Genomic DNA, 51,396 nt, shown 5'->3' with positions numbered 1-51,396 from the left:
AAGGTCGATAAATGCGCGCCGCGTTTGCCGACAATTAACTTGGTCACGCCGCCATTCACCAGCACCCAGTTCAAGCGGAAACCATGACTATCGGGGATCTGCAGTAAATCCTGAGTGATTGCGGCAATCGGCCCGCCCGAGGTGAACACCAGTGCATCTGTGGCCGGCGGCAGGCGCGCCAACAGGCTGTGCAGCGCCTGTCGGCAACGTGCGCGAAAGGCCAGCCAGGTCTCGCTGTAGTCGGCGTCGTGCTGGCCGCTGACCCAGCGCAGCACCGCCGCCTCGAAAATCGTTTGAAACATGCGCTGTGGGTCGGGCGAGGCCAGCAGGTCGGCGCGCAGGCGTGCATGGTCGGCGTATTCGGGGCGATAGGCGCGGACGATGCGGTCGTGATCGAATTCGTTCCATTGCGCATCGACCTCCCATTCGGTCGCTAGGCCGATCGCTTCAAGACATGCTTGCGCCGTTTGTCGATGTCGCTGCATGTCACCGCAAACAATGAGCTGCGCGTGCGTGAGGGCAGGGGCCAGTGCGGCACCCAGCAGCTGCGCCTGTTGCGTGCCGCGTTCGCTGAGACGGTCGTAGTCGGCTTCGCCAAAGGCCGCCTGACCGTGCCGGATCAAATACACCGTACTCATCGGTGGCTAGCCGGCGTGGCGATGCAAAAGAACTTGTCGCTGGCGTGCATTCATGCCTCCGGTAGCACCACGATCTTGCCGCGTACCTGGCGTGAGGCCATCCGTTGCAGCGCGTCGACCGCATCATGCAGCGGTACTTGTTCGGTCACAGGTGGCATGATCTGCCGGCTACGAAACCAGCTCAGCAGTTGCAGCAGCTGCGCTTGTTGCAGCGCCGGGTTGCGCTTGGCCCAGTCACCCCAGTAGACACCGAGAATCGCGCGCTCTTTGAGCAAGGCGAGATTCAACGGGATGCGCGGTATATCGCCCGTCGCAAAACCCACCACCAGCAAGCGCCCGCCCCATGCGGTGGCGCGCAAGGCCGGTTCGCTATAGGCGCCGCCGACAGCATCGTAAACCACATCCACGCCACGCTTGCCGGTCAAGGCATCCAGCCGTTCGCGCAGATCTTCGCTGGCATAGTTGATGGTTTCGTCGGCGCCGTGCTCGCGGCATAACGCCAGCTTGGCTTCGCTGGACGCCGCGGCGATGACGCGGGCACCCATCAGCTTGCCGATTTCGATGGCGGCGATACCCACGCCGCCGGCGGCGCCGAGCACCAGCAGGGTTTCACCCTGCGCCAGTTTGGCGACATCTTGGAGCGCATGCAGCGAGGTGCAATAGGTCAACAGCAAGGCGGCACCGGTGGCGTAGTCCATATCGGCGGGCAAGGGGATGATGGCGCGCGCATCGACGACGCAGTGCTCGGCCAAGCCGCCGTGCGGAACCAGTGCGATTACCCGGTCACCGAGCATGAGGTGATGGACACCTTCACCTACCGCCTTGATCACCCCGGCAAATTCGGCGCCCGGCGAAAACGGCAGCGCCGGTTTGACCTGATACAGCCCCTGCACGATTAACGCGTCGGGAAAATTCAACGCCGCCGCCTTGATGTCGACCACGACCTGGCCGGGGCCGGCGACTGGCGCGGCGACCTCTTCGATGCTCAGGTTTTCGATGGGGCCGAATGCGTTGCAGAGCAGGGCTTTCATGCGCGATTCCAAGGAGTGGGGTAGCACGGTGTGATCAGGGGCATGGGTCGATCAGCGGCTGATGGTCAAGGCCGGTTGCCTTGCCGCATCGCCCGGCGGCAGCGCCAATGCAGGTAATGCACCAGCTGCCAGAAGTTCTTGAACGCTGGGTTGCGGGTCTGCCGGTGGTAGTAGCGGTAGTAAATCTGCTGCGCGATGGCGGACAGGCGAAATAATCCATACACCTCATAAAAAGCCCAGTGCTCGGGTTCGAATCCGCTCTTGGCGCAGTAATAGGCCACCACTTCGTTGCGGCTAAGCATGCCGGGCAGGTGGGTGGGCTGGCGCCGGGTGGCGCGCGCCATGAAGTCATCATCCGCCTGAACCCAATAGGCCATGCTGTTGCCCAGATCCATCAGCGGATCGCCCAGGGTGGCCAGCTCCCAATCCAGCACCCCGATGACCCGAGTCGGGTCATTGGGATCAAGCACCACATTGTCGAAACGAAAGTCGTTATGGGTGACGCAGATGCGCTCTTGCTGGGGCAGATGCGCTTGTAGCCACGCCATGATTTTTTCGCCGCGCGGCACGTTCCAGGTACGTGCGTCGAGGTAACGTTTGCTCCAGCCGTCGATCTGGCGCCGCGCATAACCGGCGCCGACGCCGAGCTTGTCGAGCCCGGCCGCATGGATATCCACTTGATGCAGGGCGATCAGCGTATCGATGACGTTTAGACACAATTGCCGCACGGTGTCCGGCGGCAGATTCAAATCGCGCGGCAGATTCTTGCGCGGGATGATGCCGGCCAGGCGTTGCATCACGTAAAACTCGGCGCCGATCACCGTGGTATCGGTGCAATGCGCACGCATCGCCGGCACGTAGGGAAACACCGGTTGCAATGCCTGTTGAATGCGAAACTCACGGCCCATGTCGTGCGCCGACTTGGCCTTGGTGCCGCTGGGCGGGCGGCGCAGGATCAAATCGTCGTTGGCGTATTCGAGCCGGTAGGTCCAGTTCGACGCGCCGCCGGCGTACTGGGTGACCTTGGGCGTGCCTTGCAGCGAGGGCAGTTGTTGTTTCAGCCAGGCATCGACGGCGACGATATCCAGCTCTTCGCCTGCGCGCACGCTACCCGCTTGATCGGTGCTGGCGCTCACCGCGGCTTGACCTTGCGTTGCATGCGCGCCGCCAACTCGGCCAGTTGCTTGCGCATCATCGCCAGATACCAGCGGTACGGCAGGTAGCGTTTCAGTCGCCAGGCACGGCGAGCTTCCGGGTGGGTGAAAATATGCGTGTCGCCCCGAGCGACGCCGTCGAACACTTGCTGGGCGATCTCATCCGGGCCGATGCGGGCGCGCTCGACCAGCCGCTTGGTCATCGATGCAAGTTGCGGATTACTGGCGCGCATGTTTTCTGCCAGGGCGGTGCGAAAAAATGCCGGGCACACCACGGTGACACCGATGCGGTCGGCTTCCAGCTCCAGTTGCAGGGTTTCCGTCAAGGCGACTACCGCGGCCTTGGTCGCGTTATACGCCGCCGCCTGAGGCATATGGATCAGCCCAGCCATCGAGGCGACATTGACCAGCTTGCCGCCGCCTTGCGCACGCAATAACGGCGTGAACACCTTGCAGCCACGCACCACGCCGAGCAGGTTGATGTCGACAATCCATTGCCAGTCGGCGAGCGAAGCTTCTTCGATGCCACCCATCTGCGCGACGCCGGCATTGTTGACGACTACATCGACGCCACCCCATTCGCGTTGCAGCCAATCGGCGGCCGCCTGCACCGCATCCTCGCGAGTGACGTCGCAGGCGAGTGCGTGGTTAAGAGGCGACTGTGCGTGCAGCGCGGCCAGGGTTTGCGCGCAGCGCGCAAGGTCCAGGTCGCCGATGCATACACGCCAGCCGGCGCGCGCATAACGTTCGGCGAGTGCGCGGCCCAGGCCGGAGGCGCCTCCAGTGATGAAGATGCGCGAGCTCATGCGCACCGCCCATTGTGGCCAGCGTCGATGCGGTCAGCAGCGAGCGTATGCAAACCATGGTTGCCTGCGCCGAGCCGAGCATGGCTGGGGTGCTGGCAGCGTGATTCGATCAGGCCGTGGTTAGCGAAGCGTGGAGTCATCGTGTCCTGCCGAATCAAGAAAGGTGCGGAAGGGTGTAAGCGTGGTCTGCGTCTAATGTTTGTACTTGGCCAGTTCCATGCGTGACAGCAATCCGCGATGTACTTCATCCGGGCCGTCGGCGATGCGCAGCGAGCGGGCAATCAGGAACAGCCCGGTCAGCGGCACGTCGTGCGACACACCGGCGCCGCCATGTATCTGGATGGCTTGATCGACAATGGTTTGCAGCACATTCGGCGCGACGACTTTGATCGCGGCGATTTCGGTCATGGCGTGCTTGACGCCGGCGGTGTCGATTTTCCAGGCGGCATACAGGGTGAGCAGGCGCGCCTGGTCGATGGCAATACGCGCATCGGCGACACGCTCGCGGTTGCCGCCAAGATCGATCAGCGGTTTGCCGAAAGCGACCCGGCTCAGGCCTCGGGTTATCATTAATTGCAGGGCGCGCTCGGCAGCGCCAATCGCACGCATGCAATGGTGAATACGGCCTGGGCCAAGACGGCCCTGGGCGATGGCGAAACCTTTGCCAAAGCCGAGCAGCAGATTTGTTTTGGGTACGCGTACATTCTCGAACACCACTTCGCCATGACCATGCGGCGGGTCGTATTCGCCATAGGTCGGCAGCATCCGGGTGATCCGCACGCCGGGGGCATCCATCGGCACCAAGACCATGCTGTGACGGCTATGCGGTTCGGCATCCGGATCGGACAAGCCCATGAAGATCGCCAGCTTGCAGTTGGGATGACCGATGCCGGTGGACCACCACTTCTTGCCGTTCAGTATCAGCATGTCGCCATCGACCTGGATGGTCGCCTGCATGTTGGTCGCATCGGACGACGCTACGTCTGGTTCGGTCATGCAGAACACCGAGCGGATCGTGCCGGCCAGCAACGGCTTCAGCCATTGCTCTTTCTGCGCATCGCTGCCGTAGTGATAAAGCACCTCCATGTTGCCGGTGTCCGGCGCGCTGCAATTGAAGATCTCGGCGGCGAATTCGCTATGCCCCATGGCTTCTGCCAGCGTCGCGTATTCCAGGGTGCTTAAACCGGCGCCGAGGGTGGCGTCGGGCAAGAACAGGTTCCATAGGCCGGCGGCGCGAGCCTTGCTCTTGAGCTCTTCTATGATCGGCAGCACCCGCCACTGGCTCCAGTCGGCACCGGTATTACGGCTGGCGTTATCGTGCCGGTAGGCTTCTTCGATCGGTTGCACGTGTTCGGCGATAAAGGCTTGCAAGCGCTGCAGGTAATCCAGCGTTTTCGGGCTTAAGGAGAAGTCCATGGCTCTCTCGTGATAACGGGTTGTCGGTTTAGCTGTCGCGCAGCGCGCGGCGCAGCACTTTGCCTACCGGCGATTTCGGCAGCTCGTCGATAAACAGGATCTGCCGCGGGCGCTTGTAATTCGTGAGGTTTTTCTCGCAATAGCTGCGCATGCTTTCGACGCTCAGCTGCGGGTCTTTCTTGACCACGAACAATTTCACCGCTTCGCCGCTGTGTTCGTCGGGCATGCTGATGGCCGCGGCCTCCAGTACGCCCGGGTGTGCGATGGCGACTTCTTCGATTTCGCTGGGATACACGTTGAAGCCGGAGACCAGAATCATGTCTTTTTTGCGATCGACGATGCGCACATAGCCTTGTTCATCCATCATCCCGATATCGCCGGTTTTCAGGAATCCGTCGGCGCCCAGCGCTTGCTCGGTTTCTTCCGCCCGTTGCCAATAGCCGGCCATCAATTGCGGCCCGGCGATACAGATCTCGCCGACTTCACTGATGGGCAGGTCGTGGCCCTCTTCATCGCGAATGAGCATATCGGTGGAGGGCAGCGGCAAGCCGATGCTGCCGTTGAATTCATGGCGATGCGGTGGATTGCAGGTGCCGGCGCCGGTGGTCTCGCTCATGCCCCAGCCCTCCTGAATCCAGCGGCCGGTCAAGCTATGCCAGCGTTCGGCGATGGCTTGTTGGGTGGCGGCGCCACCACCGATAAAACTGCGGCAGGCGGAAAAATCCACCGCGCCGATCTGCGGGTGATTGAGCAGGGCGTTATATAGCGTGTTCAACCCGGTCATCAGATGAAAGCGGTGTTGCTGCATTGCCTTGACCAGGCTGTTGATATCGCGCGGGTTGGGTATCAGCAGGCAGCATGCGCCGATGCTCAGGCTCATCATCGACAGGTACAGGGTATAGACGTGGTAAAGCGGCAACGGCACCAACAGCAGCGGATTGGCCACGGCAGGTGTTTCGGTCAGCGCCGGTCGCATCCATGACTCCGCCTGGCTGACGGCGGCAAGCAGGCTGCGATGCAGCAGCATGGCGCCCTTGGCGACACCGGTGGTGCCGCCGGTGTATTGCAGCATCGCCAGGTCGCCCTGGCCCGGTTGCGCTTCGTGCAGTGGCAAGCTGGCGCCGCGCTGGAGCACGTCGTTGAATCGATCATGCCCGGGCAGCGACCAGGCCGGCACCGCCTTCTTTACCTTGCGCACCACAAAATTTGTCAGTACGCCTTTGAGGCCGCCCAGCATGTCGCCGACGGTAGCGACCACGACATGTTTGACCTCGGTCTGTTCGCGTACTTGCTGGAACACATGCGCGAAATTTTCCAGGATCACGATGGCTTCGGCGCCGCTATCCTTGAGTTGGTGCGCCAGCTCCCGCGGGGTGTACATCGGGTTGACGTTCACCACCACGAAACCGGCGCGCAGGATGGCCGGTACGCAGACCAGATATTGCGGCAGGCTGGGCAGCATCACCGCCACCCGCGCACCTGCTGCCAAACCCAGGCTTTGCAGCCAGGCGGCGAGTCGATGCGAAGCTTCATCCAGTTGCCGATAGCTCACCGTGACGCCCATGCATATCAGCGCCGGCTTGTCGGCGTGCTCTTTAAAACTGCGGCTGAAGACGTCGCATAGCGAGCTGTATCGATCGAGCTCGATCGATGTCGGAACGCCGGGTGGATAGCTGCCGTACCAGCGCCGCTCTAGCGCGGGGTGGGTAGGGATACCGGGCACTGACGAGTGAGCTGACGGCATAAGGCGGCCTGGTGAGTGGGTCGGTCGGATCCCTCATGGATCGCCTTCCCAGCGGTGAATACAGCCATGCTAGGACTCAGGCTATAGTGAATGAAGTGATATTTACTAATTGCATCCAATGAATAGCATTCATACAAAAACCGACCAGCTCGACCTCAATCTGCTCAAAGTGTTCGAGACCGTTTACCGCGAGCAACACCTTAGCCGGGCCGCGCAAAGCCTTTCGCTGACGCCCTCGGCGGTCAGTCATGCGATTCGCCGCCTGCGCGAGCAATTGGCTGATCCGCTGTTTGTTCGCGATGGCCGGCGGATGAGCCCTACACCCTCTTGTCAGCGCATGGCGCCGGCCTTGCTCGATCACCTGACCAAGCTGCGCCAGCTGTTGCAGCAATGGGGGCAGTTCGACCCGCTGCGCACGCAGCAGACGTTTCGCATCGGTATGCCGGATGCGATCGAGGTGATGTTGTTGCCCGCCGTGGTGCAAGGCCTGAGCCAGCAGGCGCCGCACGCGGTGCTGGCGAGCAGCGCCAGCGATCGTAAGGAGATCACGCGTGCGCTGGCCAGCGGGTATCTCGATCTGGTCATCGATGTGGCCTTGCCGATCAGCGAACCCGTGCGTCACCGCCCGTTGTTGCAGGATGCGTTTTGCATCGTTGCGCGGGCCGGGCATCCGTCGCGGCGGCGTCCTACGCTGGCGCAGTATCTGCAAGCGCAGCATGTGGCGGTGTCGACCCGCGCCAGCGGCTCGGTGATCGAAGACACCGCCTTGTTGAATCTCGGCTTGCAGCGAAACATCGCGGTGCGCTGTCAGAACTATCACTCGGCGTGCAAGCTGGTGGAGCAGTCGGACTACCTGCTTACCATGCCGGCGCGGGTGGCGCGGCCGATCTGCACCACCCTGGCTTTGCGGCAATGGGCGTTGCCGTTCGAGTTGCCGCCGATCCAGCTGCATATGTACTGGCATGTCAACAGCGAGTTCGATCCGGCCAATCAATGGCTGCGCCAGCTGATGATGGCGATCGAGGTGAAGCAAGGGTTTGGCTAGGTGGGGCCGGGCCGATGCCTGGATCACTGGCGCGTCAGCTCGCGTAACCCGGGTTTTGCCGGTCCAGCTTGCGCAACAGCCCCGGCCAGGCCAGCGCACCGCCCATGCCGCGAGTCACCTGTTTGGCCTGTAGCTTGATGCCGTCCAGGATGGCCTGGTGAATCGTCACCAATTCGCGATTACCCGCCAGCGCGCGTACTTGCGCCATGCAGGCGCTTTCGAAGATGTACATGCCCAGAAAAGCGTCGGCTATGGTCGTGCCAACGGTCAGCAGGCCATGGTTGCGCAGCATCAAAAAAGCGCGGTCACCGAGGTCGCGTACCAGCCTGGGTTTCTCCTCGTCGTTGAGCGCGACACCTTCGTAGTCGTGATAGCCCAGTGAAGACAGCACGAACAGCGATTGCTGCGAAATCGGCAGTACGCCATCTTTTTGCGCGGATACCGCCACACCATTGAGGGAGTGCGTATGCATCACGCATTGAATGTCCTCGCGCGCACTGTGCACCGCGCTATGGATGGTGAAGCCGGCGGGGTTGACCGGGTAGGGTGAGTCGGACAGCTTGTTGCCGTGCTGATCGACCTTGACCAAGGACGACGCGGTGATCTCCTCGAACATCATCCCGTAAGGGTTGATCAGAAAGTGATGCTGCGGCCCGGGCAGGCGCGCGCTGATGTGGGTGAAGATCAAATCGTCCCAGCCGTATAAGGCGACCAGGCGGTAGGCCGCGGCCAGATCGACACGCAGCTGCCACTCTTGCGTGCCGAACGCGTGGTCTGCCTGGGCTGCATCAGGGTGATCGGCCATATTCATAAGGGTTGCTCCGGGCTGGACGGCATCTTGTAGGCCTAAGCTTGAGCGGAGCGTGATGGCCGGGCATAGGACCGAAGCGGTCAGTTTCGCCAACCCTGGGTTATCAGTCAGTGCCGCCGTTTCCACGGCAGCTTGGGACTAGATATCTCGGGCTGGACGTATAGGGCACCGTGGCTGCCAGCGGCGGATGGCCGTTACGCCAATTGACCGCAATTGTCCCCGTGCCATTGACCGTGAAATATTCGCTGCCGGCTTCGTCACAAGCCCGTCATGGAGCTTTGTTGCACGAATCCGCGGCCGTCGTCGTCGTTGGCCGGGCTTCGAATCGGCCCGAACCGTCCTGACGTAAACCCGGCCAAAGAATCAACATACGAGACGGGGAGCATGGTTTTTGCCGCGGCTGTTTGGCGATACATCGAAAGTGCGGAAAGACTTGCGCTAGTGCCGGTGGGGCCGTGCCGTATGGGCCTCACTGGAACGATTTTCACGCGGGAACGATGCAGTAGATCGGCCGGGATCATTCACAGGGTCACCTAGGTGGCGCTATCCCACCGGTTAGGTCGTCATAAGATCGTCGAGGGGATGTACTGATGTCTATTCGTCAACGAAAACTGGCCGCATGTCTGCGCAGTATTTTAGGCAACGGCGTTGCACTGTCTTTATTGTTCTGTGGCCATGCCATGGCGCAGACCCAGGCCACGGCCGACACGCAAAGCCAGGCCAAGCCGGCGAAAGCGGCGAAGGGCCAAGTCTCTGCCGAGAAAAAGGATGCGGTCGAGCTGGGCAACGTCACGGTGACCGCACAAAGCCGCACCCAAGAAGTACAAGACGTGCCGATCCCGGTGCAAATCGTCACCACCAAGCAGATCGATGCGCTGGCGGCGACTGATTTTTCCAAGATGAATGGCTACGTTCCAGGCTTGTTTGTCGACGGCTCGCAGCCGACCCAGCCGGTGTATTCCTTGCGCGGCATCAGCGTGACCGACTTCGGTATCGGCACCGATTCGCCCATCGGCATCTACGAAGACGGTGTCTACACCGGCAAGACGGGTGGCGCGCTGCTGACCTTTAATGACATTCAACGGGTTGAAGTATTGAAGGGTCCGCAAGGTACCCTGTTCGGCCGCAATAGCGCGGGTGGCGCCATCTCTGTGGTGACCAACGAACCCGAAGACGACTGGGAAAAGAAACTGCGCGTGCGCCTGGGCAACTACGGCACCCGCTATATCGATGGCGTGTTGAATGCGCCGGTTTCGTCCAGCGCCGCCTTGCGTTTCAGTTTTGTCGATACGCAAAGCAATGGCTGGCTGCACGATGCCGCCAACGGCCAGCACTACAACAAGAACGACGATTGGGGCATCCGCAGCCAGTTCCGCTGGAACGCACCGGGCGATACCAAGGTGCGTGTTGCCTGGGAGCATGAAAAACTGAATCAGCCCGCGCGACCGGCGATCGGCCTGGTCGCGGTGCCACCCGCGCCGGGCGTACTGGGTTATCCGGCTGACCCGTCGACCTACCTCAACCCGATCCATGCGCCGATCTACAACGACGTCGTCGGCAATGGCGAAAAACGCACCTTCGACGGTGTGACGCTGTTTGTCGACCATTCGTTTTCATTCGCCGACTTAAGCTCGATTACTTCCTACCGGCATTTCAAGACCTCGAATCTTGAGGACTCCGACGGTACCAATCAGCGTTACCTGTATCTGGATACCAACAATATCGAGAACAACAGCAGCTGGTATCAGGAGATCAAGCTGTCTGGCAAAAACGATTTGCTCGATTGGGTGGCCGGCACCAGTTACTACTTCGACAATGCGCGGCAAACCAGCCAGATCGACGTTTTCACCGACAGCCTCGACACCATTCTCAACAATACCCAGCAAGCGCCGGGCGGCCTGTATGGCCCCACCGGTGTGGCGGTAGGCATGCCGGGTTTGCTGTTGAACGACCCCTGGCAAGAAAGCATGATTAACCATGGGCGCTCGCACGCCTATGCCTTGTTCGGCGACGTGATCTGGCATTTGAACGATCGCCTGAACCTGACTACCGGCTTGCGCTTTACCCGCGACGAAAAGGACTTCAGCTGGTTCAACCCGCCGCGTGTCGCGCCGCAGCTCGATGCCTCGCTGAGCGCCTTGCAGGCGATGGGTTTCTTCAGCCAGCCCGGCGCGCCGCCGATCCAGGCCTTTCAGCAAAACATCGAGTTCAACAGCCCGGTGGCGACGAATGCTCCGTTCAGCATCAAGCACAGCTGGAACGATTTCAGCCCGCGCGCGGTGCTCGACTACAAATGGACGCCTAACGTGATGGTCTATGGCTCGGTCTCCAAGGGGTATCAGGCAGGCGGTTTCAACGCGCAGCAAGCTAACTCGGTCTATCAGCCGGAAGAGGTATGGAACTACGAGTTCGGCGTGAAGAGTTACTTCCCCGACTATCACTTGCTGTTGAATGCGTCGGCTTATTACTACCGCTATACGAATTTGCAATCGTTGAATTTGATTGCCAATGCCAATGGCGTAGTGCCGGTGTACGAAGTAACCACCAGCGACCAGCATGCGAAAGGGCTGGAACTCGAAGCGCATTGGCAGGCGACCAAGGCGCTGCGTCTTAACGCCAACGTCACCTACACCAATGCAACGTATCAGCATTACGTCAATCCGCAGGGTGCCAGCCTCGCGGGGCAGCCGGTGGGTGAGCCGTTGTGGTCGGCGGCAGCGGGCCTGGAGTATGTCTGGCACGGGGTGTTCGATGGCGACGTCAATGCCACGCTGCAGCAGGCTTACCGCGGGAAAACGCGCTGCAACAGCGATTCGGCGGCACAAGGGCAATGTCTGAGCACGCCGGCGTTCACGCTGGGCAAGGCGCAAAACCGCACCGATCTACGGCTGGGCTGGTCGTCGCCGAATGCGCCATGGAGTGTGGCGCTGTTCGTCAATAACGCTTTCAACAAACGTTATGTGCAAAGCATCAACAACATCAGCACGAGCATTCTCGGCACCCCGTTTGCCTACATCACGCCGCCGCGCACCTGGGGAGTGGAGATGGCTGTGGATTTCTAACCCGTTGCGATGAGGCGGCCTCATGGTACGAGGCCGCTGTCACCGGCAGCATGTGCAGTCGGAGCTCTTATGTCGAAGTCACGCACGATCTGGCTAGGGGTGGCATTGGCAGGCGTAGCGCTGCTGGCGGTGGTGGCGTGGAGCCACCTCAACCGGCCCGCGAGCGCAGGCGACGGTGCGACGAATCCATTCGGCAGCGCGGCCTCGCTGGTGCAAAAAACCGCGGCGATGGCCGCACCGCCGGTGCTTATGCATCACACCGGGCCGGGCCCTGCCGAAAGCGCATTGGACCTGGCGGCCCTGAAACAAGAGCTGGCCAGCCGGCCCGATGGTGAGGCGGAGGTCCAGCGCATTGTCGCGTTCGCGCGCTTTCGTGACGAAGTCTCGGCCTATGGCACCGACCGCGCCAGCATGTCGCCGCAGCAGCGGCGTAGCGAGGCGCAGCACATTATCAACGAGCTTGCCGGGCACGTTACCAATAAAGAAATTCTGCCACTGCAAGCGGAGGCGATGAGCGCCACCTTGCTCAGCGATGCCGAACCCGATGCCGCCTTGCGCGACGCACAGATTCGTAGCGTCAAGCAGCAATGGGATGCGTACTCGCAGCAAACGGTGGGGCCATCGCCGGCGCTCGACCCTCGCCACCAGGCGTATGTGCAACAAAGCACCCAGATCATTCAAGACGTGCAATCGCAGGTCGCCGACCCGGCCCAGCAACAGGCCATCATCGCGTCACGCTTACAGGCGTTGCGTAGCCAGCTCTACGACACGCCGACAGCTCAGTAGCAGGGAACGTAGCAACGATAGCTAGTGCCGATCCTTGGATCGGTTGAAAACCACGACATATCAGGAGGCATCATGCTTACCGCACATCGTCGTATCTGGCATTGGATGGCGAGTTCACTGATGGGCTTCGCCATGCTTAGCGCACATGCAACCGGTGCCAGCGCTGCAGCGGCACCGACCCAACCCGACCCATCGATTCCGTATTACCAGTGGTATGAAGTCACGCTGCCCGCCGACAGCGGCGCGGATTGTGGCAATGGCACGCCTTACCGTTTTTATATCAATCGAGCGCCGTCGAAGAACCTGTTGTTCACGATGGAACCGGGCGGTGCCTGTTTCGATTACGGCATGTGCACGAATACCGAAACTGGCCCTGCGCAAGGTCTGGGCGCGTTCAACCCCGATGGCATTCCGCAGAATTACATGAGCGGAACCTTCAACGAGTCGTTGCTGGCTACGTTCCTGTCGCCATTGATGACGCGGATCAACCTGACCACCATCCTGGTCGGCGAGCCGCGGGTGGAGACCCAGGACTGGAATCAGGTCTTCATGCCGTACTGTACCGGCGATATTCATATGGGCAGTGCGATACGCAGCTATACCTCGCCCGATGGCAGCGCCTCGCGTGTGCAGCATTTCAATGGCTTGAAAAATGCGCAGGTGGTCACCCAGTGGCTGGTCGATCACGGCTTTGCCAAGCCGGATCGGCTGATGGTTTATGGGCTTAGCGCGGGTGGCTTCGGCACGCTGTCCAACTATGCGTTGATCCACGATACCTTGCAGCCGCAGGTCAGCAGCTCGGCGCTCAGCGACGCCGGCACGCTGTTCAACACGCGTTTTGACGATGACCCGATCGATCACCCCTCGGTGTATCTGTATCGCAAGGTGGCGGCCGAGTGGGATTTCGCCGCGCCGGATGGCCTATTTGCGCTGGCGGCACAACGGCTGAAGAGTTTTGATCCGAGTAATCTCGGCAGCATTTATACGGCGCTGTCGCAGCAGTATCCGCATGATCGTTTCGGCCTGTCGACGTATCAGCAGGACAAGATCATCGCCGCGTATCACTATCGCCCGTTCGTACCCTCGGTCATCGCCGCGCCGGATGATGCCAGCAAGGATGCCGCCGCGCTGGCGCTGTTCGACCAGGAGCTTCCAGGTATCCAGCAGGTCACCGCGCCGCTGCCCAACTTCGGCTACTACATGCCGTGGGCACGCAGCGATTTCATCAATAATCACATGGTCACCGCGGTGAGCTTCAGCGGCTCCAACATCCATGAGAACGGGGTCAACGCCAATGTCAGCGACTTCGTCAATGACTTGTTGTCGCAACAAGATCCGGCCCTGGTGCCGGTGATGAAGGTCAAGCGGACGCAGCGCTGGTCCGACTTCAGCTTCTCCACCTTCCTGTCGCTGATCGACAGCATCTTCAACCTGACCGGCGATGCCGGCAATATTTCGGGCCATAAGAGCTGAGCAGGTAGCGGTGAAGTGATCGTCGATGGAGCGCCCTGATCGAGGGCGCTCTATCGGTGTTCGGCGTTTTGGCCCGATTTGCCCTTTGGCTTGCGGTGATGGTGTGTTCGACTGTGAGCTGGTTGGGCGATGATGCGGATGGGGCATCGTCGTCTTTGACGAATCGGGGCAATCATGATGGTACCGCTGCGCTATCGCGTTCTTTCGGTGTATGCCGCGCTGCAGGCATTGATGCAGTTCGAATGGCTGCGCTTTGCGCCGATCACCAGCGACATCGCCGCGCATTACGGCGTGTCGCCGAGCGCGGTCGGTAATTTGTCGCTGGTGTTTCCGCTGCTGTTCGTCTTGCTGGCGTTGCCGGCGGGGGTCTGGCTCGATCGCGTACCGGTGCGCACCTCGCTGCGTCTCAGCGCGGTGGGCATGGCGCTGGCGGCGGTACTGCGAATGGTCGCGCCGAGTTACGCCTATCTATTCGCCGGCCAGCTGGCGTTTGCCTTGTTGCAGCCGTTGGTGCTGGGCCTGATCGCCCGGCTGGCACTGGTCTGGTTCGACGAAGACGAGCGCCTGCGCGCCACCGAAATCCCCAGCATGGCGATGTTCGTCGGTCTCGGCCTGGCCTTTGTGTTGGTGCCGATCATCGGCTATGCCACGTTATGGCTCGATGCGGCGGTGCTGGGCGCCTTGGCGTTATTGACCTGGTTCTGGGTGCCGGCCGATCCGCGCCCAAGCACGCTTACCGCAGGCCCGCGGCCGTCGTGGCGCGCCGGCATGCTGGCGATGCTGCGCTCACCGGTGTTCCTGGTGTTGATTGCCTATTTCTTTTTCGCCAACGGCTACTTCAATGCCATCTCCACCTGGCTGGAATCGATTCTTCATCGGCAAGGCATTGATGCGCAGACGGCGGGCATCGTTGCGTTATGCATGCTGGTCAGCGGGATTATTTCGATGGCCTTGATCGAGCCGGTGTCACGCCGGGTAGGCTTGCGCACGCTGATGATGATTGCCGCGGCAGGCTCGATCGGCGTCACCGTGGTGTTGTTCAACAGTGGCTCGGCCATCGTGCTGTGCCTTGCCGGCTTGTTGCTTGGCGCCACCTTGCTGGCACCGTTGCCGCTGTTGATTCAGGCGGTGGTGGGCACCACCGGCGAGGATCATGCCGGCACCGCGGCCAGCGCGTTCTGGCTGGTGGGCAATGCTGGCGCGGTGGCTTTTATCGCGGCGCTGGAACCGGTGGCCGATGCCGGTCGCTGGACCCTGGGCTGTGGCTTGTTGATTGCGCTGTTAGTGGTGCAGGGGCTGCTCGCCTTGGGCGGCCCACGGCGCCGGCAGCCGGTGTAGTCGCGCCGGTCGGCGAGTGATTTACCCGATGCCGTAGTATTTATCGATGATGGCTTCGAAGGTTTTTTGCGGCAGCAGCTTCTGCAGCAACGACACGCTTAGCTTTTGCGCGGTGGGGCCGACCAGGTGGCGCAGCTTGGGTGACGGCGTGTCGATGATGCGTTCGAGCAAGCGCGCGACCGCCGCTGGTGTCGCGCCAGCGGTTTCGTCTTTTTCCATGACTCCCAGGGCGGTGCGGAACCGCTGGTTATAACTGCCCGGCGTCTGTGCTGCGGTGGCGATGCTTCGCTGGGCGGTGAAGCCGGTATGAAAATCGCCCGGTTCGATCAGCGCGACGCGAATGCCATAAGGCCGCACTTCCGCGCGCAGCACTTCGGTCAGACCTTCCATGGCGAATTTGCTGGCGCTGTACAGGCCCTGGAACGGCACACCGATGCGGCCGGCAATCGAACTGATATTGATCAGATACCCACTGCCTTGCTGGCGCAGCACCGGCAGCGTGGCGTGACATACCCGCAGCATGCCGAAGAAGTTGGTATCGAACTGTGCCTGCGCCTCGGCGATGGAGGTATCTTCGATCGCACCGGCAATGCCATGGCCGGCATTGTTGACGACGACATCCAGCCGGCCTTCGCGCGCCAGTATCCATTGCACCGCCTGCCTGACCGACGCTTCCGAGCCGACGTCCATCGGAATCATCGTGACATCGGTGGCGCAGGCTGCGCTCGGAAACGCCGCACCGCGGCTGGTGCCATACACCCGGTATCCGCGTTGTTGCAGATAATCCGCGCAACTTTTTCCGATGCCGGAAGAGGCGCCGGTAATGAGTACGATGCGTGGCGGCTTGGCAGAGGTCATCGTGTCAGCCCGCTGCGCCGGCCGTGCTGTTGTTATGCGCAAGCTTCGCGGCCGGGGCTGACATTAAATTTCCCCGAACGGCAGCCACTCATCGACGACTTGACCGTCATCGATGACCCGGATCGGGCCGTAATGCAGCAAGGTGCCCTCGGATTGATAAGGGCGAAAGAATACGCTGTCGTTGACGGCCAGCGCCGGTGCGTGCGGCCCATTGAGAATCGATTGGTTGAAGCTCAGGCCGAACTGCTTGTTGAGCACTAGTCCGGCGGGTGAGGCAGGCTCGGCAGGCCAGCCGCCGCCATAGATAAAGTAGCTGCGCGCGCGACTGGCGCGGCCGCTATACAGCAGCTTGGATAGCCATGACGGCCCGGGCAAGCGTGTGCCGTGTTGCGCCTTGAGTACCGGCGTGGTGACGAAGATGGCCGGCTCGAATTCGGCCAAGGGCTGGATATCGAACTCCAGCGGCTTGAGCAAGGCCGAGCCCGCCGAGACATCGTTAAGCGGTGAATCTTGGCGGTGCAAGGCAACGGTTGGGCTGCCTGCGCCATTCCAGCACAAGGTCGGTGCGAGCTCGGGAAATTCAGCGCGCGCTATCGCCTGAAAGGCGCGATACATACTGGCGGCCTTGGCAAAGCCGACATCGCGACTTTCCAGCAGCGACGGCAGCTTGCCGACATGGGCGTCGTAACCCATCAAGCCGGAAAATTCCAAATGCCCGGGCGCTTTGCGTAACTGATCCAACAGCGCACGCAAGGCGGATGGATCGGCGACGCCGCCGCGATGCAGGCCGACGTCGATTTCGATATTCACGCGTAGCTTGATGTCCTGGCCACGGGCCAGTTGCAGGTACTCCTGCAATCGCGCCGGGGTATCGATCAGCCATTGCAATTGGCGCGCCGGATCGAAGCTGCTATCGGGCCGATGCCGGTAAAAATGCTGCGCGGCCAGCACCGGCATCGGCTTGCCCATCAGCAGATCGCTGTCGGGATAGCGCTGCACCACCTGACGCAACTGTGGCTCGTGAAACACCATCAGTGCACGGGTGCCGGTCAGCGCCATGGCCTCGTCGAGCAACGCAGGCACCGGCAATGATTTTTCGACCAGCCGAAGTCGCGCTGTCGGTGCGACCAGGTTTTTCAGCCGCACGGCATTGCGGCGCATCCGTGCCCGGTCGATGACCACGCTGGGCCAGGCAATACCCGCGTGATGGAGTGCCTGTTGCAAGGTATTGAAATAGGCATCGTGCGGCCCGCTTGCAGAGGTTTGGCTAGCGGACGAAGTCATGACGCGGGCACCCCGAACAGTTGCCGCAAATACGGATTGAGAAACTTGCCCTGTGGATCGAGCTCGCTGCGCAGCCGTAAAAAACGCCCGAGATCCGGATACAGCGCATGCAGCCCCCTGGTATCGACGGTATGCAACTTGCCCCAATGCGGCCGGCCGCCGTGCCGGCGTAATACCGGCTCCGCCGCGGCGAACAAGGGCCGGTAATCCTGCTTGTGATATTGGTGCACCGAAATCGAGCAGCGCGCTTCGCCTGGCGCCCCCTGGAACGGGCTTAGCCAGTAATTATCGGCGGCGATGAAACGGAACTCGATCGGAAAGAACACATTGACCTTGCTGGCGGCCACGGCCTTGCAGACTTCATCGATGCAGTGGGCTCCAACTGCCGCCGGCACCTGATATTCCATTTCGTTGAAGCGCACATTGCGTGGCGATGCAAAGATTTTATACCACTGGTTTACCCTGTCAGTCGGCTTGATAAAGCGGCCGATCATGGCTTGCAGGCCTCGTCCCAGGCCAGGCGCCCAGCGCGTCAGTTCGCAGCCCAGCTTGAGTGCGAGGTCGTCGGAATCGCCGCCTTGCGCATGCTTGGTGATCGGCTCATTGCTGAGATCGAGGGTCTTGACGATAGCCAGCCTGCTGTTGGGAAACGCAAACAACTCAAAGTGACGATGCCTCTGTGCCCAGCTATCGATCTCGGGCAGCAAGCTATCCAGCGGCTGCACATGCACGCGCTCACGCAAGCGGTAGGCCGGCATGTTTTGCAAGGTGACTTGCGTGATCACGCCGAGCGCACCCAGCGATACGGCAGCGGCTTGAAATACATCGGCGTCGTGGTCGCGGCCGCACTCGATCACTTCGCCCTGCGCGGTCACCAGCCGCAATGCGCTTGCGCCGGCGGCGATGCAAGGCAGGGAGATGCCGGTGCCGTGGGTGGCGGTGGATAACGCGCCGGCGATACTTTGCCGGTCGATATCACCGAGGTTGGGCATGCCCTGGCCGATGCCTTGCAACAAGGGGCCGGCATCGAACAACCGCGTGCCCGCCCAGATACGTGCCTGCTGCTTGGCGGCGTCGTGGTTGACCAAGCCGCTTAGATGATCCAGCGAGAGGATGGCTCCCGAGGTCGGTACCAGCGGCGTAAACGAATGCCCCGCACCGACCACGCGCAAGCTGTCGGCCGCTTGCACCATACGGCGCAACTCGTCCTCATCGCGTGGCGTGCATTTGGCCGATGGCTGCGCGCGCTGCGCGCCAGACCAGTTTTGCCAGGTGGATTGCGTGCCGCGTAGACCATCATCCACGCTGCCGTGTGGCGATGATGGTGCTGGCGAACGCACGGGTTCGTCGGCTACGGAAGAGGACGATCTATCGGACATAGCGCAGGCTCGAAACCACTGAGGCCTTAGTCCAACATACGCATGGATGGCGCCCGGCACTTCGCCGACCCAGCGCTTGAAGGCGCGCCGGAATGCGCGCGCATCACTAAAGCCGAGCTGCTCGCTGGCTTCGGCGACGGTCATGCCTTCGTCGCGCAATAAATGTTGCGCCTCCTGCGAGCGCAGGCGTTCGCTCAGGGCGCGAAACGAGGTGCCGGCCTCGGTCAAGCGCCGACGCAGAGTACGCGTACTCAGGCCCAGTGCCGCGGCGACTTCTTCCACCGACATGGCGACGTTGCCGGTCTGCTGTAGTACATGCTCGATGGCCGTCACGGTATTGGGCGCTTGCTGTCTGCGCGCGCGCGCTTCGAGCAAGGCGCGAAGCTCTGCGGCGGCGACGGGGGAATGGCTGGTCAATGGCAAGGTAAACCACTGGCGTGGAAACAGCGCACGGTGGCGTGGCTGGCCGAACCTGATCGGGCAGTTGAAGATTTCAGCGTAGCGTGCCGCGTGCGGCGGCGCGGGGTAGGCCAGCTCGATGGCATGCGGACGATAGCCTTCGCCGAGCAGGATGCGCACCAGCACCATCACGCTGGCGAACAGCTCTTCGACGACAAAGGTCTCTACCACCAGGTCGCTGGTACGCGATTGCGCCAGCAATGCGGCGAATTGATCGTCGAATTCGGAGGTTACATCCATCAATCCGCCGCTTTGCCCCTGGTAGCGCAGGCCCAGTTCCACCGCTTCGCCGAAGGTGCGCATGGCGGTCATGGCAAAGCCGGGCAGGCCGAAATGGCTGATGTTTTGGCGCTTGCCCACTTCGAGGCCGAGGTCGCTGCGGCCGGTCAACTGGATGGCGCGGCGGATCAGCCGTGCAACCTGACGGTTGGAGACTAACTCGCCGGCACACATATCGGTGTTGCTGATGCCGACATCGGCGCACAATTGCTCGGGCGATACACCGAGCTCGTTCACCAGCCCAGCCAATTCGGCCAGGGCCAAGGGGGCGATCTCGGGAGCGAACTGGTACGGGTCGAGCTTGGGACGTGGCACGTTTAAACCCATAGTGGCCGTGATTGTCCCCATGCTACGCCGGCTTTTTTCCCTCGGCCCTCTGCAGCGCAGCATTCTCGCCAATTGACCTGTTTCGTCCTTATATCCCGGGCTACGGTGGCCTAAGTTGCAGGCATTCGAGGCGCAAGCCGGCTATGTTGGGCGCCTCGCCGCAGATCTTGCCTACTGTCAGGAACTTCCATGGATATCGCCGCTACCACTCCTGTTGTCACGCTAGCCCCGACCCTGCAGCAACTACGTAGCGCATGGGGCGCCCAGCGACCGGATTACACCCAGCGCCGCGACGACCTGCAGCGCCTGCGCAGCGCCTACAAGGCGCGGCTGGACGATATGGCGGCGGCGATCAGCGCCGACTTCGGACATCGTTCCAGGCACGAAAGCCTGATCGGCGAAGGCATGACGGTGTTGACCGAAATCGATCACATGCTGGCGCATCTGCGCCAATGGATGCGCCCTGAACGCCGCAGTGCCGGCTGGCGTTTGTGGCCGGCGCGCGTCGAAGTGCGCTACGTGCCGGTAGGTGTAGTCGGGGTGATTTCACCGTGGAATTACCCGGTCAATCTGGCCCTGGTGCCGTTGGCGACGGCGATTGCCGCGGGCAATCACGTTTATCTCAAGCCCTCTGAGCACACCCCGCGAACCAGTGAGTTTCTGCGTGAGTTGCTGAGCGAAGTGTTTCCGCCCGAACGTGTTGCGATAGCGCTGGGCGGCGCGGATGTCGCCGCTGCCTTTGCCGGGCTGCCGTTCGATCATCTGGTGTTTACCGGCTCGACCGCAGTGGGCCGCAAAGTCATGGCGGCGGCTGCGGCCAACCTGACGCCGTTGACGCTGGAGCTGGGCGGCAAATCGCCAGCGGTGATCGGCGACGATTTTCCCATCGCCGAGGCGGCGGGGCGGCTGGCCACCGGCAAGTTGCTCAACGCCGGGCAGACCTGCATCGCGCCCGATTACGTACTGGTAGCCGAAGCGCGCCGCGATGAATTGGTGCAGGCGCTGCGGGCGGAAGTGGCGCGGCGTTATCCCGAGCTCGATGGCAATCCGGATTACACCCGCATCGTCAATGAGCCGCAGTATCAACGCCTGCGTGGTTATCTGGACGATGCCAAGACGCGCAACATCGAGGTGATTCCGCTGGCCGAGCTGAAGGACCCCGCCCGTGCCCAGGCCGAGCGCTTGCTGCCGCCGACCCTGGTCATCGATCCCAGCGATGACGCCAGGTTGATGCAAGAAGAAATCTTTGGGCCGATCCTGCCGATCAAAAGCTATAAGACGCTGGACGAAGCTATCGGCTACATCAATAGCCATGATCGCCCGCTGGCGCTATATCACTTCAGCCGCAATCGCGCGGAGACCGAACAGCTGTTGGCCCAGGTCGTGGCCGGCGGCGTGTGCATTAATGAAACGCTGCTCCACAATGCCTGCAATAGCCTTCCATTCGGTGGTGTGGGGGCCAGCGGTATGGGTCATTATCATGGCCGTGACGGCTTCGCCGCGCTGAGCAAGATGATGCCGGTACTGCATCAGTCGCGCTGGCCGTTGTCAGACAAAATCAAGCCGCCATACAAGGGTTTCGCCGATCGCATGATTCGTTTGCTCGCGCGCTGAACCATGCCGATGGGCAGGTGAGCCAGGGGTTATTGGGCGTCGCTGCACTGTGGACACAAGCACGGCGCTTAAAAATGGTAAAAGGGCCAACTTGGTTTCTCGATAAGGATTTCAGCCATGTTGAGTACGTTGGCGATCGCCAACTATCGTTCGCTGCGCGCACTGACGTTGCCGCTGGGGCAGTTGAACCTGGTCACCGGCGCCAACGGCAGCGGTAAATCCAATCTGTATCGTGCCCTGCGCTTGTTGGCAGAGACGGCGCAGGGCGGGGTGGTGAATGCGCTGGCGCGCGAAGGCGGTTTGCCTTCGACTTTGTGGGCTGGGCCGGAAAAGATCAGCCGGCGGATGGAGCTGCGCGAGGTGCCGGTCCAGGGCGGGCCACGACAGGAGCCGGTAGCACTCAAGATGGGTTTTGCGGGCGAGGACTTTGGCTATGCCATCGACCTGGGGCTACCGGCGCCACCCATGCCAGCGGCATCGCCGCCGTCGGCGTTCACGCTCGATCCCGAGATCAAGCGCGAGGCAATCTGGGCCGGTCCGTTTTTGCGGCCAGCGAACTTATTGGTGGATCGGCGCGGGCCATTGGTGCGTGTGCGCGATGGCCGCAGTTGGCGAGTCGTGGCCGAGTACATGAATACGTTCGAGAGCATGTTTACCCAGGTCGCCGACCCCGAGCGCGCGCCCGAGGTGATGAGCTTGCGCGAATCGATCCGCGGCTGGCGCTTTTACGATCATTTTCGTTCTGACGCCGACGCCCCGGCGCGCTGGTCACAACTGGGAACACGCACGCCAGTGTTGAGTCATGACGGACGCGACCTCGCCGCGGCATGGCAGACCATTCGCGAGATTGGCGATGAGTACGCGCTGGATTCGGCGGTGGAAGATGCTTTCCCCGGCGCCACGGTCGAGGTCACCACCGATAGCGGTCGTTTCGGCCTGATGTTCAGCCAGCATGGCTTGCTGCGCCCGTTGTCTTCGGCGGAACTCTCCGATGGCACCTTGCGTTACTTGTTATGGATTGCCGCCCTGCTCACGCCACGCCCGCCGCCTTTGATGGTGTTGAACGAACCGGAAACCAGCCTGCATCCCGACCTGTTGCCGGCCTTGGCGCGATTAATCGTGCAGGCATCCAGGCGTAGCCAGGTCTGGGTGGTATCGCATGCTGCTCGCCTTATCGCAGCGCTGGAAGAGGTGCCCGATTGCAACACCATTTCACTTGAGAAAGATCTTAGCCAGACACGCATCGTCGGTCAGCGCCCGCTTGACGAGCCCGCCTGGCATTGGCCCGAGCGCTGAGTCGTTACGATGATGGGTAACGTCGCGAACTAATTGAAGGGCTGACCATGCCCGGGCGATACCTCGCTATCGAGATAGCCAAGCTTGTGTATTTCGTCGAGCGAGGCTAGCGACATACTGTTGAAGTTGGTAAAGATCTTTGTGCAAGCAGGGCAGCTGAAAGGCATCAGTGTCAGCCGCTGCAAATCGACCATCTGGCCGGTTTCATCGCAGACACCAAACACTGCCTGGCAATCCGCGCAACAGGCAAGGATCAAACTCCCCTCGCCGTTACAGCAAGGGCAGCGGGGATGCCGCAGGGTGTAGTGGGTGACGATAACCGCAAGCTCCTGGGGTGGACGAGTGCATGCCAAGTGTTGGGCGGAACGAAAGTATGCGTGACCCGACGATGCCAGGTCGCGCATCGCCCATGGCTTTGAGGCGCAGCTAGGCCAGTCGATTACCGGCCGATATGCACCAGGCTGACCATTGCATCGACGTAGGAGAGTTTCTCGTCGACCAGCAGTGGCAGCAAGGGTGTTACGGAGACTTCGTTGGTCTTGGTCCAGCGCATCTTGCCGCTGCCATCCTTGAAGACGAGGCCGCCGACATCCTGGATGACATACGGCTGATCGTCGATCCTGCCGAGAAATATCATGACGTGGCCCGGGATGTAGATCAGGTCGCCAACCTGCGCCCCGGCGAGGGCTTTCATGCGCAGCTCGTGGCTGTCCTTGGCGGTGAACAGCTGGTGATGAAAGACCGGGCTGCTGGCTTGGTCGCCGGTATTACGTGGCATTTGAACGCCCATGCTGCGATAGACGTCGCTGACGAAACCGCTGCAGTCGCGGCCGTTATAAAGATGGCCCCAGCCATAACGCTCGCCGAGAAACTTGAACGCCTGGCGAATGATATTGGCCTGAGTCAATGGCAGGTAGTCGGCGGAGCTGTCGACGCTGCGCTGCAATAGTGCGGGCTGGAATTGCAGCGAACCATCCGCTGCGCGAGTAGGCAGTTCCAGCGTCCACGACGCATAGGCGCCTTGTCCGTTTACCGGCTGGTCCAGGGCGACGTTGGCCAGCGGTATGCGGGCGCCCATGTCCAGTTGCAGCTCCGATACAGCCGGTGCCTCGGGCGTGAATACGGTGCGCACTTTGTCGCCGGTCACGACACGGTAGGGGGTTTTGTCCGCATAGGAGAGCACCTGGTCGGCGCGGCCTTCGGCGATCGCGCTGCGCTCAACCCACGCGGCATAGTGTGGGCTGACGATAAAAAAATATTCGCCGTCTACGCTGGTATAGGCGATCACCACCGGGTCGCCGGGAAAGATCGTGCTTTCCTGGAAGCGCTCGAAATCTTGCAGCCCCTTGCCGGGAAATGCGCGCAGGCTGGTCGGGAAGTTGCGCAGCGACACGCGGTGTACGGCCATGCCGTAGCGCACTGAAGTCACCGCGGGGATTTTGTCCAGGCCGATATTGGCGACCACCGCGTCGATGGTCGAGGGCGGCAGTGGCTGATCCTTGGCATCGAAGAGCGGTTGTGTCGGTGGCTTGGATACTTTGCTGATCCAGCCCTGGATTTGCTGGCGGGTCAGCGTGGAGCCCAGCTTGCGCAGGTCATACACGGAACGATCCGACTGAAACAGCTGCGCGTTTTGTGCGTTGAGCTGTGCAGCATCCAGGATCAGCTTGTTTGGCGCCGGCGATTTGGCCACCCAGTATTCGGGCGAAAGCATGGCTTCGTCGGTGCCGATCACCCCATTAGCGGGAATCGGCAGCGTGGTGTCCAGGCAGAATGCCGGCGCGCACGTCAGCAGTAGAACCAGGCTGGCTGCGGCACGGAAAGCGATTCGCATAAGGCATCCTTACATAAGCTGGGGTGGAGATAATCTGGCTGCCTGAGCTCGTTGCCGCTGAGTGCGCGTTGGCTGAGGAGCGGCAGTCTGCTGTGAGCGGTGCTCGGGTTGACCCAGGTCGCCATCGCTGCGAGCAGATGGCGATATTTATGGCAGCGGTGGGTTAGCCAAGCATGGCGCCCATGGTCAGCGCGCAGAGCAACATGCAGACGGCCAGCAGGCTTTCCAGCATCAAGGTCTCGAATTTCATGGCAGTACTCCGTAAGTGGGAAATGAAGCTTTCGAGGTATCTATGGCAAAGGCCGTGCCAACAGCTCAGATCCTCGGCAGGCCGCATTCTTAAGCCATCATCCTGGTTGTCCCTGCGGCGGTGTCGACTGTCCGCGGACGATGCAGGTGTTTGTCCGGACATGGCACGGACAGCGGACAGTGCATGTCCGCTATCAGGCGAGGGCGGCAGTGCAGGTTTTTGGGCGGGATGACATGCGCCTGGTCGGCGGGCGTATCAAAGCTCGTGTCGAGATGGGCGCGCTTTCGCTTTACCGCCTGAAACAGACATCTATTTAGGGACGTCCTTGTCGCGCCATTGCAGGGGCGCAAGAAATAGCGCCGTCACTGCCCTATGGCCAGTAGTAGCGCCCGCCAGACCCATGCCATGATGCGCGATCCGTCGCGAGCAGGATGCCCGGTGGGGGTGCCGGCGGCGGCTTTCATGCATGGGATGCATATGTCCAAAACGATGAAATGCTTGGGGCGGGCTAATGGAATGGCCTTGGCGGTGCTGCGTGGAGCCATGGTGTTGCTCAGTTTGACGGCGGTGTTCGCGGTGCATGCCGCGAGCCTGGATGCGTCCCTGCTGCCAAAGATTCAGGGCGCTACCTTCGAGGTGGTGGCGGCCAAGCCGGTCGACGATCCGCTGACTTACGAAAAACCCCTGCCGCTGGATCTGCTCCCTTTTCAGGAGCGCAATGACAAGTACTACTCCATCGGCACCGCCTTCGCGATTGGCCACAATCGCTATATCACCGCGGGCCATGTGTTGCTGGCCGGCGTGGATAGCCTGTGGGGGCAGCCTTCGCTGCGTGATGCCAGTGGCCATGTCTATGCAATCGACAAAGTAGAGAAGTTCGACCTGCGCCGCGATTTCGTGGTGTTCTCGCTCATTGGCGATCCTGCGCCTGCTCCGCTGGAAGTCGACACCAAGCCGGTACTCAATCAAGAGGTTTATGCCGTCGGCAATGCGCTGGGCACCGGCGTGGTGATTCGCGATGGCCTGTACACCTCCGATACGCCAGAACAGCAAGACGGCGTCTGGAAGTGGATGCGCTTTTCTGCCGCCGCTTCGCCCGGCAACAGTGGTGGCCCGTTGCTCAGCAAAGAGGGCAAGGTCATCGGCGTGGTGCTGATGAAATCGGCCAACGAGAATCTCAACTATGCGCTGCAGATCGGCGATGTGTTGAATGCACCTTCCGGCCAGGCGGTGATCGACAAGCGCGTGACCTATCAGCTCGACATCTTCAGCACGACGCTGAGCAACCAGATCAAGAGCAATTTCGCGCTGCCGCTCGGCCTCGCCGATTTCTACAGCGCGTACCAGAAGCGGTTCGACGATTACGTGGACGCGCAGCTCAAGGAAATCCTGGCCAAGGATGCCGACAAATTGTTCCCGCACGGCGACGGCTCGAACCGGCTGCTGTATGGCGGGTCCTGGATGAATAGCTTGCCCGCGCTGATTACGCGCAACAGCACTGGCGATTGGAGCTTGAACGTCAAGGAAGGCAATGTCATGTCGCTGGCCGCGAACGGCTATGTAGAAACCGGGGTGTTGAACCACACCTTCTTTCTGCACCTGCGCCGTCCGGATACCTTGCCGGCCAGCAAGCTTTACAACGATCCGGCCGCGCTTGCCGAACAGCTATGCAAACTGGGCATCTTCACGCGCGAGGTGGGTTCGGAGAAGATCCGCATTACCTCGCTGGGCAAGCCGCTGACCGACACGGTGTATACGGATCAATGGCAGCGTCGCTGGCAACTGCGTGTATGGACGATGCCGTATGCCAACGCCAAGATCGTCACTTACTCGCTGCCGGTACCGAATGGCTACGCGATGCTGCTGCGGTTCGCTTTGCCGGGGCAAAGTTATGACAATACGGCTGACCTGCGTACGCTTACCGACTTCGTCTCGGTGGGTTACTCGGGCACCCTGGCACAGTGGAAAGACTATCTACAGAACACCGCGCTGTTGCCTGCCGGGTTTAAGGACATCCATATCGATATCGACTACCAGCATCGCTTCAGCTATGCCTCGAAGCGGCTGGCCTTTGCCTTTACGCCAGAGCTGCAGAAGATCGAGCCGGACAGCACGCTGACCGTGGGTACCGGGTTTCTGCCCGATCATGGCAAAGTCGTGTGGGATGTGAACACGCTGTCGATGAAGGCCAGTGTGCACGACCCGGACCGCGTGCATATCGAACGCAATGTCGTTCCGCCTAACGATATGGACGACGGCTTCAAGAGCTATTGGGACAAGTTGGCAAAGCGCCGCCACCCTTACGAGGGCGTGGCCTACACCACCGATGGCGAAACCAATATCGCCGCGCCGGCCGGGGATGCCGCATCCAACGTGTTGTACTCGGTGTACTACGTGATGGCCGGTACCCAGCCGCAGGACGCGATGAAGCCCAAGCTCGATCTGTTGCTGAAAGACATTCAGCTCAAGGAGCATTGAGCTGGGTTCATGAGTAAACCCAGCGGCGATTTGCCGCTGGGTCGTCCCAGGTACTTGGCGCGGGTCAGCGCAACGATCTTTCCGAGTCCCTGCTCAGGCATGTGGCAGCTTGCCCTGGCGTTGCTTGATCAGGCTATGTATCGCCAGCGCGCCGCCGAACTGCTGCAGCAAACCGCCTTCGGCAAGCTTGCCCAAGGTGATGGGGCTGAAGCCGAGCGAGGTGACGAGCGAGGCGATCTGCTCGTTGGCATCGGCGTGATCGCCTGCAACGAAAATCGTACGATTGCCATCGCTGCGCCGCGGCTCCTCCGTGAGCACGGCGGCTGGCAGCGTATTGAACGCCTTGACGATCTTGGCGCCGTTGAACTGTGCCGCCACGACCTGGCTGGAGGGGCGCCCGCCAAGATCCAGCGGTTTGAAGGCGGGGAACTCGATCGCATTGGTGGCATCCACCACGATCTTGCCGGACCAGTCATGGCGCAGTTTGGCGACTTCGCCTACCGAATCGAACGGGATGGCGAGGATGATCACTTCCGCATCGAGAGCGTCGGCGGTTTCCGCGGCACTTACGCTGGTACCGAATGCTTGCGCTGCGTCTTCCAGTGAGGCGGCTCCGCGACGATTGCTGATGACGGTCTTGATCTTGCTGCGGGTGAACTGTGTGGCGAGGGCGCTGCCAATGGCGCCTGATCCGATAATGGCGTAGCTCATGAGAGGTCTCCTGGTGAGTCGTCGATGGGATGGTCGATGGGATGGGAGTGAGGGATTAGCGCGACTTGTGGTCGAGGCTGATCGGGCCCGCGCCATGGACGGTTAGCAGCAGGAAGGCGCCGGCGATCGATACGTTCTTCAGGAACATGATCATCTGCATCTGATCGGCGAAGTGGTTGTGGAACAGGATGCCGGTGAGCAAGGTGAAGCCTGCCAGCAGGAACGAAACGATGCGGGTTTTCCAACCCAGAATGATGGCCAGCGAACCCAGCACTTCGGTGGCGATGACCAGCGGAAGTACCGCGCCGGGCACGCCGACGGAAGCCATGTAGCCGGCGGTAGCGGCATAGGCGCTGATCTTGCCCACGCCGGAGAGCAGGAACAGGCCGACGATCAGTACGCGACCCAGCAGCTCGGTGGCGTTCTTCAGGGTCAGCTTCGAGGTGGCTTCGGCACGGCCGGTGGCGGTGCTGTAGCTAGCGGTTTCGATCTTGGTGTTCATGATGGTTTCTCTCTCTTTGAGGTGATGGAGTCGGTGAAATCGATGGACTGGATTTACTTCAGGCGGCCGACAGCGCGTAGCTGGCGGCCGATGCTGGCGATCTGCGCTTCGCCTTGGGCGAGAGCGCGAGCGTTGGTATGGACGGAGTACTTGCCCATGACTAAGGGGTAGGGGTGTTTGACGGCGGCGCCGAGTACAAAGGACATGTCGTCATGGGCCACGATGTCGATGGCATGCTCATCTTCTTCAAAGATGACCAGGTCGCCGGCGTTGAGGCCTTCAGGCATCGTGCTCGTGCCTTGGTGCAAGGCCATCCACGCCACGGTCTCGTTGGGCTTTGGCTGAAAGCGCCAGTGCTCGCCGGCCTTCAGGCGCACATGCAGATAGGTGATGCCGGCGGGTGAACGGATCGGGCTGCTCGTGCCCTGGTAGTGTCCAAGCAGAACGCGCACCGGACCCACGCTGGGGACATCTTCGGGTGCGATGTATTGGCTTTCCGGGTTGCCGTTTTCCAGCTCCGGTGGCAAGGCGACCCAGAGCTGGAAAAGCTTCATCGGCGTATGGCCGGTGACGTAGCCGTCGTGCCAGACCCCGCCCGCCGCCTTCATCCATTCCAGGCCACCCGCCAGCACTTCGCCTTGCTTGCCGGTGGTGTCCTCGTAGGCCAGTTGGCCTTCCAGTACGACCGTCAAGGTGGCGATGCCCGACTGCGGATGGATGCCGAACAAGGGTTGACTCGATGGCGGCACCACGCCGGCATCCAGGAACACAAAGGGCTTGATCCACTGGCCGAGATCGGAAGGGCTGACCAGGCGGGTGATCGGGCCGTGGTGATAACCGGTGGTGACCGTACGGATCTTGCGTGGCGTGGTCACCCGCTCGGCGGTCGGTACGGATGGCGATAGAAGGGAAGCAACAGCGTTCATGGGGGCGTCCTCGTCTGCGATGGAGAAAGGCTAGGCCTTGTCCATGCATCCGAATAGCCTATATATTTCGATTCAATCTATCGTTTTGGACGATACATATGCTTGACGCCGTCACGCTGGACCAGCTGCGCACCTTCATTGCCGCCGCCGAAGAGGGCAGTTTTTCCGCCGCCGGCCGCAAGCTGCGGCGCGCGCAATCGGTGGTGAGCCAGACGCTGCTGAATCTCGAAGCCCAGCTAGGCGTGACGCTGTTCGATCGCAGGGAGCGCTTTCCCAAGCTGACGGAAGTGGGCGTGGCGCTGCTGACCGAGGCGCGTGGCGTGGCCGATCAGATGGATGGCTTCAAGGCGCGCGCGCGTTCCATGAAAGAGGGTTTGGAGCCCGAACTCTCGGTGGCGGTGGACGTGATGTATCCGATGGAAGGGCTTACCCGTGCCGCCGGTTATTGCCGCGAGTTTTTTCCCAATACGCCCTTGCGCGTTTATGTGGAGGCGCTGGGCGGGGTGATCCGGCCCGTGATGGATGGGGTGTGCCGCATCGGCATCGTGGGCTCGCTGCCGGTGATACCCGATGAGCTTGCCGCGGAGCCGCTGATCGATCTGCCCTTTATCACCGTGGTGGCGCCATCGCATCCGTTGGCCAAGCACAAGGGGGTGGTCAGCAAAAAGCTGGTCGAGAAGCAGATACAGCTAGTGCTTACCGATCGCACACCGTTGTCTGACGGCAGGACTTTCGGCGTGCTCTCGCCACTCACCTGGCGCCTCGCCGACCTCGGTGCCAAGCACGCTTTTTTGAACGCGGGATTGGGCTGGGGACATATGCCCTTGCATATGGTCAAGAAGGATCTCGACGCGGGAGCTTTAGTGAAGATCAACGTCGAGGGGATTGCCCGCGATGTGTTTCTTCCCATGCACGTGGTTTATCGCAAGGACGCGCTTCCCGGGCCGACCGGTCGTGCCTTCATCTCGCAATTGCGTTTCTGACGAGGTGTCGATCGAAGCCCGGCCATTCCGTTTGATCGGATCTTCCCCACGAAGGGCTCGTCACGTTTTGCTATTTGCCCTGGCGCCGCCTGACATGGTCGCTGCGCAGGTCAGTGGCTGTCCCTGCGGTGTTTCACTCCAGCTCGACGAAGCGCACATCGCGGCCAGCGCAGTCCGCTGCCATCGGCGGCTGCCATAGGTCGCTGGCGAGTTCAAAAATCTCGGCGGGTACGACCATCGAGAACGTCGCGCCCTTTTCGGCATTGCGCTGCTGCACGCGTTGGCGACGAATATCTCTGGGCGCATCCAGCACATAAAGCGTGAGGTCGATGGCTTGCTCGTCTATTTGAGCGCAGAAGGCTTCACGTTCATGCCGCTGGATCAGGCCGATCTCAAGCACGACATCGGTGCCCACGCCGATCAGGCTTTGGCTGATCTTCCAGATTTGCCTGAGGCATCGCCTAGTGCGTTCGATATACCAAGCCATGGTGTCTTCATGCGGACGATCCTGGCTAAAGAGTTCGGCGATCCAGTCGTCAAGATTCAAACGCACGGCGTTGTGTTGCTGAGCCAGTTGCAAGGCGTAGGTCGATTTTCCTGCGCCGACCGGGCCGACGATGAGATGGACGCGGGCTTTGCGTCGCTGCGGCAAGTCTATGGGTGTTGCGGCGGTGCTGGCTTTCGCTTCCGTGAGGCTGGCACTGGAAGCGGTTTGTGACGGATGGGTGGGCTGATTCATGGCGATGTCACCTTGAGTGCAAGACGCGAAACAAAAAAGCCCTCGCTGCAAGCAGGGAGAGCTTTTCATGGGCGGTAGCAACAAAAAAGCCCTCGCGTTAAGCGGAGGGCTTTGCTGGGGTCGGCAATCAGTGCCGATAATCTTGGCGCATAGGCTAGTCAGTTGCGGCGGGTGTCGTCAAATAATTCGCGTGACAATCATCGCGGTGGATTACCGGCGGTTTGGCCGCCAAGCGATGCATGACTGATTCAAGCGCCTTCCGCTTCAGTGCGAATCGCGGTTGAGAATGAGCTTGACGCTGCGTACTTCTTGCATCGTCGGCGCGCGTGCGGCGGTGCCGGCCTGGGTTATCGTCAGCCGCAGCGCGATTCGATCATCGCGGATCGCATCGGCGGGCACGGGCAGCGTATAGATACCGGATGCTTGCCCTAAGCGCACGCCGTACGGTGAAATGACGCCGAGCTCGCGGCCTGAGGCGGTGGTCAGCTCGATTTCCTGGCCGGGGCCGATGACGCCGACCTGCACCTGGATCCAGGCGGTGTCGCCCACTTGCAGTGCATGCGGCAACGGCAGGGTGATGACCTGCTCCGCCGCGGCATGCCCGTTCTGCGCCATCAGCGCAAACAACAGGCATGCAACGGCGGGCAGGCGCATGGTTTTACAGGGCCTTGATCGAAATGGCCTGCAGGGTCGGCGCGGTGCCGCCTTGCCCGCCCGATGGCACCACCCGGATGTTCAACGTGGTGGCCTTGGCCGCCCCCAACCCGCTGAATGCGCGTAGCGTCTTCGGCAGCGGGATGGCAAAGGTCGTTTCGGTGGACATCTTCATACCCGCCATGATGGGGCCAAAGAAGGCGATGGTACCCGCGTAGTAGGGGCTGTCGGCCGATACCTGGGTTACGCCTTCGGGTGCATTGACCAGCACATCGAACTCACGCGCAGTGGCTACGCCATCGGGTCGCGGCAAGGTGACTTCGGCGACCAGCGGCTTCTGCTGCATGTTGGCCAGATGGCTTTGAATCAAGTCGCTCGGTACCGAGACAGACCCGGCGTTGGCACTCACTGTGCCCCTGAGCGGTTCCACCTGGGCGGCTTTAAGCAGCGGGCCGCGCAACTGCAGCATGGCTTCGCCAAACCCCGGGGTGTAGTCGTAGTCGAACGCTTCGGTGTTGAAATAGTCGCCCGCCTTGCTGGGGCCGACGGGGTTGCCCTTGCCGTCGACGTAGAACAAAAAGGGCTCGTTGGCCAGGTCTTCGAGATCTTTGCCGGTGGGCAGGTAAGGCAGGTTCCAATGCTTCTGCTTGCGGGTCCACAGGTCCCACAGTCGATCGATGTTCGCATGGTGCAGGAAGAAGATCGGATCGATCGGCGACAGAAAGTTGGTCATGTTGCCGTATGGCCCCGGATCGAGCGGACCCACGCCGCCAATGCAGTTGTGAACTTTGTTGTGCGGGAAACCCTCGATAATGCAGAACTTGGTCGCACCGCTTGGCGGGGTGTTATGCGACGGCGTTTTGGAGCTGGAGAAGCTCTGCAGGGTTTCGTCGTTGTAAAAGTCGATGGGCGCCAGGCCCGAGAGAACGACAAACGGCGACACGTCGTAGGTGGTCTTGGGATCGAGTTTGGGATTGCTGCGCGAAAGATAACGGGCGGCGCAGGTGGTGGCGAAGGATTCGTTGCCGGAAATCCCCGCTTTGACGGCAACGCTGTAACCGGTGACATCGTTCCACAGGTCATCGAAAGTCGGATAGCCGCGGGCATCCAATTGGGTGCGCTGCGCGGGCGAAAGGCGATCCCAATAGCCGCTCAAGGTCGGCTTGATAAACGAGCTGAATACAGCCAGGTTGCCGGTATAGGGTTCATAGGCGTGGTCGGTCGGGCTGAGCACGCCGTCGAACATGCCGCTGGGAATTTCCGGATGCTGGGTCCAGTCCCAGTAAGGCATCGCAAACTGGTCGTTGCCGCTCAATGCGCGGATGGTTTGTTCGAAATAGCCGACATAGCCGCGATGCCAGGCATAGAACCACCAGTTTCCGTGTGGGCAATCCATGAGGTGGACGAAGGCGTTACGGAACCAGTTTTGCGGATGATCGGCCGGAAGCTTCAGCATCGCTTCGACGCCTTTGGCATAGCTGGCCAGCATCTTCTGGCCTTCAGGGCTGGCGACATTGTGACGGGTGTATTTTGCCGTTGGCCGCGGCTTTACCGGCGGCACTGGTGACGCCCACGATGAGGTCAGTGGAAAAGCCGCGGCGCCCAAGGCCGATGCGGCGGTGACTAGAAATTCGCGACGAGTAAAACGAACCATGCTGTGCCCCCTGATGTATTCGCTTGTAGGCCTGGCCCGGCATAGGGTCAGGTGTTGCTGATGGCGACGGCCCCGCAACATTTTTGACATTCGAGATCGCCGGGGCGGACTGGGTGCCGACGGCTGGCATCGGGCAGCCAAGCCCCATGCCCTGACGGATCAGGAGCTCATCAAAAATGTGGCGGTTAATCCCCTTTGACGACTATGTTTGGCCCGGCCTTGTCCCAAGCCATCGGGACTTATCTTATGCTTAAAAGGCAGCAGAAGTGACGCATAAAAGATGTCTAGAATGTGTCAATAAACGATAGGTTTTACTTGCCATGTCATAACGATTGAAATTAATCGTTCGAAAGTTCTTGTATTTTATGCATGGTGCGATTTAGGTGATTATTGGAAAATGATGTTGGCAGCGTATTCCTGCCATGTTTTAGCAGGCCGCGCCGAGGATTTTTTTGACAGTATGCCGTCGTGCCGCTTTGGTCGAGAGCCAGGGGCAGGGGATTTACGGCCTGTCGGCCATACGCTTGTTCTACTCATGCCGCGCCATTTCCTGCCAGGGCATTATTATTTTCCGCTGCTCGGTATGCCCGTGATGGTTTGTTTCCATGAGGTAGCGTGGGTTTATCTTGGCGCTGTGCATAATGCCTGTGCGGTATTGGAGGCACGGGCGATAGGCGGGTCACTGAAAACGGGCGCACCTTGCCACGGTTATCTGTGGATCAATCCACCGTCGCTTGGTTGAGATCATCCAAGGATGATCATGCGGGCTCTAGTGGGTTAATTGTTTATCGGGATGGTCGTTATTACGCCATAACCGGCGGAGCTTTTATTCGTGACTTCTGGTGGGTGAGGCACCGCACGCAAGTGGATAGCCTCGTCGCCGCCGCTCAGCATAAGGTCGGTGCGGGGCTCTTGGCAGAACCCCACACCAGCCTGTTACGTCGGCGCGTATCAACGTCCTTGTCTATCGCGCTTGGCTCGCATGGCATGGCGGGACATCGCGCCGAACTGGCGATTTCGCTCATGGCGTTCCCTTGCGCTGAGCGCTGCCTGGGCGGCCTCGCGTTGCAGCTTGAGGTAACTGGCGAAACGGCGAGAGTCCAGCCGACCGTCGGCTACCGCACTGGTGATGGCACAGCCTTCGTCATGCTGGTGATGGCAATCGCTGAAGCGGCATTGCGCCGCCAGGGTTTCAATATCGTCAAAGACCGCGCTTACCCCGGCATGGGCCGCGCCAATGCATGCCGGGTGTATCGATGAGCCATGCCCCCGAGGCAAGTGCATACATTTCACGAGCAGTGGTGGTGTGCCGGCCTTTGGCGTCGTCTTCGCGGATCGCCGCGGTCAGCTGCAGCGTGTTGCCGACAAGCCGGTTAGTCAGCGTCGACTTGCCTACCCCGGAGGAGCCGACCAAGGCCACGGTTTGCCCGCTTTGCAACCAGGGATGCAGTTGCGTCACGGAGGTTGCATCCGTGGCATTGACCAGCAAGATGGCGACGCCGGGAGCGATCTGCCGAGCCTCGGTGACGTATGCCATAGCGTCGTCGCTGGTGTCGGCTTTACTGAGCACGATGACCGGCGTCACGGCGGCCTCGAAGGCCAGCGCGAGATAACGTTCCAGGCGCGATGGATTGAAGTCGTCATTGCACGACGTGACGATAAACAAGCTGTCGAGATTGGCGGCGATCGATTGCAGGCGGTGCTCGCCGCCGGCGGCCACTCGGACCATTAATGACTGCCGCTCGATCAGGCGCAGCACGCGATCTGCGTGTTGCTCGATCAGTACCCAATCGCCGACGGTGATGGCGGTTTCCGACGATGCGGCTCGATGCGAGGGCAGTGTCACCAGGGCGGTGCCGCGCGAAGACAGCACGGTCAATCCATGTCGGTGCACCCCGGCGACCCGAGCCGGGTAGCCGGCTTCGAAATCCTCGATGGTTAGTTGTTGAGCGTAGCCTGGCCGCCAGCCGAGCTGGTGCAGGGAGAAAAACGGAGTTGGCATGGAGAACCCTTGAGGCGCAATGAAACGCATCGACGTCCCGCGAGGGAGTCGAACGGAATGCCAGGGTTCAACGCAATGGGTGGACCAACCTTGAAGTTGGTCGGCCGATGATTACAGCGGCAGCGTCGACCCGGCGAGGATCAGGATTTGAACATTCATAGCTCTCGAGACCTCGCGCAGGTGAAGGGAAAGGAGGCGCAGGTTAATCGCACGGCATGTGTTGTGCAAGCGCCTGCAAGCGAAAGTCTGCTCGCGATCACCTATCGACGAATAGCTATGCGGCGAACGGAGGTTTGCGACGGGTGCGCACAGAGGTTGTCGCATCGCCATGCTTGCATGCCCTCGGTGCGCAACCGGTGGATGGGGATGGCATACCTTCATCAGGAAGACCTGTATGGGCATGTGCCTTGGTGGCGAGAACAGGACCAGTAGTGCGCTACATCCGCTGGATGACTGACGCTGCCCGAGGGCGCGGGCGGCGCGTTGATCATGGTTTCCGCCGGCCGGCAAGTTTTTGCGGTTGCCGAAATCCTCTCGATCGGCACTTGCATTTAGATATCACTTTGATATCTAATTTTCCCATCTGAGGGAGGGTTAGTCATGAACGAGCGAAACGGTTTTTCCATTGCCGGTATTCCTGTCATCGGTCTATGCCTTGTACTGGCGCTGGGCGGTGTGGGTTTGTATGTCGTTGGCGGCGCAGATAGTTCAGAGAGCTGGTTGGCCGTGGTGGGTGTGTTTGTCCACGCATTGACCGTGCTGTTGCTCAAGGGCCTGTTTCAGGTCGCTCCGAACAAGGGGCTGGTATTGCAGCTCTTCGGCAAGTACGTCGGTACGGTACGGATTGAGGGGTTGCGCTGGACCAACCCGTTTTGCACCAAGCAGGGCATTTCCCTGCGTGTGCGCAATTTCGAAAGCAATAAGCTGAAGGTCAACGATAGCGACGGTAATCCGATCGAGATCGCCGCGGTGGTGGTGTGGCAGGTTATCGATACCGCCGAAGCGACGTTCTGCGTCGACAACTACGAAAACTTTGTCAATATTCAAAGCGAGTCGGCGCTGCGGCAAATGGCGCAGAGCTACCCTTATGACTCGCATGACAACAGCAAGCCGTCGCTGCGCAGCCATGGCGAAGAGATCAACAACCACCTCTGCGAAGAAATTCAGACCCGACTCGGCAAGGCCGGTGTGCAGGTGATCGAGGCGCGAATCAGCCATCTTGCCTATGCGCAAGAGATCGCCCAGGCCATGCTGCAGCGGCAGCAGGCCGGCGCCATTATCGCTGCGCGTCAGCGTATCGTCGAAGGCGCCGTAGGCATCGTTGCCATGGCCTTGGACAAGCTGCGCAGTCAGGGCGTGGTTGATCTGGATGAAGAGCGCAAGGCCGCGATGGTCAGCAATTTGCTGGTCGTGTTGTGCGGCGAACGCGCGACGCAGCCGATCATAAACACCGGCACGCTGCACAACTGAAGGCGACATGTCGAACGATAAAAAAGCCTACCCGTTACGGATCAGCGCCAGCGTGCTGGAGGCGATGCAGCGCTGGTCCGATGACGAGCTGCGCAGTGTCAACGCACAGATCGAATACGTATTGCGTCAGGCGCTGCACAAGAATGGCCGGCTTAAACCTGCCAAATCCAAACCCGTCGCCGACGATGACGGTGAGTCGTGAACTAGCTCGAAACGCATCCGCGCAAACGCCACTGCAATAACTGCGATGCCTGTGCCGGCCTGTGGCGATCCTGGTCATCAATAACGCGAGGTTTGCGTAGGGTGAAGCTTTTACTTCGAATTATCGAATTCGCCCCTGGCTGGCGCGATGCTGGGAGTGGCATTTTGTCACCATGCGCGCTTTGACCAACGTGTTATGGAAGGTGCCACTGCCAGGGACGCGATGCCTATTTTCCTGCTCAACAGCCATGGCAATGACTCGTACATCACGGCAGAGCAGCATGCTTTACAGCAGCTTTCCTGCCTTGGCGCTGCTCTGTTGGTGAGCATCATTTTGATCGAAGTGATCTTGAAGCGGTTTTTCAAATGAACAGCGCTTCGACGTTTTCTTTCGCGTCGCATATCACGGATATGAAACTCGTGCGGACATTTGAGACAGCCGTACCGTGGCCCATGCCTTTGCTGGGCAGGGGCCGATGACAAGGTGTAGCGAAACGTCGGGAGAAATTTATGGCAAACGTTAAATTATGTATCGCGCTGGCTGCAGTACTGATGACGCAATCAGCGATAGGCGCCGAGCAGGCGATAACCACACACATCGCATCGGGCACGCTCAGCGGAACGCTGCAAACCCCGGATGGGCATCCAGGGCGCTCGCCTGTCGTGCTGATCGTTCCAGGGTCGGGCCCAACCGACCGGGATGGCAACAACCGGCTTGGCGTGAGTGCGGCGCCGTATCGCATGTTGGCCGCTGCCCTGGCCGGTCATGGCATTTCATCGGTAAGAATCGACAAACGCGGTATGTTCGGTAGCGCCATCCAAGGATGGAACCCTAATGACGCAAGCATCGATGGCTATGCGGAAGATGTGCGCGCCTGGGTCAAACGGATACGCAGCACGACGGGAAACGATTGTGTGTGGGTGCTTGGCCATAGCGAGGGTGCGCTTGTCGCCGAAGTGGCGGCGAAAAAGCCCGATGGCATGTGCGGTCTTATCCTCGCCTCGGGGGCCGGGCGAAATCTGGCCGATGTCATCAAGAGCCAGTTACAGGCCAACCCTGCCAATGCGCCGGTGCTTGCACAAGCGCTTTCGGCTCTTGAGTCGCTGCGTGGCGGTCATCGCATCGACGTGGCGGCATTTCCCGCGCCACTGCAGCAGCTGTTCCATCCCGACTTGCAGAACTATCTGATTAATGTCTTCTCGTTTGATCCGGTGCAAGAGCTCAAAGGTTTTTCAGGGCCAGTCATGGTGATTCAAGGCAGCAGTGATATACAGGTAAGCGTGGCCGACGCCACGATGCTTGCTGCGGCGCGCCCCGGCATCGTGCTCAAGACGATCCAGGGTATGAATCACGTCTGGAAAATGCCCACGGAAGGTGTTCAGGCCAACATGGCGAGCTATAGCAATCCGTCACTTCCGTTGGCGCCCGAACTGGCGCCGGCTATCGCGGATTTTATCCGGCAGCATAGTGAGCAGTGAGTGCGACTGCGGTCTGGGCAGTGAATAGGCCAGGGCCGTCTTCGTTGAGAAGACGGCCCCATCGTCAAGAGCGGGCTTATAGATGCACCGGTTGGGTGACTTACCTGGTTTGCTGACTCGAAGTAGCATAGCGCCGGGGATATCTGCTTATGGCTGAAAGCGAGTGTGCGTGGATGGGAGTCCGGCACGCTGGCCGTGTTGCCGCGTGAAGTCGTGCCTGGTTCTGGTTTCGTGCCATCGAGCCCCCGAACAGATGGGATTCTCAGCCACCTTTCAGCACCGCTGTCATGCGCCATGGCGCAACAAGGGAGACAAGGTATGCAACGATCGACCCCGCCCGACCCTTCGCCGTTAGTGTCGTCCCAGCTTCTCGCCGGTAACTCCTCCTTTGCCGCGTTATCAAGCGCAACGGAGAGGCCATGGTCGTATGTGATGTTTGCGCTGGTGATGATGAGTCTCGGCATCATCGGTTTTATCTATGGCGATTTCGCCTTGGTCTGGCAGCGTATTCCCATTGAGCATTTGCCCGGACAGCAATTTTTTGCTTACGCCTGCGCCGCTATCGAGCTTGCTACCGGTCTGGGTCTGTTGATCAAATCCACGGCCAGGCTTTCTGCCTATGTGCTTTTTATTTATCTGCTGCTTTGGGTGGTGCTGTTGAAGGTTCCGGCAGTGGTGGCGGTGCCGAAGATGGAGGCGACCTGGCTGGGTTTCGGCGAGATCGCGGTTATCCTGGCGGGGGCATGGGTGATATTTGCCGCGCTTGCCGGCGATAGTCACGGTGCGAAGTTTTTCACCGGCAAGAACGGTGTGCGCAGTGCCAGGCTACTGTTCGCGTTGTCCTTGCCGATGATCGGGCTGGCGCATTTTTTCTATAGCGAACAGACCGTCGCGATGGTGCCCGGCTGGCTGCCTTATGGACTTGGTTGGGTCTACCTGACCGGCGCGGGCAGTATCGTGGCCAGCATCGCCGTGCTGTTGGCGATCTTTCCCCGGCTGGCGGCGACGCTGGAGGCGGCGATGCTTGCTGTCATCACCTTACTGGTCTGGGGGCCGGCACTGATGAAGATGCCGGTGGACCGAACCTCGTTGACGGCGTTCGTGATTTCCCTGGCGATTGCGGGTGGCGCGTGGGTTGTCGCCGATTCGTATCGCGGTGTTTCCTGGTTTGCCGTGGGTCGTGCTGCCAGGGCTACGCCTTAAAGCCACCTCTGGTCAGTGCATGCCGAGCCACGGATGGCTGCATCCTGATGACCTTGCTCGATGTGGCGAGCAGGCTAGGTTCCGAAGGCGCAGCTGATCAAGCCGAGTGAAGAAACGAGGCAATCACCTGTCGCACCGTTTGAAGACCGGTGCGTGTGGCGGCGCGCGACGTGCCGGCGAATCCAAAGACAAGGCCGCCTCGATCGGTAGCACCGTATTTGGAAAGCGGATGAACTTCGATGCCGAGGCGGGCGCCTTCGACGGCAATCGCCCGGTCGTCCAGATGGCCTGTGTGGCCGGGCTTGAATAGGCCGGTGACGTGCATGCCGGCGGTTGCGGGGCCGAAATCCAATACATCGGCCAATACGTTTGCCTCTTCCAGAAAGGCTAGTCGCCGCTCATCGTAGACCGCGCGGGTCTTGCGTAGATGGCGTGCCAGGTGTCCTTCGCTGATGAAGGCCGCGAGCACGCCTTGGGCGAGCAGGGCAGTGTGGCCGTCCGCTGCATGTTTTGCATTGACGAAGGCGCCGACGAGCGGCTCGGGCACGATGACGTAGGCAATCCGCAAGCCGGGAAAAAGAATCTTGTTGAAGCTGCCGACGTAGATGACCCGACCGTGCTCGTCGATGCCCTGCAGTGAGGCGATGGGGCGGCCTTCATAGCGATAGTCGCCGTCGTAATCGTCTTCGATGATGTAGGCATCGTGCTGTTGTGCCCAGCTGAGCAAAGCCTTTCTGCGCTCAAGCGACATCTCGCAACCCAGCGGGTACTGGTGCGCCGGGGTGACGTAGGCGAGGCGTGCATGCGGTTCGAGTTGCCGGCCGGCCTCGACGTCGAGGCCTTGCGCATCGACCGGTACTTGCACGACCTGCAGCCCCGCTGCGCGCAAACAGTGTTGTACCGGTTGATAGCCTGGCATTTCGACCCAGGCGCGATCTCCTGGATCGGCAAGCACCTTGCCGGCGAGCTCGACGGCTTGCTGAGTGCTGGTGATGACGATGACTTGATCGGGCGAGCAGCAAGTCGCCCGCATCGCGGACGCGTGCGCCGCGATCGCTTCGCGCAAGGCGGGCAGGCCGTTGCTGGCGCCGTATGCCCAGTAGTCGTTGCCGGGCCGGCTGGCTTCGCGAATCAACAGGCGATTCCAGACCTTGCGCGGAAATAATTCGCCGGGCGGCAGCGATGGCGTAAAGGCCTTGGCCGAGGCGGGCTGGTAATGGCCTGGATAGCTTTGCAATGCCTGCGCACGTTGCGACAAGCGCCGTGCCGGTTCGGCTTGGCTCGGGATCACGGCGCGTTTGGGCGCCGGCGGTTGGGCATCGCGTTCGGGAATGCAGGCGGCGACAAAGCTGCCGGCACCGCGGCGACGGACGATGTAGCCGTCGGCAACCAGTTGCCCGAGTGCCCAATCGACGGTGTTTCTGGCGACGCCAAGATCTTGCGCCAAGGTTCGGCTCGATGGCAGCCGCACGTTGGGGGCCAATGCGCCGCTGACGATGGCGACGCGGATGCGCTCGCCGATCCGCGCATAGGCGGGCTGGCCGGGCGCTGTCTCAAGACCGGCCACGTCAACGGAGAATATCGAGCCGGCATGTTTGACCATCCATAAAGACTAACCCTTTGCGCGGGTGTGCTCCATGGTCCAGTTGGTCTCCCACTGCTTGCCGTCCAACGAAAAAGCTTGCTCCCAGTGTGCCCGGTCAGGCCCCAGGCGGGTCCAGCGGAAGCGCACCTTGATCGGCCTGCCATCGTCGCTATCGTCGCCGTAGAATTCACCGTGATCGCCGGTAAAGCCGCCCACGACCGGAGGGAAAAGCTCGCCGGTCGAGCTGTTGATCCAGTACAGCGACCATTGGCGCTTTTTCAGGTTGAACACCCGCACCGTCATGCCGGACCAGCCTTTGCTCGGAAACACCCCGTCGTCAATATTGACCACCCCGCCGAGGCGGCTTTCGCAGCGCAGCGATGCCGGAAAGGTGTCCCAGTCGTTGCTGCCGACCCAGCGTTTCTTCAGGCGCCGGTTGACGAAATTCCAGTGACCAACAAAGAAGTCGAAATCATGAATGTCACCGGTCGGGAGCACGATGTCGGTACCGGCGAGGAGGCTGGAACCGGCGGCGTCGGTCGCGCCTGCGATAGGCAGCAGGCTTAAGGCCGCCGCGCCGCTTAGCGCATGGATCAGCAGCTCGCGCCGCTTGATCGAAACAGTGCGGGTCATAACGGCATGCTCGCTCAATGGGAAGGCGGGCCTGACCCTGCGCGCAATGGAGGCCAGCGTGAAGAGCCATTTTGCAAAGGCTGATGGAGCCATTGGCTGGGTGTGTTGTAGGTCACGTCTTGGCTCGACGGCAGGATGGCGACACTTTCAAGTAAGGTAGCGACGCAAGAGTCGGACACACAAAGTATTCCCCAGTGGGGACACAGGAATGATTGACGAATGAGTAGTGCGTTGCATGCTTTTATCCGTGAGCTTGAGCAAGACGCCTGCTGGCTTGAGCCGAACCGTCTACGCGAGCGGGGAGAGGTACTCGATCGGCTGGAAACTTATCTTGGCTGCGGCTTGCCACAGGACGCCGACGCATCGATGACCGAGGCTGGGCTTCAGCAACGCATGGTTGCCCTGCGCGATGCCTTCGAGGCTGCCGATCATCGGCTTTACCAAAGTATTCGCCACGACATACAGCAGGGCGGCGGTGCGAGGACCTTGCTTGCATGGGTGACTGGCCTGGGCTCGGACAACGTTGTGGAGCCGCGGGCTAGTGGCGACAGCTATGACTATCTGGATGTGCTGATTGCCGGTGTGTTGCAGATCGATGAGCCGGATGCGCAGATTGCCGAGCTGGCGGACGAGATGGTCTTTTATCAGCCGACACCGGCGCGGCATATCTTCGACATGATCCGGCGAAGCGCGCTTGATAAGCACGATGTGCTGGTGGATCTTGGCGCTGGCCTGGGTCACGTGCCCTTGCTTGCGGCGATCTGCACCGGCGCCCGCTGTATCGGTGTCGAGTGGGAGCTGGCCTATGTCGATTGCGCGCGACGTTGTGCTCAGGCTTTGCATCTGACCCAGGTAACGTTTATCCGGCAGGATGCGCGCGCGGCCGATTTATCGACCGGCACGGTCTTTTATCTGTACACCCCTTTCACCGGCACGATATTGCGCGAGGTGCTGGATGCCTTGAGGGGGGAGGCGGCCAAGCGCGAGATTCGTATCTGCACGCTAGGCCCTTGTACATCGATAGTTGCGCTGGAGCCCTGGCTGGAAGCGGTCGGTGCGCAAGAGATCAACCAGCCGACTTTATTTCGCAGTATTGAAGCGTGCGCCGAGATCTTGCCGTAGAAGATGCCTGCAAGTTCCGCTTGAATAATTTCTATTGAGCTCGATCTCGCTTTGCCGTAACTTGCGCCGATGAACATGATTTCGATGGCTTCGCGACGACGCTGATCACTCTTGCCACTGACGCGCTTGCGTCGGTAGATCAGCGATTTTTTTCTGCGGAGAAGTCATGTTCCATCCCCTTACGGCGCGGATCGATGCGATCTTGCGCGATACTTTTTCTGCACTAGGCCTTCCAACGGCGCATGCCTGTGCGGTGGCCTGTGGACGTCCAGAGCTGGCGGATTTTCAATGCAACGGCGCGATGCCGACGGCGAAGATGCTTGGGCGGCAGCCGCGTGACATCGCTGCGGCGTTGACGGCGCATCTCTCGACGCGGCCGGAATTTTTCGCCGTATCCTCGGCTGGCCCTGGCTTTATCAATATGCGCATCGCGCCCTCCCTGCTTGCCGAGGCGGCCGCCGAGTTGTTGCATGACGAGCATCTTGGCGTCGCCGACCAAGGGCATGGGCAGCTTGCGGTCATCGACTTCGGCGGCCCGAACGTGGCCAAGCCGCTGCATGTGGGGCATCTGCGGTCGCTGGTGATCGGTGAGAGTCTGCGCCGCATGCTGAAGGCTCAGGGCTGGCGCGTTATTGCCGATGCGCACCTGGGCGACTGGGGTTTGCAAATGGGCATGCTGACCTCGGCATTGCGTCGCCGGCAGCCGGAGTTGCCTTGGTTCGCTCCCGTTTTCCAGGCCGCTGGACAGGTTGCCGCGCCGGTGACCTTGGACGAACTGGAGCGCTTGTATCCCGCTGCAGCCGAGGCTTGCCGTGTCGACCCCGAACGCATGGCGGAGGCGCGAGCGGATACGGCGGCTTTGCAAGCAGGCGATCCCGGCTTGCGGGATTTATGGCGGGCGTTGCGGACTTTATCGCTGCAAGCGCAGCAACGGGATTTCAGTGCGCTTGGCGTGACCTTCGATTTACTGCTGGGGGAAAGCGATGTCCAGCCGGCGATAGCGCCGATGATTGAGGATTTGTGCAGGCGTGGTATCGCGGTGGAAAGCGATGCTGCCTTGATCATCGACGTTGCCAGGCCGGGTGACGGCAAGGCCCTGCCGCCGCTGTTGCTGGCCAAGCAAGACGGTGCGTCACTGTATGCCACGACCGACCTCGCCACGCTGCTGCAGCGGACCGCGCAACTCGGGGCGAAGCGGGTGCTGTATGTCGTCGATCAGCGCCAGCTGCTGCATTTCGAACAGGTTTTTCGGGCCGCGGCGAAGGCGGGCTGGTCGGCCGACGTCGAGCTGCGCCATATCGGTTTCGGTACCGTCAACGGTGTCGATGGAAAGCCGTATAAAACCCGCCAGGGCGGAGTCGCCCGGTTGGCGGATTTGCTCGATGCCGCGGTGGAGAAAGCGGCCGAACGCATCGACGATTCCGGTTACGGCGCGGATCTTGCGCCGGCAGCAAAGGCGGATTTAGCCCGGCAGGTCGGCATGGCGGCGGTGAAGTTTGCCGATCTCTCCGGCGATCGCCTGTCGGGGTATGTCTTCGATCTGGATCGTCTGGTTTCGTTCGAAGGGCGCACCGGCCCTTATCTTCAATATGCCTGCGTGCGTATCCGCTCGGTGCTGCGGAAGGCCGCAGAAAGCGGTGAAGTCGTTGGCGCGGCGGTACCCGAAGTGCGCGCCGAGTGTGAATTGCTGCTTGCCTGCCTGGCATTTCCTGAAGCAGTGGCCGAGGCGGTTCGGCTATACCAGCCGGGTGTCCTGGCCGAGTATGCGTTTGGTCTGGCGCAGCGTTTCAGTCGCTTTTACGCCGAGTGTCCGGTGCTTGGCGCAGCGATCGTCACGCAACGCGCGTCGCGTTTGGCGATGTGCCATTTGACCGGGATGGTCTTGGCGCGCTCGCTGGAACTGCTAGGCATCGACGTGCCGGAGCGCATGTAGCGGCATCGTTGCTCACCATTTGCCTGGCCGCACGCAGCGCGTGTTGAGGGCGCGCTGCGCGGTGACCCGACATATCGGTATCTGCTGATGACGCGGTACCGGTTATGACCGCCTGCCCGTTGGGGGAATTGGCGACCAAGTACTTCACCATGCGCAACAAAGGAATATGCTGGGCTGCGACTTACTCAAAAGGCATCATCATGACCAGCATTTCTGGTAAGACCAGCAACGGTTTTACCTATGAAGGTGACTACGAGCAAGCAAGGTCGGGCCGGGTCACCTGGACCGCGACTTACCGCCGGGGCGGTGATTTCTTCGGTATGCGGCATGGACACATCAACGAGCTGCTGGACGTTTCCCTGGCGGAGGTCGATGCGGCGGTAAAGAGCGACATCGAATCGACATGGATCCAGTCCAGCTAGCGTTATAGCCGCCAGCGAGTGAGCGGCGGACGGCGAAAGCCCTGGCGCAGCGAGCCGATGCTGCCATGAGCTTGTTAGTCGCAATCGTCGGCTGCATCGCCGATCCAGCGCCGCTGCTCAGGGCGGTGGCGTTCTCGGTCATCCCCGTTTTTCGGCTCGCTTGAGCAGGTGAATGGCTGCCCATAAAGATGACCCTTTGCAGGACCGCCGCGAATCGGAGACGATTTACTCAGCGGGCAGGGGCAGGTCATCGGCCCAGGTGGCCGCGCGACCTACCTGGCTTACCAGGCAGAGCCAGCATGCGCGGCGGTCGCGAGCGGTGTATCGGCGAATCGCCTGGATAGGCTGACGAGGTGGGGATGTCGGCGGCGGGGCGGCTGGTAGCTTAAATGTGAAGGCCGGTTTTCACATGGGATTCACTGCCAAAGGGGTCCGATACAAACTGTGCCGGTCGACGATAGTAAAGTGACGCAGACAGCGGTATTCAAGCTAGAAGGGTGGCGGAGGCATGCAGATGGGTAAGGCATCGAACACCTGGCTGCGGCATGTGGCCGTCGCTGCTGCTTATGCGCTGAGTTACTTTATTTTGCGCAGTGTTTCGGTGTCGCATTTCATGTTGCCGGCGGGCTTGCGTCTGGCATGCCTTTTGTGGGTTCCCTATCGCTATTGGCCGGCGCTGATCGTGGGTGAAATGATTCCGCTGGCCTACACCAGTTACGACTGCGTCGATCAGTACGGCATGACTTGGGCCCTGCTCAATGTGTTTCCGCAGATCGCGCTGGCGATGCCGATCGTGGTGTGGTTTCGCCGCCATGTATCGCTATTTGGCCCCAAGCACGCGGTCAATATGGGCGCGGTACTTCTGTGCGCCCTGGCGATTTCCTTCGCCGCGAGCTGGCTCGATGTTGCGCATGTGGCTGTTATGCAGCTACCGCCAGGCTATGTGCTTCCGTCGGCGCTTCGTTTGGCGGTTGAGTATTTCCTCGGTGGCTATATTGGTATTTTGACCTTGCTGCCGTTGCTGCTGATGATTCGTGATGCACGGTACTCGGGCAAGTTGCACGCGCTGCCAAAGCATCTGCCGCAGAGCCGCTTGACGCTCGACTTCGTTTGCCTGTTGCTGCCTGTGCTGGTGTTATTGGTTTGGCTTAGCGTCAAGGCATCCGGCGAATTTCTACAGGTGACCCGTGTGGCGATGTTTTTGCCTGTAGCGTGGTTGACGCTAAGACATGGCTGGTTTGGTGCGGCACTTGGCGGTGCTGCGGTCAGCGTGGGTGTCATGTTGACGATGACCGTGCTTGGAGATCCTGCTGTCTTGCAGGCCCAGGCTTTTATCGGTTTTGCCGTAACGACGCTGCTTATCCTGGGTGCGCATATTGCGACCCTGCGCGCGCGCGAGCACAAAGGGCAGCTAGACGGCCAGCTGGCGCTGCAACTGGCCCAGCAAGGCCTTTATCTGGGCGAGTTGCGTGCGCAGCAGACAGCACAAGCTTTGCAACATATGGGTCGTACGTTTCAGCACTCTCAGCAGCAGCTTCTGGCGCAATTGCGTTATCTGTGGCCTGCGGTCGACGAAGCCCGCATTGAACGCCAGACCGAGGCTGCGCACCGCCAGGTCTATCGTCTGGCAGACAGCTTGCATCCGCATACCTGGCGTGAGCGCGGGCTACCTTCTGAGTTCCGTGAAGGGGCTATTGCCCATGCTTTGGCTGAGCTTGGCGTGGCCTATCACTGCGAGCTTTCGGGCAGCGATTTAAGCCGTCTTGCCCCGGATGTGCATGCCAGCTTGTATCGACTGGCCTGTGAGGCGGTGGTGCATCTGTTTGGGCAAAAATCCATGACAGGGGTACAGCTGGTGCTGCGTGGTGGCCATACACATGGTCGTCGCTGGGCGGTGCTGCGGGTAGAAGGCCGGGAGGGTACGGATGCGCCTAATCATCAGGCGGAGCGCCTTCAGCTGATCACGCGCCTGGGCGCCGTGGGCCAGGATATCCATGCTCTCCGTGACCGCGCGCGACTCTATGGCGGCGAACTGCATGTGAAAGCCAGCAGTAGCAGTGTGCGGCTTACCTTATTGCTGCATGACTCTGCCGGGTTGGCAGAGGCCTAACGCCAAGCGTTGCCTCTGCCAACGGGTTCTGCTGCTTAAGCCGACTATTTCGCGATGGCGCCGCCGCATTGAATCGGGTCGCTGCAATCCATGGCTCTTACACTCACCGTGCCGTTGCTCTGCGGCGCCATCTGGATCTGCGTGGCCTTATCGCGATAAATCGTTTCGCTGGGGCTCGGGCTGATCGTGCTGAGTGGCTTTTGCGGCGTGCCGACATGCTGCGCATCTTTGCCCATGGGCAAGACCAGGTACTCGCCGTTGGCGGTAGCCAAGGCGGCGCGTACCGCACCATTCAAATCATTGATCTGGATGTAGCGCACACCGTCACGTTCGAATACATAAACATGCCAGTTCGGGCTGGTACTGACGTCGCGGGCATTAGGCCAGGATTGGCCTAGCCCGGCACCTTGTGCGGCCGGTTGCTGAGCCCAGGCGCCGCCACATATGCCTGCCATGCAGAACGCCAAAGCCGGCACAAGTCGTTTCGCTGTCGTACGCATTTCAATCCCCCGGACGGGTCGTATTCCGGTCGCAGCATAACGCGAAACCTTGTTAATGCCATGTCTACCATGGCGGCCGAGTCGCGCCAGCAGCGGCCTCTCGGGGGCCGGGTGATTCGCGGGGATAGCTCGCTCAAGGCCTTGGTTTGCCGGGGAATTCATAGCTGATGGCGGTGTATCGGGTCGCGCGCGCGACGTATCACGCTGGCTAAACTTACCGTGGCTTAACTAAGGCGTGCCCAAACCCTCCCTGGTTTCCAGCTATGCCCTGCTGCCGGGTGGCCTCATTGCGCGGGCAGGCATCGCGTCTTCGAGAGCGGTTGCGTTGTCCGTTGCTGCGGCTTCGCCCGTTTTGGCGCATTCAACGCCGTATTTCATCACCGCAATGTCGACGTGGCTGCCGTCGAATCATTGGGTTTGTTGTGGGCCTTTCGCCGCGGCGATGGTCTTGTCGCGGATGATTCCAGGGTTTTTACATGCTTGCTGGGCTTGCCAGCCGGTCGCCAATCGCCATGGCTGCGATGAACGCTGGCCTCATCTAAGCTACCGCCGCTGGCCTATCGTGAGCGGGGGGATCATGTTTGGACTATTTCGCAAAGGGAGCTTGCTGGGCGAGGAGCTGACGCAGTGGCAGTTCGATTGTTTTGCGTGGCTGCTTCGGCATTCGGGTGGTTTCGCGGCTTTTCAGCAGCGGCAACTGATACAGCCGACAGCGCAATGCTTTGCACGGCAGGGGGCCCAGGGACATGCCTTTGCCGAGGTGATCTTTACCCAGGTAAAACAGCACGCCGGCATGGCGGCGTGGCCGTGTTCGCTGCAGGTACAAGAAGACGACCCGAATCTACTGGTCGGTCGAGCCCTGTTGATCCAGGGCGTGCCTGCGACGCCGGGAGGCACTTTTCACGCTGGCGAAGATGGCGTTGTCATTACCTATCACCCGCGTAACGTGAGCGATGGCATGGTGCTTATCGCGACCTTTGCCCATGAGCTGGCGCATTACCGCACGGCAGGTTTTGAGGAGGCGCCGCCTGGTGGCTGGGAGATTTGGGAGCCCGCCACCGATCTGGCAGCGGTGTTCCTTGGCTTTGGTATTTTTCTGGCCAACTCTCATTTCAGTTTTGCCCAGCACTCCGATGGCGAGTCGATGGGCTGGCGCGCGGAGCGGCGCGGCTATCTGTCCGAGCCTGAGTTGCTGCATATGCATGCCATCTTCACCACGCTGCTGAACATTCCCACGTCGGAAACACTTAAGCATCTCAAGCCGTCCCTACGCGGCATTTTCAAGCGGGTGCACAAAGATGTCGGCCGTGCCACCGAAGCGATCGACTCGCTGCGCGGTATCGCCGCCATGCAACCCGCCTGACAGCGGCGAGCCACGCCAAGCGCTGTTCCACCCGATGTGGATAGTTGGTGCATCAGCCACCGCGACTAGGGCGCGGCGGTGGCACACCATGCAAGCCCCGTCGCGACGGGCTAGTCTTTGGCGCCCCTAATCTTCGACATCGGTCGGGTCGAATATCTCTTCGACAGGCTTCTGGAATACCTTGGCAATCTTGAAAGCGAGCGGAAGGCTCGGAGCATATTTGCCGGTTTCCAGTGCGTTGACGGTTTGCCGCGCAATGCCTAGCCGCTCGGCCAATTCGGCTTGCGAGATTTCCAGTTGAGCGCGTAGTACGCGCAATGAATTTCTCATGAGTGGTAGTACCGACGTCGCGTCACGCCGGTGCAGATGCCCCAAACCGCTGCCATCAAGGGCCACACCCAGACCACGCTGATATGGGGCAGGCCGACATGCTCCAGAAAACCATAGGTCAGGGTGATGAGTGCCGTCACCAGAACCGTCATGGCCAGTGCGTTGAACTGGATGCGTTGATGGAGTTCATCCAGCCGCGCGATGCGCTGCACGCTGGCCCGGGCGATAAAGATCAGCGGGATGATAGGTAACACGGCCACCGGATAACGCCAGATGGAATCCATGTGATGCGCGTCATACCAAAGGCTGGCGGACAGTATGACCGCATAGACGATGGCCGAAATAACGGTGGTCCGGACGTAAGGCGTATCCGCAGGCATATCAGCACTCCTTCGATAAGCACGCTTGCTATGTACGCTTTACGCGTCATTGTGTCAAGTATAAGCGACACGTCGACGTTGGGCCGATGCCGGGCCCGCGCTGATTTTTACGCCTATGGCCCATGTGGCCAGGGCGCTTACGAGGGATGGCGATGAGCCAGCGTGCTAGGCTCGTCCCGGTCTGCAATCGTTGGGCCAGCCAGGCCAGCCCGCCATGCCTGAGTTCGAAATAAGTCGCTTACTGGATACGGACACCGTCACCGTACGGAATGTCCGTTGTAACGGCTTGTGCCGCCATCGCAGTGCGGAAGAATGCGCCGCGGCAACTCAGCTGGTGTTTCCCTACCGCGGTGTTTACATGCTGTTCTTCAATGCGGACGAGGGTTATCAGATCAGCCATCCGGTTGACGGCGGCGATGCCAGCCTGTCGTTAAGCCTGTCGGAATCGTTGCTGAGTGAACTGGCGCCGCGTGCTTTGCTCAGCGATCGCGGAAAAATCGGATTTCGCCGGCAACACCTGCGCATCGATCCACGCGCGCAAGCCTTGGTCGCCTTGCTGCGGCATAGCCTGGAAAACCAGGCGGTCGAACCGCTGGAGGCCGAAGGTTTGCTGTTGACCCTGGTATGCCGCAGCCTGGGGCCGCGCACCACGCATGAGCCGAGTGCCACCCATGCGCGGCGTCGATTGGCTGATCGCGTCAAAGTGCTGTTGGCGAGTGACCTATCCCGCCGCTGGACGCTGGCGGAGATCGCCGCTGACATCGGTGGCTCGCCGGTGTATCTGACCCAGGTATTTCAGCAGGTCGAAGGCATTCCCTTGTATCGCTATCACCTGCGGCTTCGACTCGCGCGGGCGTTGGACCTGCTTGCCGAATATGAGGATTTATCGGCCTTGGCGGCGGAGCTCGGCTTCTCCAGTCACAGCCATTTTGCCGCGGCATTCCGCCAGGCCTATGGCCGCTCACCGAGCGCCTTCAAGCAGTCGGCGCGACGGGCCTGAGCCGGTTTTAAAACCACTAAAGATTTCGACAGCGGCGCTCAACGCTCCATGGTCTGCTGTGCCTGCCCGATAAGCGGGTTACCAACGGAGATAAGCTCATGACTGAGAAAACCTGCGCCGCATGCGATTACA

Annotated in this window: 44 protein-coding genes; 21 read left to right on the top strand and 23 right to left on the bottom strand. The window is 60.7% G+C overall.

Annotated elements, in window-relative coordinates; all coding sequences use genetic code 11:
- The 6 genes from OUZ52_RS06280 to OUZ52_RS06255 form a co-directional block, all read right to left on the bottom strand.
- On the bottom strand, nucleotides 1-638 hold a 638-nt coding region (locus tag OUZ52_RS06280; RefSeq protein ID WP_266157518.1), incomplete at its 3' end, for a histidine phosphatase family protein.
- Between the two features lie 50 nt (nucleotides 639-688).
- Nucleotides 689-1,669, bottom strand: a complete 981-nt coding sequence (locus OUZ52_RS06275) for an NADPH:quinone oxidoreductase family protein (RefSeq protein WP_266157517.1) — start codon at nucleotides 1,667-1,669, stop codon at nucleotides 689-691.
- Nucleotides 1,670-1,734: 65 nt separating this feature from the next.
- Complete coding sequence (locus tag OUZ52_RS06270) at nucleotides 1,735-2,805, bottom strand: phosphotransferase family protein (RefSeq protein ID WP_266157516.1); 1,071 nt, start codon at nucleotides 2,803-2,805, stop codon at nucleotides 1,735-1,737.
- Entirely contained in the window at nucleotides 2,802-3,629 is an 828-nt protein-coding gene (locus OUZ52_RS06265; RefSeq protein ID WP_266157515.1) for an SDR family oxidoreductase, read from the bottom strand. Before OUZ52_RS06265 ends, OUZ52_RS06270 begins: the two co-directional genes overlap by 4 nt.
- 192 nt (nucleotides 3,630-3,821) lie before the next feature.
- On the bottom strand, nucleotides 3,822-5,045 hold the full coding sequence (locus tag OUZ52_RS06260; RefSeq protein WP_266157512.1) for an acyl-CoA dehydrogenase family protein: 1,224 nt from the start codon (nucleotides 5,043-5,045) through the stop codon (nucleotides 3,822-3,824).
- A 28-nt stretch (nucleotides 5,046-5,073) separates the two neighbouring features.
- A complete protein-coding gene (locus tag OUZ52_RS06255) occupies nucleotides 5,074-6,789 on the bottom strand; it encodes an AMP-binding protein (RefSeq protein WP_266157511.1) in 1,716 nt (571 codons plus the stop codon).
- Nucleotides 6,790-6,907: 118 nt separating this feature from the next.
- Here OUZ52_RS06255 and OUZ52_RS06250 point away from each other — a divergent pair, with 118 nt between their 5' ends.
- Nucleotides 6,908-7,834 (top strand): LysR family transcriptional regulator, encoded by a 927-nt coding sequence (locus OUZ52_RS06250; RefSeq protein ID WP_266157509.1) that lies wholly within the window; start codon nucleotides 6,908-6,910, stop codon nucleotides 7,832-7,834.
- Nucleotides 7,835-7,868: 34 nt separating this feature from the next.
- On the opposite strand, the gene OUZ52_RS06245 is transcribed toward OUZ52_RS06250, so the two are convergent.
- Nucleotides 7,869-8,645 carry a class II aldolase/adducin family protein gene (locus OUZ52_RS06245; protein WP_266157508.1) on the bottom strand — a complete coding sequence of 259 codons (777 nt, stop codon included), beginning with the start codon at nucleotides 8,643-8,645 and terminating at the stop codon, nucleotides 7,869-7,871.
- A gap of 590 nt (nucleotides 8,646-9,235) precedes the next feature.
- Here OUZ52_RS06245 and OUZ52_RS06240 point away from each other — a divergent pair.
- From OUZ52_RS06240 to OUZ52_RS06225, 4 genes are all read left to right on the top strand, one after another.
- Nucleotides 9,236-11,707, top strand: a complete 2,472-nt coding sequence (locus tag OUZ52_RS06240) for a TonB-dependent receptor (RefSeq protein ID WP_266157506.1) — start codon at nucleotides 9,236-9,238, stop codon at nucleotides 11,705-11,707.
- 69 nt (nucleotides 11,708-11,776) lie between these two features.
- Nucleotides 11,777-12,493 (top strand): phospholipase C accessory protein PlcR, encoded by a 717-nt coding sequence (gene plcR, locus OUZ52_RS06235; protein ID WP_266157505.1) that lies wholly within the window; start codon nucleotides 11,777-11,779, stop codon nucleotides 12,491-12,493.
- A gap of 72 nt (nucleotides 12,494-12,565) precedes the next feature.
- Nucleotides 12,566-13,966: a pectin acetylesterase-family hydrolase gene (locus OUZ52_RS06230; protein ID WP_266157504.1), complete on the top strand. Its 1,401-nt coding sequence runs from the start codon at nucleotides 12,566-12,568 to the stop codon at nucleotides 13,964-13,966.
- A 174-nt stretch (nucleotides 13,967-14,140) separates the two neighbouring features.
- Complete coding sequence (locus OUZ52_RS06225; RefSeq protein ID WP_266157503.1) at nucleotides 14,141-15,304, top strand: MFS transporter; 1,164 nt, start codon at nucleotides 14,141-14,143, stop codon at nucleotides 15,302-15,304.
- 21 nt (nucleotides 15,305-15,325) lie between these two features.
- Here the strand turns inward: OUZ52_RS06225 and OUZ52_RS06220 are convergent, their stop codons facing one another.
- The 3 genes from OUZ52_RS06220 to OUZ52_RS06210 form a co-directional block, all read right to left on the bottom strand.
- Nucleotides 15,326-16,162, bottom strand: a complete 837-nt coding sequence (locus OUZ52_RS06220) for an SDR family oxidoreductase (protein WP_266157502.1) — start codon at nucleotides 16,160-16,162, stop codon at nucleotides 15,326-15,328.
- A gap of 63 nt (nucleotides 16,163-16,225) precedes the next feature.
- Nucleotides 16,226-17,446 (bottom strand): alanine racemase, encoded by a 1,221-nt coding sequence (locus OUZ52_RS06215; RefSeq protein ID WP_266157501.1) that lies wholly within the window; start codon nucleotides 17,444-17,446, stop codon nucleotides 16,226-16,228.
- Nucleotides 17,443-19,878, bottom strand: coding sequence for a D-arabinono-1,4-lactone oxidase (locus OUZ52_RS06210; protein ID WP_266157500.1), 2,436 nt, complete (start codon nucleotides 19,876-19,878; stop codon nucleotides 17,443-17,445). Before OUZ52_RS06210 ends, OUZ52_RS06215 begins: the two co-directional genes overlap by 4 nt.
- A 201-nt stretch (nucleotides 19,879-20,079) precedes the next feature.
- Here OUZ52_RS06210 and OUZ52_RS06205 point away from each other — a divergent pair, with 201 nt between their 5' ends.
- A complete protein-coding gene (locus tag OUZ52_RS06205; protein ID WP_266157499.1) occupies nucleotides 20,080-21,504 on the top strand; it encodes a coniferyl aldehyde dehydrogenase in 1,425 nt (474 codons plus the stop codon).
- Between the two features lie 117 nt (nucleotides 21,505-21,621).
- Complete coding sequence (locus OUZ52_RS06200; RefSeq protein WP_266157497.1) at nucleotides 21,622-22,800, top strand: AAA family ATPase; 1,179 nt, start codon at nucleotides 21,622-21,624, stop codon at nucleotides 22,798-22,800.
- A gap of 439 nt (nucleotides 22,801-23,239) precedes the next feature.
- Here OUZ52_RS06200 and OUZ52_RS06195 read toward each other — a convergent pair whose 3' ends face one another.
- A complete protein-coding gene (locus OUZ52_RS06195) occupies nucleotides 23,240-24,634 on the bottom strand; it encodes an SH3 domain-containing protein (RefSeq protein ID WP_266157496.1) in 1,395 nt (464 codons plus the stop codon).
- Nucleotides 24,635-25,412: 778 nt separating this feature from the next.
- Here OUZ52_RS06195 and OUZ52_RS06190 point away from each other — a divergent pair.
- Nucleotides 25,413-27,362, top strand: coding sequence for a S1 family peptidase (locus OUZ52_RS06190; protein WP_266157519.1), 1,950 nt, complete (start codon nucleotides 25,413-25,415; stop codon nucleotides 27,360-27,362).
- A 93-nt stretch (nucleotides 27,363-27,455) separates the two neighbouring features.
- Here OUZ52_RS06190 and OUZ52_RS06185 read toward each other — a convergent pair whose 3' ends face one another.
- Genes OUZ52_RS06185 through OUZ52_RS06175 form a run of 3 tightly spaced genes read right to left on the bottom strand, consistent with a single transcriptional unit; the run spans nucleotide 27,456 to nucleotide 29,501 of the window.
- The gene (locus tag OUZ52_RS06185; RefSeq protein WP_425493803.1) at nucleotides 27,456-28,169 is read right to left on the bottom strand and encodes an NADPH-dependent F420 reductase; all 714 of its coding nucleotides are present in this window, start codon (nucleotides 28,167-28,169) and stop codon (nucleotides 27,456-27,458) included.
- Nucleotides 28,129-28,575, bottom strand: coding sequence for a DoxX family protein (locus OUZ52_RS06180; RefSeq protein ID WP_266157494.1), 447 nt, complete (start codon nucleotides 28,573-28,575; stop codon nucleotides 28,129-28,131). The genes OUZ52_RS06185 and OUZ52_RS06180 overlap by 41 nt, the downstream gene beginning before the upstream one ends.
- Nucleotides 28,576-28,628: 53 nt before the next feature.
- A complete protein-coding gene (locus tag OUZ52_RS06175) occupies nucleotides 28,629-29,501 on the bottom strand; it encodes a pirin family protein (RefSeq protein ID WP_266157493.1) in 873 nt (290 codons plus the stop codon).
- Between the two features lie 98 nt (nucleotides 29,502-29,599).
- Here OUZ52_RS06175 and OUZ52_RS06170 point away from each other — a divergent pair, with 98 nt between their 5' ends.
- Nucleotides 29,600-30,484, top strand: coding sequence for a LysR family transcriptional regulator (locus tag OUZ52_RS06170; protein WP_266157492.1), 885 nt, complete (start codon nucleotides 29,600-29,602; stop codon nucleotides 30,482-30,484).
- Nucleotides 30,485-30,617: 133 nt separating this feature from the next.
- Here OUZ52_RS06170 and OUZ52_RS06165 read toward each other — a convergent pair whose 3' ends face one another.
- From OUZ52_RS06165 to OUZ52_RS06155, 3 genes are all read right to left on the bottom strand, one after another.
- Entirely contained in the window at nucleotides 30,618-31,223 is a 606-nt protein-coding gene (locus tag OUZ52_RS06165; protein WP_266157491.1) for a P-loop nucleotide/nucleoside kinase family protein, read from the bottom strand.
- A 264-nt stretch (nucleotides 31,224-31,487) separates the two neighbouring features.
- The gene (locus tag OUZ52_RS06160; protein ID WP_266157489.1) at nucleotides 31,488-31,877 is read right to left on the bottom strand and encodes a hypothetical protein; all 390 of its coding nucleotides are present in this window, start codon (nucleotides 31,875-31,877) and stop codon (nucleotides 31,488-31,490) included.
- 4 nt (nucleotides 31,878-31,881) lie between these two features.
- Entirely contained in the window at nucleotides 31,882-33,531 is a 1,650-nt protein-coding gene (locus tag OUZ52_RS06155) for a tyrosinase family protein (protein ID WP_266157487.1), read from the bottom strand.
- A 714-nt stretch (nucleotides 33,532-34,245) separates the two neighbouring features.
- Here OUZ52_RS06155 and OUZ52_RS06150 point away from each other — a divergent pair.
- Nucleotides 34,246-34,791, top strand: coding sequence for a hypothetical protein (locus OUZ52_RS06150; protein ID WP_266157486.1), 546 nt, complete (start codon nucleotides 34,246-34,248; stop codon nucleotides 34,789-34,791).
- Here OUZ52_RS06150 and rsgA read toward each other — a convergent pair.
- The gene (gene rsgA / locus OUZ52_RS06145) at nucleotides 34,733-35,533 is read right to left on the bottom strand and encodes a GTPase RsgA (protein WP_266157484.1); all 801 of its coding nucleotides are present in this window, start codon (nucleotides 35,531-35,533) and stop codon (nucleotides 34,733-34,735) included. The two genes, OUZ52_RS06150 and rsgA, sit on opposite strands and share 59 nt — an antisense overlap.
- Nucleotides 35,534-36,133: 600 nt before the next feature.
- Between rsgA and OUZ52_RS06140 the strand changes: the two genes are divergently transcribed.
- The 5 genes from OUZ52_RS06140 (at nucleotide 36,134) to OUZ52_RS06120 (ending at nucleotide 39,886) form a co-directional block, all read left to right on the top strand.
- Nucleotides 36,134-37,003, top strand: coding sequence for an SPFH domain-containing protein (locus tag OUZ52_RS06140; protein ID WP_266157482.1), 870 nt, complete (start codon nucleotides 36,134-36,136; stop codon nucleotides 37,001-37,003).
- A 7-nt stretch (nucleotides 37,004-37,010) separates the two neighbouring features.
- Nucleotides 37,011-37,205 carry a type II toxin-antitoxin system antitoxin gene (locus OUZ52_RS06135; RefSeq protein ID WP_266157481.1) on the top strand — a complete coding sequence of 65 codons (195 nt, stop codon included), beginning with the start codon at nucleotides 37,011-37,013 and terminating at the stop codon, nucleotides 37,203-37,205.
- 147 nt (nucleotides 37,206-37,352) lie between these two features.
- Complete coding sequence (locus tag OUZ52_RS06130; protein WP_266157480.1) at nucleotides 37,353-37,574, top strand: hypothetical protein; 222 nt, start codon at nucleotides 37,353-37,355, stop codon at nucleotides 37,572-37,574.
- A 140-nt stretch (nucleotides 37,575-37,714) separates the two neighbouring features.
- Nucleotides 37,715-38,683 carry an alpha/beta hydrolase gene (locus OUZ52_RS06125; protein ID WP_266157479.1) on the top strand — a complete coding sequence of 323 codons (969 nt, stop codon included), beginning with the start codon at nucleotides 37,715-37,717 and terminating at the stop codon, nucleotides 38,681-38,683.
- Nucleotides 38,684-39,001: 318 nt separating this feature from the next.
- The gene (locus OUZ52_RS06120) at nucleotides 39,002-39,886 is read left to right on the top strand and encodes a DoxX family protein (protein WP_266157478.1); all 885 of its coding nucleotides are present in this window, start codon (nucleotides 39,002-39,004) and stop codon (nucleotides 39,884-39,886) included.
- 97 nt (nucleotides 39,887-39,983) lie between these two features.
- On the opposite strand, the gene pdxR is transcribed toward OUZ52_RS06120, so the two are convergent.
- Both pdxR and OUZ52_RS06110 read right to left on the bottom strand, forming a co-directional pair.
- A complete protein-coding gene (pdxR, locus tag OUZ52_RS06115) occupies nucleotides 39,984-41,489 on the bottom strand; it encodes a MocR-like pyridoxine biosynthesis transcription factor PdxR (protein WP_266157477.1) in 1,506 nt (501 codons plus the stop codon).
- A 9-nt stretch (nucleotides 41,490-41,498) separates the two neighbouring features.
- A complete protein-coding gene (locus OUZ52_RS06110) occupies nucleotides 41,499-42,104 on the bottom strand; it encodes a hypothetical protein (RefSeq protein WP_266157476.1) in 606 nt (201 codons plus the stop codon).
- A 219-nt stretch (nucleotides 42,105-42,323) separates the two neighbouring features.
- Here OUZ52_RS06110 and OUZ52_RS06105 point away from each other — a divergent pair, with 219 nt between their 5' ends.
- From OUZ52_RS06105 to OUZ52_RS06090, 4 genes are all read left to right on the top strand, one after another.
- Nucleotides 42,324-43,226 carry a TRM11 family methyltransferase gene (locus OUZ52_RS06105; protein ID WP_266157475.1) on the top strand — a complete coding sequence of 301 codons (903 nt, stop codon included), beginning with the start codon at nucleotides 42,324-42,326 and terminating at the stop codon, nucleotides 43,224-43,226.
- Nucleotides 43,227-43,392: 166 nt separating this feature from the next.
- The gene (gene argS, locus OUZ52_RS06100) at nucleotides 43,393-45,159 is read left to right on the top strand and encodes an arginine--tRNA ligase (RefSeq protein WP_266157474.1); all 1,767 of its coding nucleotides are present in this window, start codon (nucleotides 43,393-43,395) and stop codon (nucleotides 45,157-45,159) included.
- A gap of 200 nt (nucleotides 45,160-45,359) precedes the next feature.
- Nucleotides 45,360-45,581, top strand: a complete 222-nt coding sequence (locus OUZ52_RS06095) for a TonB-dependent receptor (RefSeq protein WP_266157472.1) — start codon at nucleotides 45,360-45,362, stop codon at nucleotides 45,579-45,581.
- Between the two features lie 514 nt (nucleotides 45,582-46,095).
- A complete protein-coding gene (locus OUZ52_RS06090; RefSeq protein WP_266157470.1) occupies nucleotides 46,096-47,691 on the top strand; it encodes an MASE1 domain-containing protein in 1,596 nt (531 codons plus the stop codon).
- 44 nt (nucleotides 47,692-47,735) lie between these two features.
- Here the strand turns inward: OUZ52_RS06090 and OUZ52_RS06085 are convergent, their stop codons facing one another.
- On the bottom strand, nucleotides 47,736-48,146 hold the full coding sequence (locus OUZ52_RS06085; RefSeq protein ID WP_266157469.1) for a hypothetical protein: 411 nt from the start codon (nucleotides 48,144-48,146) through the stop codon (nucleotides 47,736-47,738).
- A gap of 622 nt (nucleotides 48,147-48,768) precedes the next feature.
- Between OUZ52_RS06085 and OUZ52_RS06080 the strand changes: the two genes are divergently transcribed.
- A complete protein-coding gene (locus OUZ52_RS06080; protein ID WP_266157468.1) occupies nucleotides 48,769-49,554 on the top strand; it encodes a hypothetical protein in 786 nt (261 codons plus the stop codon).
- A gap of 126 nt (nucleotides 49,555-49,680) precedes the next feature.
- Here the strand turns inward: OUZ52_RS06080 and OUZ52_RS06075 are convergent, their stop codons facing one another.
- Both OUZ52_RS06075 and OUZ52_RS06070 read right to left on the bottom strand, forming a co-directional pair.
- Complete coding sequence (locus tag OUZ52_RS06075; protein WP_266157467.1) at nucleotides 49,681-49,884, bottom strand: helix-turn-helix transcriptional regulator; 204 nt, start codon at nucleotides 49,882-49,884, stop codon at nucleotides 49,681-49,683.
- The gene (locus OUZ52_RS06070; RefSeq protein ID WP_266157465.1) at nucleotides 49,881-50,264 is read right to left on the bottom strand and encodes a hypothetical protein; all 384 of its coding nucleotides are present in this window, start codon (nucleotides 50,262-50,264) and stop codon (nucleotides 49,881-49,883) included. The genes OUZ52_RS06075 and OUZ52_RS06070 overlap by 4 nt, the downstream gene beginning before the upstream one ends.
- 214 nt (nucleotides 50,265-50,478) lie before the next feature.
- Here OUZ52_RS06070 and OUZ52_RS06065 point away from each other — a divergent pair, with 214 nt between their 5' ends.
- On the top strand, nucleotides 50,479-51,264 hold the full coding sequence (locus OUZ52_RS06065) for a helix-turn-helix domain-containing protein (RefSeq protein WP_266157464.1): 786 nt from the start codon (nucleotides 50,479-50,481) through the stop codon (nucleotides 51,262-51,264).
- Nucleotides 51,265-51,396 lie beyond the last annotated feature (132 nt).

Origin of the sequence: Dyella silvatica (genome assembly GCF_026283955.1) — a bacterium.
GTDB classification, from domain to species: Bacteria; Pseudomonadota; Gammaproteobacteria; order Xanthomonadales; family Rhodanobacteraceae; genus Dyella_C; species Dyella_C silvatica.
This window is presented reverse-complemented; position numbering and strand designations above follow the sequence as displayed.

Coding starts and splice junctions, on each gene's coding strand:
- OUZ52_RS06265 (WP_266157515.1), bottom strand. CDS start 3,629: ATGAGCTCGCGCATCTTCATCACTGGAGGCGCCTCCGGCCTGGGCCGC.
- OUZ52_RS06225 (WP_266157503.1), top strand. CDS start 14,141: ATGATGGTACCGCTGCGCTATCGCGTTCTTTCGGTGTATGCCGCGCTG.
- OUZ52_RS06095 (WP_266157472.1), top strand. CDS start 45,360: ATGACCAGCATTTCTGGTAAGACCAGCAACGGTTTTACCTATGAAGGT.
- rsgA (WP_266157484.1), bottom strand. CDS start 35,533: ATGCCAACTCCGTTTTTCTCCCTGCACCAGCTCGGCTGGCGGCCAGGC.
- OUZ52_RS06275 (WP_266157517.1), bottom strand. CDS start 1,669: ATGAAAGCCCTGCTCTGCAACGCATTCGGCCCCATCGAAAACCTGAGC.
- OUZ52_RS06125 (WP_266157479.1), top strand. CDS start 37,715: ATGGCAAACGTTAAATTATGTATCGCGCTGGCTGCAGTACTGATGACG.
- OUZ52_RS06215 (WP_266157501.1), bottom strand. CDS start 17,446: ATGACTTCGTCCGCTAGCCAAACCTCTGCAAGCGGGCCGCACGATGCC.
- OUZ52_RS06110 (WP_266157476.1), bottom strand. CDS start 42,104: ATGACCCGCACTGTTTCGATCAAGCGGCGCGAGCTGCTGATCCATGCG.
- OUZ52_RS06090 (WP_266157470.1), top strand. CDS start 46,096: ATGGGTAAGGCATCGAACACCTGGCTGCGGCATGTGGCCGTCGCTGCT.
- argS (WP_266157474.1), top strand. CDS start 43,393: ATGTTCCATCCCCTTACGGCGCGGATCGATGCGATCTTGCGCGATACT.
- OUZ52_RS06260 (WP_266157512.1), bottom strand. CDS start 5,045: ATGGACTTCTCCTTAAGCCCGAAAACGCTGGATTACCTGCAGCGCTTG.
- OUZ52_RS06075 (WP_266157467.1), bottom strand. CDS start 49,884: ATGAGAAATTCATTGCGCGTACTACGCGCTCAACTGGAAATCTCGCAA.
- OUZ52_RS06255 (WP_266157511.1), bottom strand. CDS start 6,789: ATGCCGTCAGCTCACTCGTCAGTGCCCGGTATCCCTACCCACCCCGCG.
- OUZ52_RS06170 (WP_266157492.1), top strand. CDS start 29,600: ATGCTTGACGCCGTCACGCTGGACCAGCTGCGCACCTTCATTGCCGCC.
- OUZ52_RS06130 (WP_266157480.1), top strand. CDS start 37,353: ATGCTGGGAGTGGCATTTTGTCACCATGCGCGCTTTGACCAACGTGTT.
- OUZ52_RS06105 (WP_266157475.1), top strand. CDS start 42,324: ATGAGTAGTGCGTTGCATGCTTTTATCCGTGAGCTTGAGCAAGACGCC.
- OUZ52_RS06220 (WP_266157502.1), bottom strand. CDS start 16,162: ATGACCTCTGCCAAGCCGCCACGCATCGTACTCATTACCGGCGCCTCT.
- OUZ52_RS06245 (WP_266157508.1), bottom strand. CDS start 8,645: ATGAATATGGCCGATCACCCTGATGCAGCCCAGGCAGACCACGCGTTC.
- OUZ52_RS06120 (WP_266157478.1), top strand. CDS start 39,002: ATGCAACGATCGACCCCGCCCGACCCTTCGCCGTTAGTGTCGTCCCAG.
- OUZ52_RS06205 (WP_266157499.1), top strand. CDS start 20,080: ATGGATATCGCCGCTACCACTCCTGTTGTCACGCTAGCCCCGACCCTG.
- OUZ52_RS06195 (WP_266157496.1), bottom strand. CDS start 24,634: ATGCGAATCGCTTTCCGTGCCGCAGCCAGCCTGGTTCTACTGCTGACG.
- OUZ52_RS06135 (WP_266157481.1), top strand. CDS start 37,011: ATGTCGAACGATAAAAAAGCCTACCCGTTACGGATCAGCGCCAGCGTG.
- OUZ52_RS06160 (WP_266157489.1), bottom strand. CDS start 31,877: ATGCGCCTGCCCGCCGTTGCATGCCTGTTGTTTGCGCTGATGGCGCAG.
- OUZ52_RS06085 (WP_266157469.1), bottom strand. CDS start 48,146: ATGGCAGGCATATGTGGCGGCGCCTGGGCTCAGCAACCGGCCGCACAA.
- OUZ52_RS06175 (WP_266157493.1), bottom strand. CDS start 29,501: ATGAACGCTGTTGCTTCCCTTCTATCGCCATCCGTACCGACCGCCGAG.
- OUZ52_RS06070 (WP_266157465.1), bottom strand. CDS start 50,264: ATGCCTGCGGATACGCCTTACGTCCGGACCACCGTTATTTCGGCCATC.
- OUZ52_RS06180 (WP_266157494.1), bottom strand. CDS start 28,575: ATGAACACCAAGATCGAAACCGCTAGCTACAGCACCGCCACCGGCCGT.
- OUZ52_RS06200 (WP_266157497.1), top strand. CDS start 21,622: ATGTTGAGTACGTTGGCGATCGCCAACTATCGTTCGCTGCGCGCACTG.
- OUZ52_RS06155 (WP_266157487.1), bottom strand. CDS start 33,531: ATGGTTCGTTTTACTCGTCGCGAATTTCTAGTCACCGCCGCATCGGCC.
- OUZ52_RS06230 (WP_266157504.1), top strand. CDS start 12,566: ATGCTTACCGCACATCGTCGTATCTGGCATTGGATGGCGAGTTCACTG.
- OUZ52_RS06240 (WP_266157506.1), top strand. CDS start 9,236: ATGTCTATTCGTCAACGAAAACTGGCCGCATGTCTGCGCAGTATTTTA.
- plcR (WP_266157505.1), top strand. CDS start 11,777: ATGTCGAAGTCACGCACGATCTGGCTAGGGGTGGCATTGGCAGGCGTA.
- OUZ52_RS06165 (WP_266157491.1), bottom strand. CDS start 31,223: ATGAATCAGCCCACCCATCCGTCACAAACCGCTTCCAGTGCCAGCCTC.
- OUZ52_RS06080 (WP_266157468.1), top strand. CDS start 48,769: ATGTTTGGACTATTTCGCAAAGGGAGCTTGCTGGGCGAGGAGCTGACG.
- OUZ52_RS06250 (WP_266157509.1), top strand. CDS start 6,908: ATGAATAGCATTCATACAAAAACCGACCAGCTCGACCTCAATCTGCTC.
- OUZ52_RS06185 (WP_425493803.1), bottom strand. CDS start 28,169: ATGGCGCGGGCCCGATCAGCCTCGACCACAAGTCGCGCTAATCCCTCA.
- pdxR (WP_266157477.1), bottom strand. CDS start 41,489: ATGGTCAAACATGCCGGCTCGATATTCTCCGTTGACGTGGCCGGTCTT.
- OUZ52_RS06140 (WP_266157482.1), top strand. CDS start 36,134: ATGAACGAGCGAAACGGTTTTTCCATTGCCGGTATTCCTGTCATCGGT.
- OUZ52_RS06065 (WP_266157464.1), top strand. CDS start 50,479: ATGCCTGAGTTCGAAATAAGTCGCTTACTGGATACGGACACCGTCACC.